At 31.7% G+C, this 50,531-nt stretch carries 47 protein-coding genes and 2 pseudogenes; 47 read left to right on the top strand and 2 right to left on the bottom strand.

All coding sequences use genetic code 11. The annotated features are described in order from the left end of the window. From RWZ86_RS01500 to RWZ86_RS01375, 26 genes are all read left to right on the top strand, one after another. On the top strand, window positions 1–1,862 hold a 1,862-nt coding region (locus tag RWZ86_RS01500; protein ID WP_314679408.1), incomplete at its 5' end, for a heavy metal translocating P-type ATPase. Between the two features lie 136 nt (window positions 1,863–1,998). After that, window positions 1,999–2,463, top strand: a complete 465-nt coding sequence (locus RWZ86_RS01495; RefSeq protein WP_314679405.1) for a MarR family transcriptional regulator — start codon at window positions 1,999–2,001, stop codon at window positions 2,461–2,463. Next, window positions 2,463–3,416, top strand: a complete 954-nt coding sequence (locus tag RWZ86_RS01490) for a beta-ketoacyl-ACP synthase III (protein WP_314679403.1) — start codon at window positions 2,463–2,465, stop codon at window positions 3,414–3,416. Before RWZ86_RS01495 ends, RWZ86_RS01490 begins: the two co-directional genes overlap by 1 nt. 19 nt (window positions 3,417–3,435) lie before the next feature. Further along, entirely contained in the window at window positions 3,436–3,666 is a 231-nt protein-coding gene (locus RWZ86_RS01485; RefSeq protein WP_314679401.1) for an acyl carrier protein, read from the top strand. Between the two features lie 15 nt (window positions 3,667–3,681). Continuing rightward, entirely contained in the window at window positions 3,682–4,641 is a 960-nt protein-coding gene (fabK, locus tag RWZ86_RS01480; protein WP_314679400.1) for an enoyl-[acyl-carrier-protein] reductase FabK, read from the top strand. Window positions 4,642–4,690: 49 nt separating this feature from the next. After that, a complete protein-coding gene (gene fabD, locus RWZ86_RS01475) occupies window positions 4,691–5,650 on the top strand; it encodes an ACP S-malonyltransferase (RefSeq protein WP_314679399.1) in 960 nt (319 codons plus the stop codon). Beyond that, window positions 5,647–6,378 carry a 3-oxoacyl-[acyl-carrier-protein] reductase gene (gene fabG, locus RWZ86_RS01470; protein ID WP_314679398.1) on the top strand — a complete coding sequence of 244 codons (732 nt, stop codon included), beginning with the start codon at window positions 5,647–5,649 and terminating at the stop codon, window positions 6,376–6,378. The genes fabD and fabG overlap by 4 nt, the downstream gene beginning before the upstream one ends. Window positions 6,379–6,390: 12 nt before the next feature. Beyond that, window positions 6,391–7,626 carry a beta-ketoacyl-ACP synthase II gene (gene fabF / locus RWZ86_RS01465; RefSeq protein WP_314257956.1) on the top strand — a complete coding sequence of 412 codons (1,236 nt, stop codon included), beginning with the start codon at window positions 6,391–6,393 and terminating at the stop codon, window positions 7,624–7,626. A 3-nt stretch (window positions 7,627–7,629) separates the two neighbouring features. Then, window positions 7,630–8,118 (top strand): acetyl-CoA carboxylase biotin carboxyl carrier protein, encoded by a 489-nt coding sequence (gene accB / locus RWZ86_RS01460; RefSeq protein WP_314679395.1) that lies wholly within the window; start codon window positions 7,630–7,632, stop codon window positions 8,116–8,118. A gap of 10 nt (window positions 8,119–8,128) precedes the next feature. Next, window positions 8,129–8,560, top strand: a complete 432-nt coding sequence (gene fabZ, locus RWZ86_RS01455) for a 3-hydroxyacyl-ACP dehydratase FabZ (protein ID WP_006702538.1) — start codon at window positions 8,129–8,131, stop codon at window positions 8,558–8,560. Window positions 8,561–8,563: 3 nt separating this feature from the next. Beyond that, window positions 8,564–9,934 carry an acetyl-CoA carboxylase biotin carboxylase subunit gene (gene accC / locus RWZ86_RS01450; RefSeq protein WP_314679393.1) on the top strand — a complete coding sequence of 457 codons (1,371 nt, stop codon included), beginning with the start codon at window positions 8,564–8,566 and terminating at the stop codon, window positions 9,932–9,934. Window positions 9,935–9,946: 12 nt separating this feature from the next. Beyond that, a complete protein-coding gene (gene accD / locus RWZ86_RS01445) occupies window positions 9,947–10,810 on the top strand; it encodes an acetyl-CoA carboxylase, carboxyltransferase subunit beta (protein WP_314679391.1) in 864 nt (287 codons plus the stop codon). Further along, window positions 10,807–11,574, top strand: a complete 768-nt coding sequence (gene accA, locus RWZ86_RS01440; RefSeq protein WP_314679389.1) for an acetyl-CoA carboxylase carboxyl transferase subunit alpha — start codon at window positions 10,807–10,809, stop codon at window positions 11,572–11,574. Before accD ends, accA begins: the two co-directional genes overlap by 4 nt. 156 nt (window positions 11,575–11,730) lie before the next feature. Then, the gene (locus RWZ86_RS01435) at window positions 11,731–12,792 is read left to right on the top strand and encodes a Xaa-Pro peptidase family protein (protein ID WP_314679387.1); all 1,062 of its coding nucleotides are present in this window, start codon (window positions 11,731–11,733) and stop codon (window positions 12,790–12,792) included. 126 nt (window positions 12,793–12,918) lie between these two features. After that, entirely contained in the window at window positions 12,919–13,317 is a 399-nt protein-coding gene (locus RWZ86_RS01430; RefSeq protein WP_314679385.1) for an Asp23/Gls24 family envelope stress response protein, read from the top strand. Beyond that, a complete protein-coding gene (gene nusB, locus RWZ86_RS01425) occupies window positions 13,314–13,778 on the top strand; it encodes a transcription antitermination factor NusB (protein ID WP_314679383.1) in 465 nt (154 codons plus the stop codon). The genes RWZ86_RS01430 and nusB overlap by 4 nt, the downstream gene beginning before the upstream one ends. A gap of 95 nt (window positions 13,779–13,873) precedes the next feature. Next, entirely contained in the window at window positions 13,874–14,722 is an 849-nt protein-coding gene (gene folD, locus RWZ86_RS01420; protein ID WP_314679381.1) for a bifunctional methylenetetrahydrofolate dehydrogenase/methenyltetrahydrofolate cyclohydrolase FolD, read from the top strand. Continuing rightward, window positions 14,715–16,055, top strand: a complete 1,341-nt coding sequence (gene xseA, locus RWZ86_RS01415) for an exodeoxyribonuclease VII large subunit (protein ID WP_314679380.1) — start codon at window positions 14,715–14,717, stop codon at window positions 16,053–16,055. The genes folD and xseA overlap by 8 nt, the downstream gene beginning before the upstream one ends. Further along, window positions 16,049–16,249 carry an exodeoxyribonuclease VII small subunit gene (locus RWZ86_RS01410; RefSeq protein WP_006702549.1) on the top strand — a complete coding sequence of 67 codons (201 nt, stop codon included), beginning with the start codon at window positions 16,049–16,051 and terminating at the stop codon, window positions 16,247–16,249. Before xseA ends, RWZ86_RS01410 begins: the two co-directional genes overlap by 7 nt. A gap of 11 nt (window positions 16,250–16,260) precedes the next feature. After that, on the top strand, window positions 16,261–17,145 hold the full coding sequence (locus RWZ86_RS01405; protein ID WP_314679378.1) for a farnesyl diphosphate synthase: 885 nt from the start codon (window positions 16,261–16,263) through the stop codon (window positions 17,143–17,145). A gap of 10 nt (window positions 17,146–17,155) precedes the next feature. Beyond that, window positions 17,156–17,983: a TlyA family RNA methyltransferase gene (locus RWZ86_RS01400; RefSeq protein ID WP_314679376.1), complete on the top strand. Its 828-nt coding sequence runs from the start codon at window positions 17,156–17,158 to the stop codon at window positions 17,981–17,983. A 10-nt stretch (window positions 17,984–17,993) separates the two neighbouring features. After that, window positions 17,994–19,712: a DNA repair protein RecN gene (gene recN, locus RWZ86_RS01395; RefSeq protein WP_314679373.1), complete on the top strand. Its 1,719-nt coding sequence runs from the start codon at window positions 17,994–17,996 to the stop codon at window positions 19,710–19,712. After that, on the top strand, window positions 19,705–20,430 hold the full coding sequence (locus RWZ86_RS01390) for a glycerophosphodiester phosphodiesterase (RefSeq protein ID WP_314679371.1): 726 nt from the start codon (window positions 19,705–19,707) through the stop codon (window positions 20,428–20,430). The genes recN and RWZ86_RS01390 overlap by 8 nt, the downstream gene beginning before the upstream one ends. Window position 20,431: 1 nt before the next feature. Beyond that, window positions 20,432–21,376 carry a tRNA (adenosine(37)-N6)-dimethylallyltransferase MiaA gene (gene miaA, locus RWZ86_RS01385; RefSeq protein WP_314679369.1) on the top strand — a complete coding sequence of 315 codons (945 nt, stop codon included), beginning with the start codon at window positions 20,432–20,434 and terminating at the stop codon, window positions 21,374–21,376. After that, complete coding sequence (gene hflX / locus RWZ86_RS01380) at window positions 21,377–22,591, top strand: GTPase HflX (RefSeq protein WP_314679368.1); 1,215 nt, start codon at window positions 21,377–21,379, stop codon at window positions 22,589–22,591. Between the two features lie 78 nt (window positions 22,592–22,669). Then, on the top strand, window positions 22,670–23,443 hold the full coding sequence (locus tag RWZ86_RS01375; protein WP_314679365.1) for an ion transporter: 774 nt from the start codon (window positions 22,670–22,672) through the stop codon (window positions 23,441–23,443). Window positions 23,444–23,496: 53 nt separating this feature from the next. Here RWZ86_RS01375 and RWZ86_RS01370 read toward each other — a convergent pair. Then, window positions 23,497–23,723 (bottom strand): annotated as a pseudogene (locus tag RWZ86_RS01370) (transposase); the annotation flags it as partial. 609 nt (window positions 23,724–24,332) lie between these two features. Here RWZ86_RS01370 and rnc point away from each other — a divergent pair. The 15 genes and pseudogenes from rnc to RWZ86_RS01295 all read left to right on the top strand — a co-directional run bounded on the left by rnc (window position 24,333) and on the right by RWZ86_RS01295 (window position 41,693). Next, window positions 24,333–25,037 (top strand): ribonuclease III, encoded by a 705-nt coding sequence (gene rnc / locus RWZ86_RS01365; protein ID WP_314679363.1) that lies wholly within the window; start codon window positions 24,333–24,335, stop codon window positions 25,035–25,037. A 14-nt stretch (window positions 25,038–25,051) separates the two neighbouring features. After that, window positions 25,052–28,612, top strand: coding sequence for a chromosome segregation protein SMC (gene smc, locus RWZ86_RS01360; RefSeq protein ID WP_314679361.1), 3,561 nt, complete (start codon window positions 25,052–25,054; stop codon window positions 28,610–28,612). Window positions 28,613–28,785: 173 nt separating this feature from the next. Next, window positions 28,786–29,062 (top strand): annotated as a pseudogene (locus tag RWZ86_RS08235) (type II toxin-antitoxin system RelB/DinJ family antitoxin). A 24-nt stretch (window positions 29,063–29,086) separates the two neighbouring features. Next, on the top strand, window positions 29,087–29,944 hold the full coding sequence (locus RWZ86_RS01350; protein ID WP_314257238.1) for a helix-turn-helix domain-containing protein: 858 nt from the start codon (window positions 29,087–29,089) through the stop codon (window positions 29,942–29,944). A 248-nt stretch (window positions 29,945–30,192) separates the two neighbouring features. Then, complete coding sequence (locus RWZ86_RS01345; RefSeq protein ID WP_314257236.1) at window positions 30,193–31,347, top strand: hypothetical protein; 1,155 nt, start codon at window positions 30,193–30,195, stop codon at window positions 31,345–31,347. Between the two features lie 3 nt (window positions 31,348–31,350). Continuing rightward, window positions 31,351–32,187 carry an SDR family NAD(P)-dependent oxidoreductase gene (locus RWZ86_RS01340; RefSeq protein ID WP_314679358.1) on the top strand — a complete coding sequence of 279 codons (837 nt, stop codon included), beginning with the start codon at window positions 31,351–31,353 and terminating at the stop codon, window positions 32,185–32,187. Window positions 32,188–32,296: 109 nt separating this feature from the next. Continuing rightward, window positions 32,297–32,458 (top strand): hypothetical protein, encoded by a 162-nt coding sequence (locus tag RWZ86_RS01335; protein ID WP_314077085.1) that lies wholly within the window; start codon window positions 32,297–32,299, stop codon window positions 32,456–32,458. A 228-nt stretch (window positions 32,459–32,686) separates the two neighbouring features. Beyond that, complete coding sequence (locus RWZ86_RS01330) at window positions 32,687–33,607, top strand: ABC transporter ATP-binding protein (RefSeq protein WP_314679356.1); 921 nt, start codon at window positions 32,687–32,689, stop codon at window positions 33,605–33,607. Then, the gene (locus RWZ86_RS01325; protein ID WP_314679355.1) at window positions 33,594–34,337 is read left to right on the top strand and encodes an ABC transporter permease; all 744 of its coding nucleotides are present in this window, start codon (window positions 33,594–33,596) and stop codon (window positions 34,335–34,337) included. Before RWZ86_RS01330 ends, RWZ86_RS01325 begins: the two co-directional genes overlap by 14 nt. A gap of 173 nt (window positions 34,338–34,510) precedes the next feature. Further along, window positions 34,511–36,049: an ABC transporter ATP-binding protein gene (locus RWZ86_RS01320; protein WP_314679352.1), complete on the top strand. Its 1,539-nt coding sequence runs from the start codon at window positions 34,511–34,513 to the stop codon at window positions 36,047–36,049. A gap of 219 nt (window positions 36,050–36,268) precedes the next feature. Then, window positions 36,269–36,550 carry a ribonuclease E inhibitor RraB gene (locus tag RWZ86_RS01315; protein WP_314679350.1) on the top strand — a complete coding sequence of 94 codons (282 nt, stop codon included), beginning with the start codon at window positions 36,269–36,271 and terminating at the stop codon, window positions 36,548–36,550. Between the two features lie 234 nt (window positions 36,551–36,784). Further along, entirely contained in the window at window positions 36,785–37,909 is a 1,125-nt protein-coding gene (locus RWZ86_RS01310; RefSeq protein ID WP_314679348.1) for a hypothetical protein, read from the top strand. A 272-nt stretch (window positions 37,910–38,181) separates the two neighbouring features. After that, window positions 38,182–38,859 (top strand): ABC transporter ATP-binding protein, encoded by a 678-nt coding sequence (locus RWZ86_RS01305; protein WP_314679346.1) that lies wholly within the window; start codon window positions 38,182–38,184, stop codon window positions 38,857–38,859. A 1,057-nt stretch (window positions 38,860–39,916) separates the two neighbouring features. After that, window positions 39,917–40,441, top strand: coding sequence for a GNAT family protein (locus RWZ86_RS01300; RefSeq protein WP_314679336.1), 525 nt, complete (start codon window positions 39,917–39,919; stop codon window positions 40,439–40,441). 469 nt (window positions 40,442–40,910) lie between these two features. Continuing rightward, window positions 40,911–41,693: a hypothetical protein gene (locus tag RWZ86_RS01295; RefSeq protein ID WP_314679344.1), complete on the top strand. Its 783-nt coding sequence runs from the start codon at window positions 40,911–40,913 to the stop codon at window positions 41,691–41,693. A gap of 70 nt (window positions 41,694–41,763) precedes the next feature. Here the strand turns inward: RWZ86_RS01295 and RWZ86_RS01290 are convergent, their stop codons facing one another. After that, window positions 41,764–42,186, bottom strand: a complete 423-nt coding sequence (locus RWZ86_RS01290; protein ID WP_314679342.1) for a transposase — start codon at window positions 42,184–42,186, stop codon at window positions 41,764–41,766. A gap of 321 nt (window positions 42,187–42,507) precedes the next feature. On the opposite strand from RWZ86_RS01290, the gene lanKC reads away from it, so the two are divergent. The 6 genes from lanKC to RWZ86_RS01260 all read left to right on the top strand — a co-directional run. Then, a complete protein-coding gene (gene lanKC / locus RWZ86_RS01285; protein ID WP_314679340.1) occupies window positions 42,508–45,078 on the top strand; it encodes a class III lanthionine synthetase LanKC in 2,571 nt (856 codons plus the stop codon). Continuing rightward, a complete protein-coding gene (locus RWZ86_RS01280; protein ID WP_314679338.1) occupies window positions 45,063–46,661 on the top strand; it encodes an ABC transporter ATP-binding protein in 1,599 nt (532 codons plus the stop codon). Before lanKC ends, RWZ86_RS01280 begins: the two co-directional genes overlap by 16 nt. Window positions 46,662–47,075: 414 nt before the next feature. After that, on the top strand, window positions 47,076–47,600 hold the full coding sequence (locus RWZ86_RS01275) for a GNAT family protein (protein WP_314679336.1): 525 nt from the start codon (window positions 47,076–47,078) through the stop codon (window positions 47,598–47,600). A 260-nt stretch (window positions 47,601–47,860) separates the two neighbouring features. Further along, window positions 47,861–48,697 carry a Cof-type HAD-IIB family hydrolase gene (locus RWZ86_RS01270; protein WP_314679333.1) on the top strand — a complete coding sequence of 279 codons (837 nt, stop codon included), beginning with the start codon at window positions 47,861–47,863 and terminating at the stop codon, window positions 48,695–48,697. Continuing rightward, window positions 48,697–49,704: a signal recognition particle-docking protein FtsY gene (gene ftsY / locus RWZ86_RS01265; RefSeq protein ID WP_006702571.1), complete on the top strand. Its 1,008-nt coding sequence runs from the start codon at window positions 48,697–48,699 to the stop codon at window positions 49,702–49,704. Before RWZ86_RS01270 ends, ftsY begins: the two co-directional genes overlap by 1 nt. A 270-nt stretch (window positions 49,705–49,974) precedes the next feature. After that, a partial coding sequence (locus tag RWZ86_RS01260; RefSeq protein WP_314679410.1) for a GMP reductase occupies window positions 49,975–50,531 on the top strand: 557 nt, incomplete at its 3' end.

Here is a 50,531-nt window from a genome sequence, read left to right as displayed (position 1 = left end):
ACCATCATCATGAAATTTCTTGGCAACGTTGGGCTCTAGCAATTGGTATGTTTGTAATCGCATTGTTTTTAGAAAAAAGTGTAGGTTGGATTGCAAATGCATTATTTCTTTTGACAATTGCTTGTATTGGGAAAGAAGTCATTACTGAAGGCATTATGGATACGATTGAAGAAACAAAGCAATTTAAAAAGTTTCGTCCAAATGTTCATTTACTGATGACACTTGCTGCTCTTGGTGCGATTTTTATTGGGAAATTTGAAGAAGCTGCAATGCTAATTGTTATTTTTACGATTGCTCATTCACTTGAAGAATATGTCGAAAAGAAAAGTCGTAAAGATATGACTCAATTATTACAATTGCAACCAAAATTAGCGTTGAAAAAAATGAATAATGGACATTTTGAAGAAGTAGATGCTTCTTCTTTAGAAGTTGGAGATATTATTCAAGTATTAAATGGCAGTCAAATTTCAGCAGATGGAATCATTATTGAAGGAATGTCCTCTGTGAATCAAGCTTCAGTAACTGGTGAATCAATTCCGGTTGAAAAAGAAGTAGGTAGCGAAGTATTTGCCGGAACTTTAAATTTAACCCAAACACTGCTCATTAAGGTTACTAAAAAACAACAAGATAGTGTACTTGGAAAGATTATTACTTTAGTGCAAGAAGCTGGTCAATCTTTAACTCGTACAGGTAGTTTCTTAAAGAAATGGGAACCAGTCTATGTCACAATTGTATTAGCCTTATTTCCAGTCGTGTTAGCCATCGGAATTATATTTTTAAACTGGGATTTCTTAACAGCTTTTTATCGTGGAATGGTTTATTTAATTGCTGTTTCTCCATGCGCACTAGCCGCTAGTGCTACACCGGTAACAGTAGCAGCGATTTCAACTTTATCTAGAAAAGGAATTTTTATAAAATCTGGTGCTGCATTAGAGAAAATGTCTGAAGTTAACGCAATTGCTTTTGATAAAACTGGGACACTAACTAATGGTACACCGAAAGTTGTAGCAAAAGTGATGGATAAAGATCGTGAATTTGAATTATATTCGATTCTTGTATCGATGGAGAGAAAGGTAAATCATCCCTTAGCCTTTGCAATTGTAGAATCTGGACTAGCATATCGTACTTATTCATTATCTGTTACACCAAAAGTAGGAATTGGATTAGAAGCAACTTACAGAAATCATACGTATCGTATTGGAAAACCTTCTAGTTTTGCTACATTAGGAAAATATACAGCAATTGTTGAGCAGTGGATGAATGAAGGGAAAACAGTTGTAGTTTTAAGTGAGGATCATTTAGTAGTTGGAGCAGTAGCCCTTTTAGATACTCCAAAAGAAGAGGCAAAACAAGTGATTGATTATTTCAAAGAAGAAAAGATTCAAACGATGCTGTTAACAGGGGACTCTATTCAAACGGCCGAGGCAATTGCTAACGAATTAGAAGTTGATGAGGTAAGAGCTAATGTATTACCAGAAGAAAAAGCAAATACGTTAAAAGAATGGTCTATGAAATATCCGACAATTGCAATGGTTGGAGACGGTATTAATGATGCACCAGCATTAGTGAATGCGGAAGTTGGGATTGCAATGGGAAAAGGAACCGATGTTGCAATGGAATCTAGTGATATTGTATTAATGAATAGTCAATTAGATTCTTTAAAAACATTGCATAAAGTTTCCAAATTAATGATGACTGTTACAAAGCAAAATTTAATATTTTCTTTATTGATTGTAATTGTATTAGTGCTATTAAATTTCCTAGGTTGGAGTGATTTAACTCTTGGTGTCATTCTTCATGAAGGAAGTACTGTTGTAGTGCTATTACACGCATTAAGATTAATTCTTACACCAATTGAATAATAATGAAAATTTCTCTTTCAAATTCATAAAAATGGAAGAGAAATTTTTTTGCAAAAAAATGTTTGACATTCAAAGTATTATTTAGTATAGTTTGAATATCAAATGATTTGATATTCAAACTAATTAGGAGAAAGAAATGGAAAAAACTCTAGAGAAAATTAATGAGTATTTGGTAGACGTCTTTAACCAAATGCTAGATATTGAAGAATCTTCATTGGCACAAAGTCAATTCAAAGATTTATCGATAAAAGAAATGCATGCAATTGAAGCAATCGGCATGTACCGTGAACTCACGACAACAGAAGTTGCCAATACATTAAATGTAACAGTTGGGACGCTAACAGTAGCAGTTAATGCATTAGTGAAAAAAGGATATGTCGAACGCTTAAAAGATGCAAAAGATCGACGAATTGTTAGATTAGGTTTAACAAGTAAAGGACGTCTCTTGTATCGATTACATCGTAAGTTTCATGAAAAGTTAGTGAAACGTACGATTGAAGGAATGAACGAGGAAGAAATGGCTGTTTTAGTAAAAGGTCTTCATAATTTATATAACTTTTTACACGAAGCCAAAGCTGAAGTTCAAAAAGGAGAGATTTGATGTCCACTGTAAAAGTGATTCATACAAGTTCTTACCTACCAATTCATGAAATAAAAAATACAGATTGGGAGCATCATTTAGATACTTCTGATGAATGGATTCAAAAACGAACTGGAATTCAATCAAGACGCTATGCTAAAGAACTAACAACTAGTGATTTAGCGATAAAAGCTGCTCAAAAGCTTTTAGAAGAGTCTGAAATACAGCCAGAAGAAATTGAATTTATCATTGTAGCAACAATGACTCCTGATTCTATGAGCCCTTCTTGTGCCGCAAAAGTTCAAGGAGTGGTTGGAGCAATTAATGCATTTGCATTTGATATTAGTGCCGCTTGTGCAGGATTTGTTTTTGCTCTATCTACAGGAATAAAGATGCTTTCAGCAGGAAATCGAAAATATGGTTTAGTGATTGGTGCTGAAACGATGTTATCTGTTTTAGATTGGAAGGATCGCTCTACTGCTATTTTATTTGGCGATGGAGCAGGTGCTGTTCTATTAGAAAAAACAGATGATGAAACTTTATTTGTAGAAACTTTGCGTTCTGATGGTCAAAAAGGAGACGCTTTAGTTTGTGGAGAAAGATTGGAGCAACATACATTTTCCACAATGAAAATGGATGGTAGGGGAGTTTTTGAACTCGTTTCGAGGGAAGTTCCTAAAAATATTTCAGAAACTCTAGAAAAAGCTCAAATGAGTGCTGATGAGGTCGATTTATATGTACTTCATCAAGCGAATGTTCGATTAATCGAACAAGTTGCAAAAAAATTAAAACAACCAATTGAAAAATTCCCAACAAATCTAGCTAGTGTGGGGAATACTTCAGCAGCAAGTATTCCAATTCTTCTAGATGAATTAGTTCGAAATCAAATGATTACAATTGGTAGTGGTCAAAAACTACTATTCAGTGGCTTTGGTGGCGGATTATCTTGGGGAAGTATGATGATAAAAATATAACTATTTGGAGGAAACAAACATGACATTCGAAAAAATTCAAGAAATTATTACAGATCAATTAGGAAAAGAAAAAGAAGAAGTACAATTAACAACTAGCTTAAAAGATGAATTAGAAGCAGATAGCTTAGATTTATTCCAAATCATTAATGATATTGAAGATGAATTTGATGTGAAAATCGATACAGAAGATGGATTAGAAACTGTAGAAGATTTAGTAAAATATGTTGATAACCAATTAGCAGAAAAATAATAAGGGATGAGTTATATGGAATCAAAAATTAGTCAATTACTTGGTATCCAGTATCCTATTATTCAAGGTGGAATGGCATGGGTTGCAAATCCATCTTTAGCAAGTGCGGTATCCAATGCAGGTGGGCTAGGAATTATTGCCTGTGGTCATGCTCCTGGTCCAGTTGTACAAGGATTTATTGATGAAATGAAGCAATTAACGGATAAACCTTTTGGGGTTAATATCATGCTATTAAGTCCATTTGTTGATGAAGTAGTAGATGTGGTTTGCCAAGCAGGAGTAAAAGTAGTTTGTACAGGTGCTGGAAATCCAGGAAAATATATGGATAAATTTAAAGCGGCTGGTATTACTGTTATCCCAGTAGTAGCTTCTGTAGCTTTAGCAAAACGTATGGAAAAAGCTGGCGCTGATGCTATCGTTATTGAAGGAATGGAAGCAGGTGGACATATTGGTAAAACAACTACCATTGCTTTATTACCTCAAGTCGTCGATGCTGTAAATATCCCTGTTATTGCAGCTGGTGGTATTGGTGATGGTCGTGGAATGGCAGCTGCATTTATGTTAGGTGCTGAAGCTGTTCAATTAGGGACAAGATTTTTAGTTGCAAAGGAATCAACTGCTCATGATAACTTTAAGCAAGCAGTGATTAAAGCAAAAGATATTGATACAGTGATTACTGGTCAAATTACTGGACATCCAGTTCGTGTATTAAGAAACAAATTAACAAAAATTTATTTACAAGCTGAAAAAGAAGAAACAAGTAAAGAAAATCCTGATTTCGAACGATTAGAAGCGATTGGAAAAGGTGCTCTAAGACGTATTGTCGTTGAAGGGGATACTCAAATGGGATCAATGATGGCAGGACAAATTGCTGGTTTAATTCAAAAAGAAGAAACTTGTAAAGAAATTATTGAAGAATTAATGAGAGATTCAAGAAAAACAATTCAAGATCAAATGAAACGTTTTGGATTCTAAATTTTTTTACGCAATATTTAGTTTGAACTTCAAACAATAAGGAGTGCTTATGAAAACGGCTTTTATTTTCCCTGGTCAAGGAAGTCAAAAACCTCAAATGGGGTTAGAATTTCTAGAAAATCCTAAGGGTCAACATTTATTAGAACAAACACAAAAAGTATTAGATTTTTCAGTATTAGAACTATTAGAAGATGAAAATTCTACAAAACTTCATGAAACAAAGTATACACAGCCTTTATTATTATTTGTTTCTAAACTTATTCTACAGTTTCTTGAAGAAGAAGGATTTCATCCAGATACTGTTGCGGGTCTATCTCTTGGGGAATATAGTGCATTAATGGCAAGTGGTGCATTAAGTTATGAGGAAGCGTTAATGCTTGTTTCAAAACGTGGAGAATGGATGCAAGAGGCAGCAAATCAAAATGCTGGTTCAATGGCTGCTATTTTGGGATTAGAAGATGAAGTCATTGAAAAGGTATGTAAAGAATTACAAAATCAAGGATTATTAGTATCTCCTGCAAATTATAATACACCAGGGCAACTAGTAATCGGTGGAAAAAAGGACGCTGTTGAAATAGCAGTAGAAAAATTAAAAGAACAAGGAGCAAAACGTGCCATTGTTCTTCCCGTAAGTGGAGCTTTTCATACTGAATTAATGGCGCCGGCAGCGGAAAAATTTAATGACTTTGTGCAGACTATTTCATTTCAAATACCAAATATTCCAGTATTAAGTAATGTAACTGGAGTACAACATTCTATTCCGATTAAAGCAGAAATACTGACTCAACAAATCACTCATTCTGTTAAATGGAAACAAAATGTTGAATGGATGTTAGAACAGGGTGTTCGAGTGTTCGTAGAAATTGGACCTGGAAAAAGTTTATCTCAAATGATTAAACAAATTGCCAAAAGTCATTCAATCGAAGTAACTGTACTTCAGACAGAATCAATGAAATTATTGGATCAAACAGTACAAGAATTACGAAGAGTGAAAGAGGGAAAGATATGAAATTTATCGATAAGACAGTCGTTGTAACGGGAAGTAGAAGAGGAATTGGATTAGGCATTGCATTAGCTTTTGCAAAAGAAGGAGCTAATATTGTTCTAAATGCAACTTCAGAAATTAGCCAAGAAGTTTTAGAGCTATTTTCTCCATATCCTGGAGAAGTTCTAACCGTAGTTGGAGATATTTCAAAATTTGAAGTTGCAGAAAGTTTAGTAGAACAAACGATTGAGAAGTTTTCAAAAATTGATGTATTAGTCAATAATGCTGGAATTACTCGTGATGGATTAGTATTAAAAATGAAAGAACAAGATTTTGATGATGTCATTGATATTAATTTAAAAGGTTGTTTTAACTTAATTCGTTTTGCTAGTCCATATATGGTTCGTCAAAAATCGGGAAGTATTATTAGTATGACTAGTATTGTTGGTGTATCTGGTAATGCTGGTCAAGTCAATTATGCCGCAAGTAAAGCAGGTATTATAGGTTTAACAAAATCAGTAGCAAAAGAAATTGGTTCAAGAGGAATTACCGTTAATGCAATTGCACCTGGATATATTGATACTGAAATGACTCAAGCACTTCCAGAAAAAATTCGCAAGGAATGGGAAAAACAAATTCCAATGCGTAAATTTGGAACAGTTGAAGATATTGCTGAAGCTTGTTTATATTTAGCAGAACAAAAATATATGACAGGTCAAGTATTACAAATTAACGGTGGTTTATATATGTAAAGGAGGAAAAACATGAATCGAGTAGTCATTACAGGAATGGGTGCTATTACACCATTAGGAAATGATGTTGCCAGTTTTTGGGATGGATTGAAAAATGGTAAAAATGGAATAGATTTCATTACAAAATTCGATACGAAAGATATAGATGTTCATGTAGCAGCAGAAGTAAAAGGGTTTGATCCTACTTTATATATGGACCGAAAAGAAGCGAAACGGATGGACTTATTTTGCCAATATGGAATTGCGGCAGCTTTACAAGCAGTTGAACATAGTGGAATTACTCAGGAAAATACGGATTTTGACCGTTTTGGTGTTATTGTGAGTTCTGGAATTGGGGGTTTACCAACAATGGAACAACAAATCATCAAAATGCATGAGAAAGGTCCAACAAGAGTTGCTCCATTATTTGTTCCGATGACAATCGGGAATATGATTGCTGGAAATATTTCAATGAAAACAGGAGCTAGAGGGATTTGTACTTCCATTGTTACAGCATGTGCTAGTGGAAGTCATGCGATTGGTGAAGCTTTCAGAAATATTAAGCATGGTTATTCTGATGTCATTTTAGCTGGTGGTTCAGAAGCAACGATTTGTGAAATTGGAATTGCAGGATTTGCAGCTTTAACAGCATTAAGTAATAGCCAAGATCCAAATGCAGCTTCCATTCCGTTTGATAAAAATCGTAATGGTTTTGTGATGGGGGAAGGAGCAGGCGTTGTTGTTTTAGAAAGTTTAGAACATGCTCAGAAAAGAGGAGCAACGATTTATGCCGAAATCGTTGGTTATGGAGCAACAGCTGATGCTTATCATATGACGGCTCCTACACCAGATGGTAGTGGTGCTGGGAAAGCTATTTTACATGCTTTAGATGAAGCGCAATTATCTCCAAGTGATGTAGATTATATTAATGCTCATGGAACAAGTACTCCTGCAAATGATTCTTCTGAAGTAACAGCAATTCGCTATGCTTTAAAAGAAGCTGCAGATAACGTACATGTTTCAAGTACAAAATCGATGACAGGACATTTATTAGGTGCTGCAGGAGCTATTGAAGCTATTGCATGTATTAAAGCAGTTGGAGAGGATTTTATTCCACCAACGATTAATGTAAAAGAACAAGATGAAGCATGTTCTGTAAATGTAACAGCACTAACAGGTGTTGCAAAAGAAGTCAATGTTGCCATTAGTAATTCATTAGGATTTGGTGGACATAATGCAGTTTTATGCTTCAAAAAATGGAAAGGATAATGTATGAATATAGAGGATTTAAAAGCTATTGTTTCGTTATTCGATCATTCAAGTTTAATGGAATTACATTTACAACAAGAAGGAGTCGATCTTCAACTTTCTAAACGAGAAAATTATCCAGTAAGTGGTTCTAAACAAGTTGTTGAAACGATTGAAGAGAAGCCCGTAGCAGTTCTACCTACAAAAGAAATTGTTACTGAAACGTTAGCTACTAAGACTCCTGAAGTTCAAGAAACAGTTGCAAAAGAAGATTTACAATATATTAAAAGTCCAATTGTGGGGATTGTGTATTTAGCTCCATCTCCAGATGATCCTACTTTTGTTCAAGTACAAGATAAAGTTCAAGTTGGACAACCAGTATGTATTATTGAAGCAATGAAAATAATGAATGAAATAACTGCAGAAATTTCAGGTGAAGTAGTAGAAATACTCGTTGAAAATGGACAAATGGTAGATTACGGGCAAGAATTATTTGCTATTAAGAAAAATTAGGAGGCTTATCATGAGCGTAATGACAGTAACAGATGTAATGAAATTAATTCCAAATCGTTTTCCAATTTTATATATTGACCGAGTAGAAGAATTAATTCCAGGTGAGCACGTAGTGGCTACTAAAAATGTAACGTATAATGAGCATGTTTTCCAAGGACATTTCCCTGGAGAACCAGTTTTACCAGGAGTTTTAATTGTGGAAGCTCTAGCACAAGCTGGATCAATTCCATTATTATCATTAGAAAGTTTTAAAGGAAAAACAGCTTATTTAGGCGGATTAAATCACGTGAAATTTAGAAAAAAAGTCACACCAGGAGATGTTTTAACACTTCAAGTGGACATTCTTAAGCTAAAAGAATACGCAGGAATTGGTAAAGCAAAAGCCTTTGTAGATGGTAAAGTTGTTTGTGAAGCGGAGTTAACCTTTATTATTGGTAGGTAAGTTATGTTTAAAAGAATTTTAATTGCGAATCGTGGAGAAATTGCTTGTCGTTTGATTCGTGCATGTAGAGAACTTCAAATTGAAACAGTAGCAGTTTATTCTCAAGCTGATTCTGAAGCACTACATGTACAATTAGCAGATTATGCTGTTTGCATTGGAAAAAATATTAGTAAAGAATCTTATTTGAATGTTGAAAATATTTTAAGTGCAGCTGTATTAACTGGATCACAAGCGATTCATCCAGGTTTTGGTTTTTTATCAGAAAATCCTAAATTTGCAAAAATGTGTGAAGAATGTCAGGTGAAATTCATTGGACCTAGCGCACATGTTATTCAAATGATGGGGGATAAAGCACAAGCTCGTAAGCAAATGATGAAAGCAGGAGTTCCCGTTATACCAGGTAGTGATGGGGTTGTTCCTACTGTTGAAGAAGGACTAAAGATTGCAGAAAAAATTGGATTTCCTCTTTTGATTAAAGCTGTCGCAGGTGGTGGCGGTAAAGGAATTCGTAAAGTTCAAAGTCTAGAAGAGTTTGAAAAACAATTTTTAGCAGCTCAACAAGAAGCACTTCAAGCTTTTGGGAATGAAGAAGTGTATATAGAGCGAATTATTTATCCTGCCAAACATATTGAGTTTCAAATTTTAGCAGATTCTCATGGAAATGTTGTTCATTTAGGAGAACGTGATTGTTCTTTACAAAGAAAAAATCAAAAAATTATTGAAGAAGCACCAAGTCCCTATTTAGATGATGAATTACGTAAAAACATGGGTCAAGCAGCTGTGTTGGCTGCAAAATCAGTAGGATATGAAAATGCGGGGACGATTGAATTTTTAGTGGATCAAGATAAAAATTTCTACTTTATGGAAATGAATACTCGTATTCAAGTAGAACATCCTATTACAGAAATGATTACAGGAATTGATTTAGTAGAATGGCAATTAAAAGTAGCCTATGGGGAAAAATTAAGTTTTACTCAAGATGATATTCAGATTAAAGGACACTCGATTGAATGTCGTTTAAATGCAGAATGTCCGAGAGAAAACTTTAGACCTTCTCCAGGGAAGATTGAAGTCTTACATCAACCAAATGGAGGTTTAGGTGTCAGAATTGAATCTGCACTATATGCTGGATATAAAATTCCACCATTTTATGATTCTATGTTATCAAAATTAATTGTCCATGCACCTAGTAGAACTCAAGCTATTTTAAAAATGGAACGAGTTCTTCAAGAATTAGTAGTTGAAGGCGTTGAGACGAATAAAGAATTTTTACAAGATTTATTACAATCAGCTTTCTTTGAAAGAGGAGATTACACGACAAATGTTGTAGAAGAAAAATTCTTACCAGAATGGTTTAATGAGTCTCGTCCATAAAGGAGTGATTAAATGGGTTTATTTAAAAAACGTCCTTATATTTCATTAAAACAAAATTCCATCGAAGTAGTAGAATCTGAAAAAGCTCCAATGATTCCAGATGGAAAATGGATTCAATGCCCTCAATGTCAAAAAACGGTTTATTTGGATGATATTGGGGAATTTCAAATTTGTCCAAATTGTGATTATCATTTTAGATTAACACCAAAACAAAGAATTTCTATTATGACGGATGAATTTGAAGAGTGGTTTATTAATGAACAAATGAAAGTAGAAGTTGATTTCCCAGGTTATGACTTGAAACAAAAAAAAGCAAGACAAACAACAGGGGAAGAAGAAGCTGTAACGGTTGGGCTTGCAAAAATTAGTCACTTACCGTTTGTTTTAGCGATTATGAATCCTTATTTTATGATGGGATCCATGGGACAAGTAGTTGGTGAAAAACTTACTTTAGCTTTTGAAGAAGCAACGAAGAGAAAACTTCCAATTATCGTTTGTACAGCTTCTGGTGGTGCTAGAATGCAAGAAGGAATTTATTCACTAATGCAAATGGCGAAAATAAGTGCAGCGGTTCAAGCTCATCACTTAGCAGGACTATTATATATCACGGTATTGACAGATCCTACAACAGGTGGTGTTACGGCTAGTTTTGCCATGCAAGGGGATATTATCTTAAGTGAACCAAAAGCGATTGTTGGATTTGCGGGTAAACGTGTGATTGAGCAAACGATGAAAGAAAAGTTACCGGATGATTTCCAACAAGCAGAAACTGTTCAGGCAAATGGATTTATTGATGCCATTATTCATCGTACTCAGTTAAAAGAAACATTAAAAACTCTTTTAAGTCTACATTCTTTAGAGGGGGAATTCAGATGAAACCAATGAAAATCGTCCAAAAAGCACGTGATATTAACCGTGCAACTACTAAAGAATGGATTGACGAAATTTTCAATGACTTTATCGAATTAAAAGGAGATCGTTTTTTTGCAGATGATGCTGCCATTATTGGAGGAATTGCTCGTTTAAAAGAGATTCCAGTTACAGTCATTGGAATGCAAAAAGGTCATACATTAAAAGAAAATATCGAGCGTAACTTTGGACAAGTTCATCCAGAAGGTTATCGAAAAAGTTTAAGATTAATGAAACAAGCTGAAAAATTTAATCGACCAATTATTACGATGATTAATACAGCTGGAGCATTTTGTGGTAAAAGTGCTGAAGATAGAGGAATTGGGGAAGCTATTGCTAAAAATCTACAAGAGATGAGTCATTTAACCGTCCCGGTTATCGCCATTTTAATGGGTGAAGGTGGAAGTGGTGGAGCGATTGCTTTAGCTGTTGCTAATGAAGTTTGGATGATGGAATATGCTATTTATTCTATCTTATCTCCAGAAGGTTTTGCATCGATTTTGTGGAAAGATAGTACAAAAGCAGAACAAGCAAGCGAATTAATGAAGTTTACAAGTAAGGAATTATTCGAAGAAGGAATTGTTGATAAAATTATTTTAGAGAAAAATCGTTCGTTTAAAAAAATAGCAACGGAACTTCAAATTTCTTTATACCAATCTTTAAAAGAATGGCGTACAAAATCAAAAGAAGATCTAGTAAGTCAACGCTTAGAAAGATTTAGAAAATTTTAAATGACGAAGGACAACTATGACATTTTGTTGTAGTTGTTTTTTTGTATCCAAAAAGTTAGGTAGACCTAAAAAAGTTATTTTTTTCTTAAAAATCATATATATTATTGAGTTTTTTTGTTATACTAGGTTACACAAAAGATTTTGGAAGGTGATTATATGATCAGAGTTGAAAAAGTAAGAAATGCGATGAAGGATTTAGAAATTGATGGATTAATTGTTTATAGTCCATATAATTTACGTTATTTAGCGAATTTTACAGGTACAACAGGTTTTTCATTAATTACGTTAAATGAAGCATATTTTGTAACAGATGCTCGTTATACTCAACAAGCTCAAAAACAAGCTCAAGGTTTTACAGTGATTGAACATAAAACAGGTTGGTTAGGTGTGTTCCGTGAATTAATTGAAAAACATGGATTAAAACATGTTGGGTTTGAAGCAGACAACTTATCTGTTTCAATGTTAGAAGTTTTTGAAGATGAATTTGATACAGATTTAGTTCCAACTCAAGGATTAGTAGAAAAAATTCGTGAAATTAAAGATGAAGCTGAAATTCAAACAATTCGTAAAGCATGTGCAATTTCTGATGCAGCTTTCTTGCATATTTTAAATGTGCTAAAAGCTGGTATGAGTGAAATTGAAGTAGCCAATGAATTAGATTTCTTCATGAGAAAACAAGGCGCATCTGGCGTTTCATTTGATACAATTATTGCGAGTGGTGTTCGTTCTTCAATGCCTCACGGTGTCGCAAGTGAAAAATTAATTGAAACCGGTGATTTAGTAACATTAGACTTTGGATGTTACTATCAAGGTTATGTTTCTGATATGACTCGTACAATTGCTGTAGGAGAACCAACAGATCAATTAAAAGAAATTCATGATGTTGTATTACAAGCTCAATTATTAGTAAGTGCTGCAGCAGGACCAGGTAAAACTGGAGTAGAACTAGATAAAATTGCTCGTGACTATATTGCAAGTAAAGGATATGGAGAATACTTCACGCACTCAACTGGACATGGAATTGGTTTAGAAATTCATGAAGCTCCAAATGTAAGTCGTTTAGCGACTCAAGCATTTGTTCCAGGAAATGTAATTACAAATGAACCAGGAATTTATATTCCAGGTGTTGGTGGTGTTCGTATTGAAGATGATATTATTATTACGCCAACTGGTGGAGAAGTGATTCAACAAGTTCCACGTGAATTGATTATTTTATAAGATACTACCTTGTGAGTTGTGATAGAACAAAAATCATGGTAAACTGTAGAAGAGAGTGAAGATCATGATTCGTGATGCTCATTGAGTTAGATAGCGATTCAGAATCTTTGTAAAAGGAGGTTCATTATGGAAAAATATTCAAATCAAACAGCCGTTTTAGGTGCTATTGAAATTGCCCCTGAAGTGATTGAGAGCATTGCAGGAATTGTTGCTTCTAAAGTGGAAGGATTCCATCCTTTATCAGGAATTATTAAAACAAGTGTGAATACACTTTTTGGACGTGAAGAATTAGCAAAAGGTGCTTATTTAACACAAGAACAAGGAGAATTTATTCTTGATGTATATGGTAATGTGGATTATGGGGTTTCTATTCCAAAATTAGCATTATTATTACAAAATAAAATTAAAGAACAATTATTATTTAGCTGTGAATTAGAAATTTCTCAAGTAAATATTCATGTTCAAACAATTATTCCAGCTAAAAATGTAGATTCAGAAATTTTTGAATTGGGGGATGAAGAGTGAGTCGTAACCCATTAAAAAGACGTGCACTACGTATTATTGCAATTCAAGCTTTGTATCAAATGGATATTTGTAAAGAATTATCGGAATTTGATGCTATTCGCTTAACTTTGGACGTATTACACGATGAACAATCATTTGATGAAGAAGTATATTCTAATGAAGCGTTATTAGATGAGTTTCCAGAGATTCATTATTCATTAGATTTAATCCAAGGGGTTCAAAACCAATTAGAAGAGATTGATGCATTAATTTCCTCACATTTAAAAGGATGGGAATTAAGTCGAATTGTTCGCTTAGATTTAATGATTATGCGTGTAGCAGTTTGCGAAATGCGTTCACCTGAGTTGGAAGTTCCTCAAACAGTTGCATTGAATGAAGCAATTGAAATTGCAAAATTATATAGTGATGAAAAATCAGCGAAATTTATTAATGGTGTCTTATCAAACTTTGTTGAAGGGTAAGTCAGTATAGGAGGTTGAGCAAGAAGGCGCTCCGAAGCAATGATTTGCTTCCAGGAACACTTTTTGCTCAATTTTTTATTTAAAGGAGTGAGTAAATGGCGATTGTATTAGATGGGAAAAGTTTAGCCTTAAAAATTCGTCAAGAATTGAAACAAAAAGTACATGAACAGGGAGTAAAACCTGGTTTAGTTGTATTATTAGTAGGAGAAGATCCTGCTAGTCAAATTTATGTTCGTAATAAAGAACGTGCCGCTAATGAAGTTGGATTTCATTCTATTGTAGAAAGATTACCTGAGACAATTTCTCAAGAAGAGTTATTACATAAAATTAAAGCATTAAATGAAGATGATGCGATTCATGGCATTTTAGTTCAATTACCATTACCAAAACAGATTGATAGTCAGGCAGTATTAGAAGCCATTATTCCAGAAAAAGATGTGGACGGCTTCCATCCTGTGAATTTAGGAAAATTACTTCAAAAAGATGAAAGCATCGTCCCATGTACCCCAAAAGGAATTATTCGATTATTAGAAGAGTATGACATTGACCTTGTTGGAAAAGAAATGGTTGTTATTGGACAAAGTACGATTGTGGGTCGTCCAATGGCTTTGTTAGGCTTAAATCGTGGTGCAACGGTAACCGTTTGTCATAGTCGAACAAAAGATTTAGAGAAACAAATCGCTCGAGCAGATATTATTATTAGTGCGGTTGGAAAACCAAATTTAGTTTTGAAAGAACATGTGAAAAAAGATGCGGTTATTATTGATGTAGGCATCAACCGATTAGAATCTGGAAAACTCGTTGGTGATGTGGATTTTGATGGTGTTAAAGATCAGGTAAGTGCTATTACACCAGTTCCAGGAGGGGTTGGCCCAATGACGATTGCGATGTTATTAGAACAGACGTATCTTAATGCATGTAAGAGGGAAATAAATCATGAGTGAAGAATATGTAACAGTCTCGGCATTAACGAAATATATTAAATATAAATTTGATAAAGATCCTCATCTTGGAAGAGTTTATTTAACGGGGGAAATTTCAAATTTCCGTTTACGTCCGACTCACCAGTATTTTAGTTTAAAAGATGAAAATGCTATTATTTCTGCAACTATGTTTCAATCTGCCTTTAAAAAAATTCAATTCCGTCCTGAAGAAGGGATGAAAGTATTAGTCATTGGTAAAGTTTCTGTTTTTGAAAAATCAGGACAGTACCAAATTAATATTGAACATATGGAACCGGATGGAGTAGGGGCTCTTTATTTAGCCTATGAACAATTGAAAAAGAAATTAGAAGCTGAAGGGTTATTTTCTCTTCCTAAAAAACCAATTCCTCAATTCCCTAAAAAAATTGCGATTTTAACGAGTGAATCAGGGGCGGTCATTCAAGATATTCAAACAACAGTGGCTCGAAGATTTCCGATTGTTCAATTAGTCTTATATCCAACAGTGGTGCAAGGCGTTCATGCAGTTAATAGTATTTTGAAAAATTTAGACTTAGTGGAACAAGAAGATTATGATGTCGTCATAATTGGACGTGGTGGTGGATCAATTGAGGACCTGTGGGCGTTCAATGAGGAGCCAGTTGTAAGAAGAGTTGTTGAGTTGTCGATTCCAGTTATTTCAAGTGTAGGGCATGAAACAGATACGACTTTAATTGACTTTGTATCTGATATGAGAGCAGCCACTCCAACGGCTGCTGCAGAAATTGCAACACCTGTTTTAATGGAAATTCATCAACAATTGAGAAATTTGCAAACACGTCTGGAACAAGCTTTAACGCGTCAATTACAAATTAAACGAGAAAGAATGCAAGCATTAGCCAATGCTAGTATTTTCCAAAATCCAGAACGAATTTACCAAGTTTATCAACAACGAGTAGATCAATTAGAAATGCGATTGCAGCAAATGATGCAACAAAGTGTTCAGCAAAAACGTCAACAATTATTAAAAAATCAACATCGTTTAGAATTAGGTTCTCCAAGTAGAAGAGTGCAAACGGAAAAACAAGCACTTCAATATTTAGCAAAACGTTTGGAACAAGCGCAAATTCAATTGATGAAAGATAAAAAACAACAATTCCAAAGAGCGATTCAGCAATTAGACTTATTAAGTCCATTAAAGATTATGAATCGTGGATATGGAATATTACAACAAGAAGAAACGATTATTAAAAGTGTTGAACAATTAGAAGTTGAACAAGAATTAACGATTCAATTAGTCGATGGAACGGTTCGTTCTAAAGTGACTTCTGTAGAGAAAGGAAATCAATTATGGTAAAGAAAGAGAAAAAATTTGAAGAAGCAATGAGTGAATTAGAACAAATTGTACAGCAATTGGAAAGAGGAGATGTTCCTTTAGATGAAGCTATTGCGAAGTTCCAAGAAGGAATGGCTCTAAGCCAATATTGTAATGAAACATTAACAAAAGCAGAAGAAACAGTCAGCAAAATGATTGTTGTAAAAGAAGATTAATGGAGTAACTCATGAGTGAAATGATTTCATATTGGCAACAAGAAATAGAAACCTATTTATTAGCTCGAATCGAAAAGATTCCAAATATTTCAACAAGATTGAAAGAAGCGATGCTGTATGCGTGTAGTAGTGGAGGAAAGAGAATTCGTCCATTAATCGTTCTCTTAATCAGTCATTTAGAAGAAGTGGAACTTCAAAAAGTGTTACCAGTTGCAGCTTCTCTAGAAATGATTCATACGTATTCATTAATTCATGATGACTTACCTGGAATGGATAATGATGATTATCGTCGTGGCAAGCTAACAGTTCATAAGCAATTTGATGAAGCAACAGCCATTTTAGCAGGAGATGCCTTATTAACACTCGCATTTGAAGAATTAGCTCAATGTTCATTATCAGATGCAAAAAAAGTTCGTGCTATTCAAGTATTAGGTTCAGCTTCTGGAGCTAGCGGTATGATTACCGGACAAATGAGAGATATTGCAAGTGAACATCAAGAAATTACATTAGAGCAATTAAAACAAATTCATGCGGATAAAACAGGACAATTATTGTTAGCTGCCATTCGTTTAGGGTTATTAGTATTAGAGGATGCGAGCCCTTATGAAGAAGCTCTTTTAAAATTTGGAGTTCATTTTGGACTAGCCTTTCAAATTCAAAATGACTTACAAGATGTTTGCTGGGATTCTGAAAAAACAGGTAAAGTCACTGGACAAGATGCAGCATTAGAAAAAAATACTTATCCAAGCATTTTAGGAATTGATGGAGCTAAACTTGCTTTAGAACAAGAAATCAACCGGGCAAAACAAGCGATTTTATCGATTTCAAATGAAACAGATGTACAAAGACAAGTACAAGAAATATTTATGAAAATTCTCTCATATGTAGAGATTTAAAGGAGAAAGAATGGAAAAAGAACGAGTAGACCTTCTAGTCGTACAACAAGGATTGACAGATTCTAGGGAAAAAGCGAAAAGACTTGTCATGGCAGGACAAATTGTCGATGCTGTGAAACATATTCGCTATGATAAACCTGGCGAAAAAATTCCGATTACAACTGAACTTTATATTAAAGGAGAAACCCTTCGCTATGTTTCAAGAGGTGGCTTGAAATTAGAAAAAGCACTCGCAACTTTTGATGTCAGTGTAGAAGGAAAAATCTTATTGGATATTGGTGCTTCAACAGGTGGCTTTACGGATGCTGCACTACAACATGGTGCTGTATTAAGCTATGCATTAGATGTTGGATATAATCAATTAGATTATAAACTAAGACAAGATGAACGAGTGGAAGTTATGGAAAGAGTGAATTTCCGCTTTAGTAAGCCTGAAGATTTTACAAAAGGAAAACCTCAAGTGGCTTCGATTGATGTTTCGTTTATTTCGTTAAAATTAATTTTACCACCATTAAAAGATATTTTAGAGATGGATGGTGACGTTCTTGTGCTGATTAAACCACAGTTTGAAGCAGGAAGAGAACGGATTGGGAAAAAAGGAATTGTTAGTGATCCAAAAGTTCATCAAGATGTACTAGAAGAAATTTTAGAATATTGCGAACAAATTGGTTTTTCTGTAAATCAACTAACTTTCTCTCCAATTACGGGAGGAAGTGGAAATATTGAGTTCTTAGCACATCTGCAATTACATGAAACGGTTAGTTCTCCATATGATTGGAAAAACGGTATTCAAACAGTTGTCAAAGAAGCTCATCAACAATTAAAAAATCTAAAATAGAGGTGGAACGATGATTCAAGAATTGTTTATTAAAAATTTCGCAATTATTGAAGAAGTTCGCTGTCAATTTGAAAAAGGCATGACGGTATTAACTGGGGAAACAGGTGCAGGTAAATCAATTATTATTGATGCAGTAGGATTACTCGCTGGAGAACGTGCTAGTTTAGAAATGATTCGATATGGCAGTGAAAAAGCGACAATTCAAGCAGTTTTTACCATTGATTCTGAAGAGACAAAAAGAAACATCGAAGCATTAGGAATTGAAATTGAAAATGATGAAATCATGATTCAACGTGAATTATATCAAACAGGTAAATCTACTTGTCGCATTAATGGACAAATGGTTACTGTTTCGTTATTAAAACAAGTTGGACCATATTTGATTGATATTCATGGACAAAATGAACATTTCTTATTATTGAATGAAGAGCATCATTTAAGCCTTTTAGATGCATATGCTGGGAAAAAATTGGAATCATTAAAAGATTCTTACAGCGAGTATTATGAACATTTTTGTAGTATTCAAGACCAATTAAGAAAGTTACAAACAGCTGAAAAAGAAGATGCTCAAAAAATTGATTTATTAAAATTCCAAGTAGAAGAAATTGAATTATCAAATATTTATATTGGAGAAGAGGAAGAATTAGTTCAAGAAAAGGAATATTTTACTCATTTCCAAAAAATTCAAGAACACTTAATGTCCGCTCTATCAGTGTTACAAACGGAAGAATATTCTGCAGTAGATGCGATTAGTCAAGCTTCTCAAGAAATAGGATTTTTAGAAGGAATTGGTGAAAACTATAAACAATTGCACCAGCAATTACAAGAATCTTATTATCAATTACAAGATGCGGTTTCTAATATGAGTCATGAATTAGATCATGCAGAATATGATGAAGAAAGATTAGCTTATATTGAAGAACGTTTAGATATTTATTATCAGTTAAAACGTAAATATGGAGATAATGCAGAAGAAATATTAGAATTCCAAGCACAAGCACAAGCTCAATTAAATCAAATTGAAAATAAAGAAAGTATTATTGAAACATTGATTCAAGAAAAAGCACAAATCGAACAAAAAGCAAAAGAAGTAGCGCTTGAATTGACGAAACAAAGACAGGCAATTGCCCTTGAATTATCTGAAAAAATAGAAACACAATTGCATGAATTATATATGGAACAAGCCATTTTTGAAATTCGTGTCCTACCAAGTGAACAACTACTTGAAACGGGTATGGATGAAGTGTACTTCTATATTTCAACGAATAAAGGGGAACCTGTTAAACCACTACAAAAGATTGTATCTGGTGGGGAATTATCTAGAATTACCCTTGCTATGAAAACAATCTTCGTACGTAAGCATGGAGTGGGAACAATTGTATTTGATGAGGTAGATACAGGGGTTAGTGGTCGAGTGGCTCAAGCCATTGCGAATAAAATGCATTATATTTCAGAATTTGCCCAAGTATTATGTATTACTCATTTACCACAAGTGGCAAGTATTGCGGGAGTTCATATTTTCATTGAAAAAATGGAAAAAGATGAGCGTACACGTACAACTCTAACAACATTGGAAGAAGAGAAACGGATTGAAGAAATCGGACGTATGTTGTCTGGAGAAGAAATGACAGCATTAACAAAACAACATGCAGCAGAACTAATTGCATTGTCTCAAAAAATTCGTCAACAAAATAAAGTTCAAAAGAAACAGGTGATTGCAAATGACTAAAATTTTTGCACATAGAGGAAGTAGAGGAACTCATCCTGAAAATACATTAGCTGCTTTTCAAGAAGCAGTGAGTGTTCAAAGTGATGGAATTGAATTAGATGTTCATGTTTCAAAAGATGGAGCATTAGTCGTGATTCATGATGAAACAGTGGATCGTACGACGAATGGTAGTGGTTCTATTCAAGACTTAACATTAGAAGAAATTCAAGTATTAGATGCAGGTAGTTGGTTCGATGAATCATTTACTGGAGAAAAAATTCCAACTTTGGAAGAAGTATTCCAATTGTTAAAGGAATTGGATTTCAAAGGTGAATTAAATATTGAATTAAAGACGGATCAAATTGAATATGCTGGGATTGTTGAAAAATGTGTGGCTTTACAAGAAAGATTGCAACCAAACTTTACGATTATTTATTCTAGTTTTAATCCTAGAAGCATTATTCAAATGAAACAATTACGTCCAAATCAAGAAATTGCCTTTTTATATGAAACTGTAGAAATGGCAAATTTTGTATTCGAAGAAGTAAAATTTGAAGCCGTTCATCCGGATTATCGTTTACTAAAAGAATCCTTTGAGATTCATTCACAGTATCCAAAACGTGTTTGGACAGTGAATCAAGAAGAAGAGATGAAACATTGTTTTGAACTTCATGTAGAAGCGATTTTTACAGATTATCCACAAAAAGCTCTCGAGCTTCGTTCGGAAATAAAGGAGTAGTATGGTAAAAAAACAAAAAATCATTGTGATTGTTGGCCCAACTGGTGTTGGAAAAACAGCTCTTAGTATCGAATTAGCACAACAATTAAATGGGGAAATCATAAATGGGGATTCAATGCAAGTTTATAAAACATTGGATATTGGAACAGCTAAAGTAACTCCTGAAGAAGCGAGAGGGATTCCTCATTACTTATTAGATATTTGTGACGTCAAAGAAGAATATACTGCTAGTGATTTCAAACAAATGGCAAGAGAAGTGATTCAAGAGATTGCAAGCCGTGGGAAATTACCAATTATTGTTGGTGGAACAGGATTATATATTGAAGGTTTATTATTTGATTTTCATTTTAGTGGAGAAGATTCCAATGATCCAGATTACCGACTAGAAAAGGAAAAAGAACTAGAAGAAATTGGACCTCTTGCTATGTGGGAACAATTAAAAGAAGTCGATCCTGTTAGTGCAGAAAATATTCATCCGAATAACACAAGACGAGTTATCCGAGCATTAGAAGTGACACATGCAAGTGGAAAGCCATTTTCAGCTAATGATCAACAACAAAAAGAAGCTATTTTTGATGCCTATATTATCGGATTATCAACGGATAGAGCAGTCCTTTATGAAAGAATCGATACAAGAGTAGACATGATGATGCAAAATGGTTTAGAAGAGGAAGCTAGACAATTATATGATGCAGTAAAAGGATTAGATGTTCAATCCATTCGAGGAATTGGGTATAAAGAATGGGTGGATTATTTTGAAGATCAATTATCAAAGGAAGCCACCGTTCAAAAAATTCAACAAAACTCTAGACGATATGCCAAACGACAATTAACTTGGTTTAGAAACCGATTTGAAGCTGTACATTGGTATGATTTAGTAGAAAATCCTAACACAATTTCTCAAGTTGTTTTAGATTGTCAGCAGTTTTTACTGGGAAGTGAATAAATGGAAAACACAAAAGAAAGAGTCATGATTGTAGCAGTTCAAACAACACAATCGGATGAGCAATTTCAATATGCTTTAGAAGAAATGAAGCAATTAGTGGATACCGCTCAAGGAGAAGTTGTCGTAACAGTGACTCAAAAAAGAGAAACGTATAGTGGTCGTACAATGATTGGTAAAGGGAAAGTAGAAGAAATTAGTCATTTAGTCGATGAATTAGAAATTGATTTAATTGTTTTCTACCAATCTCTAACGGGTTCTCAAACGAAAAATTTAAACGAAACGATTAAGGCACGAATTATTGACCGTGTTCAATTAATTTTAGATATTTTTGCAATGCGTGCTCGTTCAAAAGAAGGAAAACTTCAAGTACAACTGGCTCAATTAAATTATTTATTACCACGTTTGTCAGGACAAGGAACAGCCTTATCGAGACAAGGTGGGGGAATTGGGACAAGAGGACCAGGGGAAACTCAATTAGAAACGGATAAACGACATATTCGTAAACAAATTTCAGATATTGAGCAACAATTAGAACAGACAAAATTACATCGTCAACGTTCAAGAATGAAGAGAAATCGTTCGAATGGTTTTAGAATGGGATTAATTGGATATACGAATGCAGGAAAATCAACCATTCTAAACCAATTAACAGATGCAGGAACGTATCAAATGGATCAATTATTCGCAACATTGGATCCATTAACAAGAAAAGTTGATTTAGCCGATCAATATGATGTGACATTAACGGATACCGTTGGATTTATTCAAGATTTACCAACGACTTTAATACACGCATTTGAGTCAACTTTAGAAGAGAGTGCGGATGTTGATTTATTAGTGCATGTAGTTGATGCATCATCTCCAAATTTCTTAATGCATGAAAAAACGGTTCATGAATTAATTGAGGAATTAGAGATGGAAACTATTCCGATGGTGACGATTTATAATAAATCAGATTTAATAGTTGGAGAATTTCAACCAAATGCTTATCCTTCGTTAGTGATGTCTGCTGAAAATTCAACCGATATTGAACGATTAAGAGAATTTCTTTCATCTCAAATGAAAGCAGAAATGGACCATTATGAAGAATGGGTAGAAGTTTACGAAGCACAAAAACTCTCACAATTCCAACAAAATACATTAGTTGAAATTTTGGAGTTTAATGAAGAGAAAAACCAATACTATGTAAAAGGCTATCGTAAAAAGGGAATGTAGAATTCTTTAGATATCATTAATGGCATTTAAAGTAAAAAGAAACTTTTCTAAAAAGTAGCCAGGAAGGAGAGTAAAAGTTTGAAGAAAAAATGGTTTTTTGCAGATTATTATGACACAACAATTATTTTACTAGCTTTAATCTCTGTTATTCTGGTATTACTTGGATTTGCTGATATAATTGATTTGGACAATCCGCCTTATAGTATTATTGATTTAGTAATCTGGGCTGTTTTTGTAATTGATTATAGTTGGCGCTTTTTTACGACTAAAAGAAAATGGCGTTTTATTCTAGAAAATATTTTTGATTTATTGGCTATTCTCCCTTTAAATGCTATTTTTACAGTATTTCGGTTAGGGCGTATCTTCCGCTTAGCAAGGCTGACAAAATTACTGAAACTGACTCGTTTACTTAGAATAATTGGACTTACAGGTAAATTAGAAAGAAAAATTAGTAGATTCTTACGGACAAATGGCCTGATTTATATCTTGTATGTTAATATCTTTATCGTGCTAGTAGGAAGTTCAATTTTATCTGTAGTTGAAGAAAAATCCTTCTCAGATAGTCTTTGGTGGGCTCTTGTGACAGTAACCACTGTTGGTTATGGTGATATTGTTCCAGTTTCCCTTTTTGGGAAATGGATAGCTGTTTTATTAATGTTGGTAGGGATTGGTACAATAGGAATGTTAACAAGTGCCTTGACAAACTTTTTTGTAAAAGATAATCCAGATGAACAGATAAAACTTGATAAACTCCAAGACGAATTATCTAGTCAAAGATTATTACTAGAGAAACAATCTGAGATGATAGATGAACTAAATAGAATGATACAAGAATTGCTTGAAAAAATATAATAAAGGTGAGACAAAACACATAATATAGTTAACTGTAGTGGGTTGAAGAAAAGCTAAAATCGAGAAAGGACAAATTTTGTCCTTTCTTTTTTGATATTCAAAGTGATAAAAATCCTTTTTTTGAAGTTTTCAAAGTTCCGAAATACAAAGGCATTTCGTTTGATAAGCTTGATGAGATTATTCGTTGCTTCTAATTTTCATTGGAATAGGGTAGTTGAAGGGTGTTGGCGATTTTCTCTTTGTCCTTTAGAAAGGTTTTAAAGACAGTTTGAAAAAGTGGTAAATATTTTCCTGTGTATATTCATCAAAATAAGTTCCTTTTGGAAAATAGTCTCGAACCTTTTGTAATACCTAATTCAATTTCAATACGATCAGATAACGTTAAATGTTAATGTTTCATCGTTCCATACCATCATTTGTCTTATACTTATAAACGTCAATCTAAAAATGTACAAAAGTGGGAATTTAAAAATGTACAATTTTACTCCCAGATTAACTTCTATTTTTGATACTTAACTAGAAGTTACTTTAAAACTTTTCGTAAATTAAATTATAAATATTTTTAAGGATAATATATTTGGACGGTTGCTTAGATACGATTTCATTATTCTTGGAAGATAAAAAGTAAAGCAATAGAAAAGACTTGTTATTGTGGCAATAGTAATATTAGCCATTTTTGGCTAATATTACAGGGAAACTTTGAGAACGTGGCTCAAAGTTTAGACATGAGACTCGCAAAGCGAGGCTGCTGTCGACCTTGCTACAATATGTAAAAGGCTTTTCTATTGCTTTACGTCTTAGAATACGCCCATTTTTTTAAAATCGTTTGTAATGTTTTAACAAACCTTTTATAATAAGGAGATAGAGAAATGATAAGGAGCCGAAGGGCATGTATTCAATAGAACAATTTAAAGAAAAAATAAAAAAAGAATATCAAATAATATTTAAAAATGAAAACTATCTAAAAGAAGCATTAACTCATTCATCCTATGCAAACGAACATAAAGAGTGCAAAGGAATTTATAATGAGCGTATCGAGTTTTTAGGCGATGCCGTTTTAGAATTATTTATCTCAAACTGGTTATACCGTCAAATGCCAACAAAAAAAGAAGGCGAGTTAACAAAATTAAGAGCGCAAATCGTTTGCGAAGAAAGCTTGTCGACACTTGCTAAAGAGTGTGAGTTAGATAAATATCTCTTATTAGGAAAGGGAGAACGTGCTTCCAAAGGACATGAAAATCCAGCAGTTCTTTGTGACGTTTTTGAAGCCTTTGTAGGGGCTATTTATTTAGACCAAGGATTTGAAGGAGCCAGTAAATTTCTAACACAAGTTATTATCTCGAAAATGAAAGATGGACGATTCACATTAGTCGGCGATTTTAAAACAGAATTACAAGAATATTTCCAAAGAAATGGGAATGTGAATATTCGTTATGAATTACTAAAAGAAGAAGGCCCTTCTCATGCACGTTTTTATACCGTACAAGTTCATGTGAATGAAAAAGGCTATGAAATAGGCGAAGGTAAGACGAAGAAAGCAGCAGAACAATTATCTGCTAAAAGAACATTAGAAAAATTAAACGTTATTTCTTAAAAAAGGAGTCAAGGATGCAGTTAGAGAAAATTGAAATGTCTGGATTTAAGTCATTTGCGGATAAAACCGTTATCGAATTTGATAAAGGTGTAACCGCAGTCGTAGGTCCAAACGGTAGTGGAAAATCTAATTTGTCAGAAGCAATTAAATGGGTTTTAGGAGAACAATCTGCTAAAAGTTTACGTGGTAAAAAAATGGATGATGTCATTTTTGCAGGTTCTCAAACTCGTAAACCTGTGAATATTGCTGAAGTAAATTTGCATATTAACAATGAAGATGGAAAATTAGCAATTGAGCATTCTCAAGTTGTATTAACTCGTCGTTTAAACCGTAATGGGGATAGTGACTTCTTTATTAATAAGAAAGCTTGTCGATTAAAGGATATTACTAGTTTGATGATGGATTCTGGTCTAGGAAAGGATTCATTTGCTTTAATTTCTCAAGGGAAAGTCGAACAAATTTTCAATGATAAACCTGAAGATCGTCGAATGATTATTGAAGAAGCTGCAGGGGTATTAAAATATAAAGACCGTAAAACTCAAGCGCAAAGAAAATTAGACCAAACACAAGAACATTTAAATCGTGTTGAAGATATTTTACATGAAATTAAAAGCCAATTAACACCTTTATTAGAACAAAAGGAAAAAGCGATTGTTTATTTATCAAAGAAAGAAGAATTACAAGGTATTGAAACAGCCTTATTAGCGGTTGAAATTGAAACGTTAAACACACAATGGACAGTGGCTAAAAAAGAAGTAGCTCAACTACAAGAAACTGTGACGAAGACAGAACAAAAATTAGTAGAGCTAGAGCATAAAGTGTTAGAACAACAAGAATTACTTGCTGTAAAAAATACTGAGTTAGATGAAAAACAAGCGTTATATGTTGATGCGATTCAAAAAATGGAACAATTAGATGGTGAACGTAAAGTTTATCAACAAAAACAAGAGTTTGCGAATCGTACAAATGAAGAAAATCAATTAGCCTTAGTAGAAGTCATTCGTCAGTTAGAATCAACAGAAAAGACAGTAGCTGAATTAGAAAAATCAGTTGCTATTAAAGAAGTTGAATTAAATGAAATTGAATCATTATGGTCTAAATTAGTAGAAGAATTAGAACAATTAAGCCAAGGTAATGAAGAGCGACAAAAGCAATTACAAAGTCAATATATCGAACAATTACAAGAAATTTCAAAATTAACGAACCAAGAAAAACACTTGGAACGTTCGATGGAACAAAATCAAAATCAACATGATAAATTACTAGAAAAGCAAGAATTATTTGAAGAACAGTCGAAACAATTAGATCAAAAGATTGCTCAGTTAGTGGAAAAAGAAGAAAACTTAACTCAACGAACAAGTTCTAAACAAGAAGACTTGAATACTTATCGTCAACAAGCAGATAATTTACGTCAAGAACGTCAAACGCTGCAAGAACAAAAACAAAAAATTGAACGACAATTACAACAAACGCAAGCTAATTATCATAGTTTGAAACAAGTTTCTGAAGATTATGCAGGCTACTATCAAGGGGTTCGTGAAATCTTAAAACAGAAGAAACAAATCGCTGGTGTCATTGGTTCAGTAGCTGAATTAATTCGAGTAGAAGATGAGTACACCTTAGCAATCGATATCGCTTTAGGGGCAAGTAGCCAACATGTTGTAGTAGAACATGAACAAGCGGCAGCAAAAGCGATTGACTATTTAAAACAGAACCGTTTAGGACGAGCAACATTTTTACCGTTAACGATTATTAAAGAGAAAAGAATGCCTGATGCGATTCAACAACAATTATTCTCTTTACAAGGATATGTTGGAATTGCTAGTGATCTTGTACAAGTAGATCAAACGTATCAATCCATTGTTCGTAATATTTTAGGAACAACTGTCGTTGCCAAAACATTGGATGATGCGATGAAAATTGCTAAAGTCTTGCAATATCGTTATCGTATTGTTTCTTTAGAAGGAGATGTTGTGAATGCTGGTGGTTCGATGACGGGTGGAGCTTCCAAAAACCATCAACAACAATCTCTTGTAAAACGAAATAGTCAATTAGAAGCGTTAGAACAACAATTGAATCAGTTGAAAGAATATGAGAAGCAAGTTTCAGAAAAATGGAATCAATTAGAAACGAAGTGGAACGAAATTGTTCAAAAAGGAACAGCGATTCAAGAAGAAGAGACGCTATTAAAACAACAATTACAAGAAGTTCGTTTAGAATTACAATACTCAAAAGATGAATTTAATAAAATAAGTCGTCAAACATTAAGTCAACAATATGAATTAGATGAATCGATTGAGCAATATGAACAATTAGAACAGCAATATGTTGAAACGCATGAAGCATTAAGAACGATTACGAAAGAGAATCAAGCGGTTAAAAAAGAATTGGATTATTTACAATTATCACAAGAAGACCGTACGCAACAGCTTCAAGAAAAACAACAAGAATTACAAGAAGTGGGGACACAAAAAGCTCGTATTCAAGAGCAAGTTCAACATCAAAAGAAAGAATTCAAGCAAGAAAAGCTGTCCTTAAAACGTTTAGAAGAACAAGTTCATTTACTAGAATCGAAAAAAGATGAACAGAATGACTTAAAAGTGAAAAATGAAGCAGATTACAACCAAACTGTAAAAGATTACGAAGCAATTAAAGAAACAGTTACTGCTTTAGAAGAAGCTTTAGATGCACTGAAAGAAGAAAGAATTCAATTAGAAGTATTGAATAAGCAAACGGAAGTCAGTCGTAATCAAGCGCAACATCAATTACAAGAGTATTTGAAACAACAATCAAAAGTTGAAACAAAAGCCAATCGATTTGAATTAGCAATCGACCAAAAACTGCAATATTTAAGTGAAGAATATGAATTAACCTTTGAAGCAGCAATCGAAAAAACAGAATTAACAATGTCCATCGAAGATGCTTCTAAAACGGTTCGTCACTTAAAACAACAAATTGAACAAATGGGTGCAGTAAACTTAATGGCAATTGAAGAATATGATAAAGTTCAAGAAAGATTTGAATTTTTAACGATTCAACAACAAGACTTACTAGATGCGAAGAAAAATCTAGAAGACACGATTACAGAAATGGATACGGAAGTGACGAGTCGATTTAAACAATCTTTCGATGCAATTTCAAGTCAATTCCAACAAACATTCCCAAGATTGTTTGGAGGAGGACGTGCTACTCTAGAGTTAACAGATCCTACGAATTTATTAGAAACAGGAATTGAGATTATTGCTCAACCACCTGGTAAGAAACTACAATCCTTAAGTCTATTATCTGGTGGAGAACGTGCCTTTACAGCCATTGCATTATTATTTGCAATTTTAGAAGTGAAGCCAGTGCCATTCTGCTTACTAGACGAAGTAGAAGCAGCCCTAGATGAGGCAAATGTTGCAAGATATGGTCGTTACTTGAAAGAATTTACTAAAAATACACAGTTCATTGTGATTACTCATAGAAGAGGAACAATGGAAGAAGCAGATGTATTATATGGAGTAACGATGCAAGAATCTGGAGTTTCAAAACTAGCTTCAGTAAAATTCGAAGACTTTGATGGGTTGGAGTAGAATATTTTTTTAGTCGTAAAATGGAAAAGCCTGAATAAAGGCTTTTTCTTTTTGTATAAGAGTCGATAATTTGATTGATGATAAATGTGTTAATATGAATATTCTGCTAAATGTATTGCATAACGCGATACAAATGGTATATTAGTTCTAATCATGTAAGAGGGGAAATATGTATGAAAACAGCTAGTGTAAATGTTAGAATTCAAGAAAATATTAAAGAAGAAGCAGAAAAAATTTTATCGCAGATAGGTTTCTCGAGCGATAGCCATTGATTTATTTTATCGATAAATTATTATGAATAATAGCATTCCATTTTCTTTAACTGTTCCTAAGCACTAAGTTTCTATTCGTGATACAATGACTGAAGAAGAATTTCACACAATGATGAATAAAGGAATGCAACAAGTTAAAAATAATGGGTCACAAGATATGGAAAATGTATTTGATTAGTCTGCATTGGAAAGGAGAAGTCACTTGTTAGGAGAACGTCTTAAACATAGAAGATTAGAATTAAATTTAACACAAAAGGAATTATCAGAAGGAATTTGTAAACAAAGCCAAATTAGTAGAATAGAAAATCAAAATTATGATCCTAGTGCTTTAATTTTAAAAGAATTGTCTGTTCGTTTAAATGTAACTATGGACTATTTTTTTAATTCGAAGCTAGAGGGAACTGATTCTGTATTAAAATCATTCAAAAAAATAGCTGATGATGCTTTAGCTCAAAGAGATTTTAGTAAATTAGAATATTGTTTATCACTAGAGCTGAATAAGAAGCAAAAAATTACATTAGAAGAGGATCTTATTTACCTAGAATGGATAAAGGCAATTGTTGCGTTTAATGTACATAAAGATATTGTCAAAGCAATAGAAATGATGGAACACTTATGTAAAAAAATAAAAAAGAATGATGAATACTATTTAGATTTTTTGAATACTTTAGCACTATTTTATTTTGAATGTGATGAAATTGAAAAATATAAACAGCTTTATAAAGTTCTAATGGAAGAGATTTATAAAGTAGATATGTCAAAGCAGGATAATTTACATAAGGTAATCAAAATCAGATATAACTATGCTCGAATTTTAGTAAGAAATAAAGTTAAAAAAGAAGCTTTAGAAGAGATTTTAGAAACAATTGATATCTGTAAAGAAAATAGTAGTATCTATTTATTAGCCGACTTATATTGTTTATTAGCGAACATTGGAGATAATTTTCTGTCAGACGAAGATATTCTTATGTATTATGAACAAGCTAAGTTTTTGTATAAATTATTAGGAAATGAAAAAATGTATTTAAGAATACAAGAATATTTAAGTAGCCGTTTTTAATCTCTTTTTAAAAACAAAAGTAAAACATTATGGGAATCAGTAATCAGATTTCCATAATGTTTTTTATATGATGTGACAAATAGATAAAATTCATATAGGGATATTTTCTAAAAAAAATACATATTTGAATAAATTGATATTGAAAATAACATAAGGGTGTGATAAGCTTTCACTAATTAGGAGTGTGTATAGTTATTGGAGGTTAATAGGAATTGGAAAATAATGTTAGTTTGTATTTTAGGGAGACTATGGAAAAAGCAGGAATGAACTATATACCTGATTCAGGAGTTATGTATCGTAAAACACTTAAATTTTCTTCTGTTTTAAATATTGAAGAAAGATTTGAAGATTTTTTTAAGATTGATGGTTATTTTTACACGAATCAAAGATGTTTTAGAGTTACAGATAAAATTCTTGAAATAACAGGGTATGAAGGAGTTGCATCTCCTTATAATCATATGCTAAGTTTCTTTTTACTAAAGCAAGAAAATCTTGAAAATGCATTTAAAATGACAAGTGATTTTTTTAGGAAATTAAATTTTTTAGATGGAAAAACTACAATGGTTTTATCTCAAAAGATGTTATCGTTAATAAATGCAAAAACAAAAGAATTATTTGATATTTGCTTGATTAATAGTGATAAATTATCGACTACTTTAGGTGAGGATAGATTTAAGGGAGAGTATATTAAATTCTATCGTAGAAATAAAAATGGATTAGTACCGGTTGGCAGTCTTAATGTTATTTTTAATGGAGAAAGCTATGTTATTGATAGTTCTTTTTTGAAGGAAGTCATTGAAGTTGAGTATTTTGGAAAAAATAGTATTTATGAATTGAACGATTTCAAAAATTCCTTTATGCAAATCAGAGATAAGATTCCTGAATCTATTCTATCAGTAGGGTTAAAATGTATTAATTTAATGAGAGTCATTTTAGTTCTTATGAATGAGGGAATCGTATTTGGAAATAAAAATCAAGAGTATATTGTTAGGAAATTGCATAGAATACTTATTTTGGAGCTTTTTATATTATTTTTGGATAAAGAAATTACTCGTTCAGAAATTGTTGAATTGATGAGTGATATTACTTTGTCAGGTTTAACGGATTTACAAAATGTAAATACTATTAATTATTCTAATCAGTTTTTTCTAGAAACAATTATTAAAGAAACAGAAAGTTATGTTGAATTATTAGAAAAAGGTATGTTGAAGATTTCTACGCAATCATTTAACTTGGAAGACGAAATAATTTTAAAAGAACGATATGGTATTCCATCAAAATTAATTAAAAGAATTCGTAATGGAAAACTAGAAAATAAGGATGACAATATCCCGATGAATCCGTTAAATAAAGTTATTGATATGCCAACGAAAAATTGGATAAAAGCATTACATGGAGAGTGAATCATGAAGAAAAAAGTATTAATTACAGGTGTTTGTGGAACAATTGGGGAAGCATTAGTAAATTATTTTATAGAAAATGATGCAATAGTTTATGGTGTTGATTATCAAGAAACCCAGTTAGCTATTATGAATAGAAGGTTAGATTCATCAGTATTTTACCCAGTACCAATGGATTTTACTTCGCAAGATTGTTTGAACTATATTGAAGCAATTCAACCAGATATTTTCATTCATGGAGCATCATTAAAAATGACAAATTTCTGTGAAGACTTTGCTGAGTATTATTATTCAAAAAATGTTTTGCAAACAAAAATATTTCTAAAGTCAGTTTTACCTTTTGTAAAGGAAAGAGTTATATTTATCTCAAGTGATGAAGCTTATAAACCGCATAATCAGTTTGGAAAACAAAAACTAGAAGTAGAACAATTTTTGATACAATTAAATGATCAGTATCAAGACGGTTTTATTCAATCCTTACGATTTCCATTTGTGATTGAAAGTAATGGATCAGTCTACCATGTATTTGATAAACTCTCAAAAGAAAATAAACCTCTTCCTTTAACCGATGAGAGAATTACAAAGCTAGCCACAAGAAAAGAAGATTTTATTCTAGGGTGGGATGATTTTTATCATCATGTTCTAAATTCAGGAGTCTATACATTAACGATTGGAAAAGTTCTAAGCATTAAAGCTTTAGCGGAAGAATTAATTGAGAAAAATCACTCTAAGAGTAAAATAGAAATTATTGGATTAAGTGGAGACGATACTTTAGGAGATCCAATAATGGACTTTAATCATTTTAACCAGATTACAGAATATGTCAGTGAGGTTTTTGAATAAAAATACTTATTTGGTAAAAGAATTTAATCTAAAGTACATTTTGATGCTGATAATATTCAGCTGGTACTTCCACAGCAATATATGAAATAATAGTTGGAGGAAATGTTAGATGACTGATGAGGAAAAAGTACAACAAATTATTGATAAATATAATCAAAGTATAGCAGAACTCTCTGAAAAAGCTACAGCTAAAGAATTCAAGTTTGTGATGAGTTACATCGCACAAGAAGCGAATCGTAGACAGCGAGAGCTTGTTGGAATGAAAGATTAGTAGAAAGCATGGAACTAGAAATTCTAGTTTCGTGCTTTTTTGTGTGTAAAAAAATATACACTCATGTGATATTTTTCGTTAAAAATAGTTACAATTCTAAAAAAATGGTATAATATAAAAAAACTTCAAATTATGGGAAAATAACAGAGGTTATTATGTTCAAAAAATAATTTGAACAAAAATAATGGAGAGATGGTTTTCGATTATTATTTTAAGGAGAGGTAGAAGATGGTATTTGAAGTGAAGGGTATCGAAAAACGATACAATAATAAGACAATTTTGCATAATATTTCCTTTAAAATTCCAGAAAATAACATTACAGTCATTCTTGGTAAAAATGGTGCTGGAAAAACAACATTAATTAAATTGATGTTAGGAATGATCAGTGCAGATAAGGGAGACATTTTATTTAAGGGAGAGAATCTCTCAGATATTGGACATTCTTACTACCAAAATGTAAGTGCCGTATTAGAGTCAGTCGATAATGTTTATCCATTTTTAACAGGAAAACAAAATATTGAATACTTTCTTGGATTATCAAAACAATCCATAAACTATATGAATAGTAGTATTCAAGCGTTAATTGATGAGTTCGACCTCAGAGATGCTATTGATGAACCAGTTGGTGGGTACTCTAGAGGAATGTTACAGAAGCTCTCATTAATCATTGCATTAATGACAAATGCAAAGGTGTTATTTTTAGATGAACCAACTTTAGGATTGGATTTTCAAAGTTCAAAGCAACTATGTCAAAAAATTAAACAATTATCAACAGAACAGGACAAAACGATTATTCTTACCTCCCACCAAGCAGAGATTATAGAATTACTAGCAGACTATGTGATTGTGATTGATGAAGGAGAAGTTGTCTATAAGGGAGATTATCAGGACTTCTTGCAACAAGTTCCGCATACTCAAGAATTTGAAGCTGTTATTGAGGGAGAAGTGATTCATCAAGAGCTACAATGTCGCATTGAAAAAGGAAAATCATACATGAAACGGAATACTATTGATGAGTTAACCTCACTTTTAGTAAAACATAACTTGATGTCTCATTTAATCAAGATTGAGAAGTTAAGTCCTACGGTTGAAGAAACACTAGACTATTTCTATAGTCAAAGAGGAGGAGCACATCATGAAGTTATTTAAGGCAGAATTGTGGAAATATTTACATGAAGTACGTACCTATTATCCGGATCATATTGTGAGTGTTGTGGTTACGACGATTGTGTTCTATATGTTTTTATTAGTTCAACATCAACAAATGAGTCAAGGTTATGTAGGATTTGTGTATTGGTATTTGTTGAGTTCGGTTATTAGTGAAGCAGCAGTCTCTGTGTCTTCGGAGAAGCAAATGGGAATTTTAGATCAACTAATTATTAAACCATTTCCTTTCGAACAGCTGATTATAGTAAGGACATTAGTGTGGTTAATTGTCAATCTCATCAAAGTTGCTATTGTATCCCTTGTATTGAGTGCGATTCTTTCAATTCAAATTTCATTCAGCGGTTGGTATATTATCATCTTCTTATTAACAACTGTTGGAGTGTTTGGGTTTACCTTGGTATTAGTGGCATTGACGTTAAAATATACGAAGACAGCATCATTTGATTCGATTATTTCTTATGCATTATTATTTTTCACTGGAGCTATTTTACCTCATGAGATGATGCCTGAATGGGCCGTTACGATTGGTCGATTTCTTCCTATTTCTCTAGGGATTGAAATGACGCAATCTCTGATTCAAGGAGGAATAGTTACTTTGTTGGAGTACATATTATTAGCCGGTCAGTCAGTATTGTTCTTGGTAATTGGTTATGTTTTATTTAAGAAAATTTACCAATCTAGTAAGAAAGCAGGGATTGATAGAAGTTATTAATGTTATGAGTGAGTATCTCTAGTTTGAAATATTGATAAAATAGAAATAAGAAAAGATTGAAGGATAAAAGAAGTATTTAGTACATTAAATTGTGTAAAGCATCCCAAAAATTAGACATAAAAAATCTAACATTTCGATTCACTTCATTCATTAGGTTTTTTTAGGAGGAAATAATGGTTTATTATATCAAAAAAATTAAAAATGTTATTTTAATTCAACTGCTCTTTCATGTACTTTATACTTCCACTAATGTTGTTATACCGTATTTAAATAAGATTTTGTTTGATAGGGTATTAATTGAGGGTAATGAACTTCTTATAAAATTAATCATTTGTTATCTCTTAGCGATTGTATGTAACTCGTTATTTCAATATATATCACAAGTATATGAATGGAAAACTTCAGTTGAATTTAATCGTGTTGTCAAAGGAAGGTTATGTGATTTTCTTTTATCATCGTCAGTCACAACGTTTAACTCCAAGACAATCGCAGAATACTTATCGGTCTTCAATAATGATGTAGAAGTTTTAAGCGAGGAGTACTTAGATCCTTTATTAGATATTATCAAGTCGTGTATTAGTCTTGCTATTTATGCTGTGTCACTGATTGTTTTTGTGGATTGGAGAGTCGCTATTGTGATTATAGCCTTATCGCTGTGCTCACCCTTTGTTTCCAAGTATTTGGCACCTTATATCACTATAAAACAACGAAGATTTTTGGAAGGATTAGAAGTTTACTCACAACGATTAGCTGATATTTTTTCGATGAAATCTCGTATTAATAGTGAAACCATAAAAACTTTTAGAAAACTACATCAACAACAATTAGATGAAACGGAGAAAAATCGTCTCCATTACGGAAAAATCAAAACGTTATCCAATATTGCTAACGGTCTAGTAATGTTTATAATACAGCTTGCCTCATTTATAGTAGTCGGTTATCTGTTAATAAAAAACGAACTATCAATCGGAGCAGCGGTTGCGACTTTTAGTTATGTAGAAAATTTCATTTATCCAATAAAGAACATTTTAATTGATTTAAACTTAATCAATGCTTCCAAAGAAACTTTGTCAATCATCGTGAATTTAGGAGAAAAGGGTCAGGAATTAGCCGTTCAGACCGATACTAATGGTTCTCAGATCATTATTACCAATGTGAGCTATCATCAAGACAATGTGAACTTAGAAAATCTTAACTTAGAATTTACTGCTCCTCATAAGTATGCAATAGTAGGAAAAAGTGGTGTCGGTAAGTCGACTTTATTGAAGTTAATCATGCATCAAATTCCATTACAATCGGGCGAAATACGGGCAGCTGTTGATCAGATTTTTTATTTGACGCAACATGAGCATTTTATGAAGGCAAAGCTAGAAGATAATATCACGTTATTTGGTCTCTATCAAGACAAAAACCACCATTCACAAGAATTATGGAGTCGTTTAAGTCCATCAACTCAACAAGCGTTGCAGTCTATGAATCCCATGTCTGAATTGAGTGGTGGTGAGAGAAATTTATTAGGATTATTGAGAGCATTAGCTAGTGATAAAAAGATATTATTACTTGATGAACCAACTGCGCATCTCGATAAGGCAAGTGCAGACATGGTTTTGGACTTATTATTAAGTCTGGATGATTATCTAATCATAATGGTATTGCATCATAATTTAGACTATTGGAATAGTAAATTTAATGAAGTAATCACAATAAAATAACAGGAATGAGGAAAATATAAGTTATTAAGATTGAATAAAGCACGACTTTAGAAAAAATTTTCAGTTTAAGTATTAGTATTTAAATTTAATAATATTGGTTGTTTGACAAATCTTATTGGTGAATCTAATTTGTGAGTTTCTATCATATCGATTATAGGTAAAATAAAAGTGCCGATAATATTGTATAAACTCCATTAATTTTAATTCAATAATAATAGTATGGTACCGAGAGTACTCGAACATTGCCTACTCTTTAAAACGGAAGAAAATGGGGAAGCCTTTTTAGCCAAAGTAATGGAAGACGGTTTTATAAAACTTTCATCAGAAAATCTAAGCAACAATGAGGATAATGAGGATATAGATAAGGAATATCCATATGTACTTGTCATTGGTAGGGAAGATGCTTTTGAAAATATCGATGAAATTGTCTGGTATCTTATGGATGTAGCAAAAGAATTTGACGGGGAATATAATGGCTGGGGATGCCATATTGTGAAGTAGCGTGAAATAGCACTTTAAAGAGAAGAAGTGAGATGAAAACGTTCTTTAAAAATATTGATTTCATTAGGCTCTTTGTTCAATAAGGTTGATGAAACAATGTTAACAGAAAATAACGATGTTATGTTGTCTCTCTTTATTTTACAACTTAGGCTGGGCAGAGTGAGTTTGATAAGTTTTAGAATTTCTGTATTTTGATGTATAATATGATCATAAACATTATGTAGGAGAAATAGTATGTTTTTGGAACTAATAAAAGAGATTTATAATAAAATTAATAGGGGAAGAAGCAATATTTTCATACAATTGAATGAAAAAGATAGATTTAATAATAATCTTAAAGAAACTAAATGTCATTTTCCTAATTGTAAAGAAACGCCAATAGAATCACACACTTACCCTAAATCTATGTTGAAAAAATTTGCAAATTCAAATAATGTTTACAGTATAAATTTATCTAAACTAGTGGGGGCTTCTTATTCTGACAGAAAAACTCCCATTTTAGAGATAATGAATATAGGTCACTCTGGAGTGAAGCCTTTATTTTGTAAATTTCATGATACAGAAATTTTTAAGCGAATAGAACTAAAAAATATAGGTGTAGATGAAAAAACTTATCTTTGTTTGTTTCTTTATAGGGTATTTTGTTATGACTACTTATTAGAGAAAGAAATAAAACTAGCTGATAATAGAGGAGAAATACTGGGAGAAAAGGATTATTCTAAAAAAATAACAAAAGAGGATGAAAAAAAGTATTTTATGGAACAAAAAGTAGTTCAATTTATTTTGAATGGTCAATATTCTTTTGATATTTATAAGAATTTAAAATCATTGTTTGATGAAATTTTCAACTGTAACTCTGAGCCTGTATTTAAAGATTTCCAAAATAAATTTCACTTGAAATTTTATGAAATAAGAAATACTAGCAACTTTTTAGCATGTGGCTGTCAATTTTACTATGCTCCAACTTATAAAGATTCTACAATACCAAAATTACCTTCTATTTATGCTCTTGTTCCTAATAAAAAAGGAGATGCTATATATTTTGCCATATTGATACCTAACGATGAAAAACATAATATGATTCCGTTGATTGAATGTCTAGATAATAAGTATAAAGAATATGAAAATAATCAATCTAATAGTTTCATTAAAATTGTAGAATTTCTTTTGTTGGAATCTTCTCAAAACATTATAATGACTGAAAAATTATACAATAGTTTATCGGAAGAAGAAAAAGAAATATTTGAGAAGGTGTATTATTATTTAGTTATTGCAAGACTGTTTGATGGAGAAGAGAGCAAGTGTATCAAAGATGAAGCGTATAGATTATTAACCGAGATATCACTTATAGCAGATTAAAAAGGTTGTTCGACAATCCTGTTAGTGAATCTAATTCGTAAGTTTCTATCATATTGATTATAGGCGAAATAAAAGCTCCAATAATTTTGTATGATCAATCAAAAGTAAAAACAAAGAAGCTATTTCCCTGTGATATGGCTTTTTCTTTTGGAATAGTTACAAATCTAAAAATTTGGTATAATACAAGTATGAAATCAACGAGAAACACTTAAAGTGAAGTGTGGAATGATGATTCTCGGAAATGCACCATCTAGAGTAAAAAGGAGACAAATATGGTTAGTGTTAAAAATTTATTTTTTAGATTAAACAAAATAATTTTAAACGATATAACATTGTCTATTGAACCTAAAGGGCAAATTATTGCATTGCTTGGGCCTAATGGTTCAGGAAAAACAACGCTTATGAATGTTTTAGCCGATTTGTATCAAAAGTATGAGGGCAATGTTCATGATGTAGGTAAAGTACAATTGCTTCCTGATTATGCGTACATACCAGAAGACTTAACAATTAGGGAGTGTTTTAATTTATTTGAGCAAGTTTATGACACATTTAATATCGAAAAGGCAATACAAATATTTAGTTACTTAAATCTTAATCAGGATCAGTTGATTTCTTCGTATTCTAAGGGAATGAAAGAGCAATTACATTTAGCTTTTCTACTTTGTCATGATGTAGATACTTACTTATTGGACGAACCTCTAGCAGCAGTCGATCCGCTTACTCGAGATATATTAATTGACTTAATCATGAAATTTAAAACAAATTCTGGAGTTACAATTATTAGTACACATCTCATACAAGATATGGATAAATTGTTCGATGAAGTTATATTTATGAGCAATGGCGAAATATTATTGCATAATTCAGTACCTCAACTTTTTGAAAAGTATCCTGGATTATCACTAGATGACATTTATAAGGAAGTGAATAGAAATGTGCCTTTTAATTAAGAAGATTATACGTGACTATAAGAATGTCTATTTGTATGTATACGGTATAAGTATAGTAATGAGAATTATTACAATTATGTTGGGGGACATTGAGTGGATTCGTATGCTTAATGGTATTGGGGTTATGATTTCTGCTACGTTTTTAATAGGTATATCTACTTATTTTCTATATGAACTGTTGTACACTAGAAAGAGATATTTTTATTACACTCTAAAATACAGTAAAATGCAAATTCTTATTATATATTCCTTTATCTTTGCATTTTTTAATATCATATACTACTTGATAATTTCAAATTTTGACATTTGGCAACTTTTTCAAAAAGTCATTTCAATATTAAGTTTTTTTAGTATTGTTAGTATGTTGTTGTATCTATGTAGAACATTGATAAAGAAGTCTGTTCGTTTAAATTTATTTATTTTTTCACTTGTTTCAGTGTTAATCTTTCAAGTATGGTGTTTCTATTATATGTTTATGTCAAATAATCAAGATAGAGTGATGATAGGGGTATCATCAGTTAATGAAATTAAAAATGTATACAATAATATAATACCGCTAACGTTGTTTGTAGATGTCCTAAGATATCAAATTTTAGCGGAACAGTCATTGATTATGAATTTAATAGTGACGATTATTTCTATATTAATATTATTTAGTCTTAAAAATAAAAAAATTAATTGGTAACTGATAAGAATGATCAATTAAAAGTAAAAACAAAGAAGCTATATCCCAGTGATATGGCTTTTTCTTTAGGAATAGTCACAAACCTAAAAATTTGGTAAAATACAAGAATGAAATCAAAGGAATGATGATTTCTAGGAAATGTATCCCTTAGAGAAAAAAGACTAACTATGAAAAGTAAATAACAGAATAGAAAAATTCTTTAAAAAATCAAAACCACTAAGAAAAATTTCCAGAGGCATCACTCTTTCAAGTACGAGTTTTAGAACTCAAGGAGAGAACGATGTCCTCTATCTAATAACTATATTATACAATTATTTATGCGAATAGGTCGCATTTAATAATCTAAATACATTATATAAGGAGAAAGTTAATTTGCTTAAAAAATTAAGAGAGTCAGACTTACCAATACTTCATACACTGATATATTCATCTGAAAAACCTAAATGGACACTTTATAATGCCCCTTATTTTGACGAATATAAACAAATAGATTTAGAAACATTTTTACAGTCAGAAAATCATCTTTTTTTTCTGAGTGAAAATATTTTAGCAATTGTTTATGAAGAAAGAATTATTGGAGTTGTTACACGCTATTGGGAAGACATTAGAACTCGTTGGTTAGAAATAGGAATTGTTATTTACGATGATTCATTATGGTCTCACGGTATCGGAACATCTGTCCTACAAGAATGGATTGGGATTTGTTTTAAAGATTTCCCAGAAATTGAACGAGTGGGACTAACAACTTGGAGTGGTAATCCTGGCATGATGAGACTGTCAGAAAAATTAGGGATGACTCAAGAAGCTAGAATTAGAAAAGTTCGTTATTATAAAGGAACTTACTACGATTCTATAAAATATGGAATTCTACGAGATGAATTTTTTGCATTGAAGTAGAAGATAAGCTTATTACTAAAATTTATATAGGGTATTCGACAAAGCCTATTTGTAAATCTAAGTGACTACAATTAGGAGTTATCTAACAACAAAAAAACGGAGAAGCTATATCACAGTGATATGGCTTTTTCTCTAGGAATAGTCACAAACCTAAAAATTTGGTATAATACAAGAATGAAATCAAAGCAACACATATATAGTAAAGTGTTGAATGATGGCTCTAGAATTCAAAGCCCTTAGAGTAAAAAGGAGAGATTGTATGATAAAAGTCATTGTACTAGAAATAGGAATTAAGTGAATAATACAATAATAGCTCTAAATAGCTTGGAATAAAGGGATTGTTAATGTGAAGCAATATTGAAGTAATATAACACAATTTGATACGTATTGGATGGAATTTAACCGTTAAAAAGTTTTAAGGTTTAATATGAGTTGAAATAAATAGTTAGTGATATAAAGGAGGTTTGTTATGCAAAGTGAATTATGGAAAAAAGCTGAAACATATTATAATAAGTATATAGGGATTCCTATATTGAAAATAATATTTTTAGTAATGTTATTTTTCAACTTAAATAAAATTGACATTTCATTTTTATTGAAATGGATTCCTATTAATATTATAAATTTATTTGTTCAGTCCTATGATCATATATTTGATAATATTATATTTCTAATTATTTTAGGAGTTATAGTTAGTACTATAGTTTATATATTAGGATATTTTAATGTCTATCCTAAAGATGAAGAAGAGTATAGAAATATTGATGGGACTATGGGTGGGTACAACTATATATCTGCTATACAAAGAATTATAAGTTTATTTATATGGATTTTCACAGACTTGTGGATAGTAAAATTTATAATTAATACTATTAGTAAAAAATGGTTAGATTTTTCTATAGTTGATATTGATAGTATATGTCTAGCAGTAAATATAATAATATTAATATTTATTTTTAAAGATAAGTTATATTCAATTTCGTATTCAAGAAAATTATTTCCTCCAAAAATAGAGTACAGCGATATATTTTCTTTATATATTATTTTGAATAAGGTAATTATAGAGAACGTCGAATATTTTATATTGAAAGATAATTTTGTTAAGGATACAATATATATACTGATAAAAGTAAGAAATAAAAAAGATGAGCATAAAAAATATGTACGTATTCTTAATCAGAGCACTAAGTTTGATGAAATTAGGTATATGTTTGATAATTTAGAAGTAATACATAAAGATTTAAATAGATAGATAAAAGCTAATTGTTGAATAATAGGGCTCTTTGTCAAATAGGGTTGATGAAACAATTTTAGTGAAGGAATTAAGCGGCGTCAGATTGCTTAATTCCTTTTTTAGTTGTTGGAGCAAATAGTTTAGACATTAGTAGAATTCTATTTCTAAAATGAGTGAAACTAGTGTAGCCATAAGCGTTTCTTTTAAGTACTTTAATTTTGTTGTTAATCCCTTCAATAGGTCCATTTGAAAGAGTTGGATACTCACAAGTATTTTGTAAATACGGTAAAAACTTCTTAAAAGTTTGTAGAACACGATTTAATCCATCAGGCAGATGTTTCGTTTGTACATTCATCAATTCTTCTTTAAAATCATTGAAATTTCGCTCCTTAAAAGCTTCTCTTAATTGAGGTACTGTTTCATATCCTGGTTTAAGTGAAGGTACTTCTTGTACAGCATAAATGATTCCCCTAGACAGCGTAAATGATTCCGTAAAAATATATATTGACAAAATTATCGGAGTTGTTTATAATTTAATTGAAAGTTAATTATTTTTTAATGTTTTTAAGAAAAACGTAACTTGCATTATTTAATTTAAATTTTCTAAATCGAAGGTGATCTTTATGAATAAAATTTTAAAATTACAAAAAATGAAAATGGCTTCAAAAAAAGTAGTTATCCCTTTAGCAAGCGGATTTAGCGTATCCTGTGTATCGCCTTGTACCATTAATTAGCTTTGTAATTTAAAAATATTCTAATTAACTTTCAAGTATCTCCTACTGTTTTTTCGTTTTTCCAGTGGGAGATATATTTGTAGAATGGAGGGAGTATTTTGGAAATTTCACCTATTTTATTAGATATTGATAAGATATTTTATTGTCCAATTCAGGATTATAGGCCTTCAGATGAGTTAAGAGTGATTTGTGAGGCAGCATTATCTAAAATTAATAAGGATTATAAGATTGTTCAAGATAGAATATATTATTTCTGTGATATAAACATGTTTGAATTGCCTTCTTCGGGATGGAAAATACATATATCAGCATGTTATTGGAATTGTGAACAAATATTGAAATTAGTTGTAGAATATTGTGCGACAAATAGATTGAATTTCAAATTTTATGCAGATAAAAAAATAGTCTTTCGTATGAATGAAAAAAGTGCAGATAGGGGAAGTTCGGGTAAGTTTATAACTATTTATATTGATGAGGAAAATTTACTTCTGAAACATTTAAAAGGATTAGGAAATATTTTAAGTGGAATAGAGGGTCCTTATATTTTAACAGATAAAAAGTATAGTGGAATTGTTTACTATAGATATGGAATATTCAAAATGACACATGACTTGTGTATAATAAATCCTGAGAATGGGGATATTTTTATTGATGATCATCAGCCTTTTTTTAATCTACCTTATTGGATATCTGACCCAATAAATGAAGTAGAGGAAGAAGAAAATGATGAGTTGTTGAATAATAGATATGATATATCAGAAGTCTTGAGATTTACTAATGCTGGTGGAACTTATGTAGCAATAGATACCAAAAAATCAGAAAATAGAATTATTAAGGAAGCGAGACCGTATACATGTCAATTTGGAGATAAAAAAGATAGTGTATATTTAAAGCAAAATGAAGAAAAAATATTAAATAAATTACTCGGAATGAGTGGAGTACCACAAGTTTTAGATAGTTTTTTTGATTGGGAGCATTATTTTATTGTAGAATCAATTATGCCTGGTGACACATTAAGAATTTATGCGGCTACTAATAATCCTTTTATAGTTCCCAACTCTGACGAGAGAGAATACATCAATTATTATCGAAAACTAGAAGAAATTTTAAAAAAATGTCTATTAAAGTTGAGAGATATACATAGATATAATATTGTTGTCGGAGATATTTCTAATACCAATATACTTTTTGATGGGAAAGAAATATATTTTGTTGACTTTGATGGTTCTATTGATTTAGATTCAACTGAAGATAAGTATGTGTTTGATACTATTTCATTTTCAGCTAAAAATAATATGGATGTGGATTTAAAAACTAAAGATTACATTTCATTAGGTTTTGTATTTTACTCTATGTTAGTAGGAGGAAGTACTTTTCTAGAATTAGATAAAGAGTCATATGAAAGAATATTGGAACGAATGGGCAATAAATATTTCTTGACAGACTCTCTATATAAGCTAATTGTAGGATTAATAAAAGGACAATGTAATGATGACAATATTTTGTTATTCATTGATAATGCTAAGAAAGAGGTAATCACTAAATTTAGTGAATTGAATGTATCCTATAAAAAAATGAAATTGGATTTGATTACTTCGACTGTTAAATTACTGAACTCAGATACAAGTAGAGTGGTATCTCCATTGCTATTAGAAAATAATTTTAGTTTTAAGTATGGAGTATCAGGAATTGTTTATTCTCTTATCAAATCCAAAGGTCTATCTTATAGACAAAGAGTAGAACTGCATCAGTATTTACTAAATGGTATACAATCTAGTGAATTTGAGGATATGTCCTTTTCTTCGGGATTGGCAGGAGCAATTTTCACATTATTACAATTTGATGATAAAATAAAAAATATTAACAATATTGAAAATTTAGCAGATAAAATATCGAGTTATGTTAGTTATAAAGTTAATGACCCAAATGAATCTTTGAATTTTGGAGAGGGATTATCAGGCTTAGCTTGGGTTCTGTTAAAGGTGTATAAAATTAAACCTAAAGATGAATATTTGATTTCTATTAAGAAAGTTTTTAAACGTATACAGAATGAACTCCCATTATTATATAATTCAGAAAAAATAGGATTTGAATTTGGAAATTCGGGTATTGCATTATTTCTTTTATCTTTATATAAGGAAGTTGGAGAACAAGAAATTATTATGCTTGGAGAAGCCTTATTAATATCTGATATTACTTCGGGGGAAATAGGTGATAATGAAACATATATGCATCCTATGTTAAGAGACGAAAAAGATATCTTATTCCCCTATTTTTCATATGGCACAGCTGGAATTACTTATGTAGCATTAGAATATTTTGAGTTAGGCATAAAAGAAAATTTACAAGATTATCTAGCCAATTTGATTAATGGTATAAAAGTTAATTTTACAGTTCATTTGGGATTTGAAAAAGGAGAATCTGGTATTCTGTATGTCCTTTGCAAAGCTGCTCGATTAGGATTTATTGATGTAGAGTATGTAAATGAGTGTTTAAAAAATATTTATATTCAACTTTATAGAGAACATGAGGATTATAATTTATTATGCCCTGGATATGCAATGCTCCGTTGTTCTATTGATTTTGGGACTGGAAGTGCTGGATTATTGTTAGCATTGAATGAATTTTCTAAATTAGAGGGGAAGGAATTAGAATGTTTCGATTCTTAAGATTTATACTAGTAGGTAATAAACGAATATTTATATGTGCTGTGTTATTTTTAGCTTTACTATCTCTTGATGGAATTGGTGCACCGTATTTTTTAGGGAAATTTACAGATTATATGAACAATAGTGATTTTGATAGCAGTATGTATACAGTATTTTTATGGCTGATTTTTTTACTGTTAATTGTTTTATCAAAATTTCTATTTAGTTTCTTTAAAGGAAAGTTTATTCAAAATGTAAATTATCAGTTAAAAAATATACATGCAGTAAATTCTGTTAGCAAAGAGAATTTACAGCAATCACCAAGTTCTTACATCACTAGTATTACTAGTGAAGTTCAGCAAATTGAAAATAAATTTATCATTAATGTATTTACTATGATTTTGTGTACACTTCAAGGTGTTGTTACATTTATATTTTTGATGAATATCAATATGTTAGTGGGCTTAATTTTTGTTAGTTTGGGAGCTATACCTGCTCTAATTCCTAAGTTAACTAAAAAATGGTTAAAGAAAGGAACTATACGTTGGCAAGAAGCCAATGATCAATATATAGGATTTTTAACAGATTTTTTAGAGGCACGTCCGTTGATGAAAAGATTTGGTGTGGTAAATAATGTACTAAAAAAGTTGAGTGAGAAGTTAGGAGTATCTGAAAAAAATTATTTTAAGATGGATTTTAATCAAAATATCGCCAATACCGTTATTAGTTTACTATATGTGTGCTCATTATTGATAGCATTAATGCTGGGAATAAGTTCTGTTCAAAATGGATATATGACAGTAGGAAGTTTACTTACTATTTATATGGCAGCTGATAGGGTTGTAACTCCATTAATTACTGCTGCTTCTACATATAATGTGATTCAATCAATTGATCCAATATTGAATAAAGTACTAACTCTTAATAGTATAGCCGAAGAATATGAGCAACTGCTAGAGTTACCAATAAGTAGAGAAGTTATCTTAGAATTTAAACAAACTACAGTAGGATATCAAGATAATGAATTGATTAAAAATATTGATTTTTCACTTGGAAGTCATGATAAGATATTATTCAAAGCACCTTCAGGTTCAGGAAAGAGTACTTTTTTAAAAACTATTTTAGGGGAAACGCAGGTATTATCTGGTACTATCAATTATGGGCAAGAACAAGGAATTGAACTTTTCTCTGTTGTTTCTCAAAACCCATTTATCTTTGACGAAACATTGCTGTTTAATCTGACGTTTGATAGTCCAATAGATGAAAGTAGAGTCATTGAAATTTTAAGAAGAGTAGGAATGAAACACTTAGCAACAAAAGAGATGCTTCATACTAAAATGGATAAACAATTACATTCTCTGTCTGGTGGAGAATTAAAACGGTTAGAGTTAGCAAGAGCATTATTATTTGAAAAACCATGCTTACTTGTTGACGAAGCTTTATCAGGGCTGGATGATGAGAGTTCAAAAATTTTGAATGGTTTGATTAAAACTTATTCTGGAGCAGTTATTGATATAGAACATCATATTTCAGAGGAAATGATGGTTGGATATGATAAAATCATTACTATCAAGGACAATCATCTAGTTATAAATAAGATGTGAGTAGAGTAGTTAATAGGTAAAATAGTGTAATTAGATAATTTTTGTGATTGTTCGATAAATCCCCAATATAAACAAAGAAGCTATATCCCAGTGATATGGCTTTTTCTTTAGGAATAGTCACAAACCTAAAAATTTGGTAAAATACAAGAATGAAATCAAAGGAATGATGATTTCTAGGAAATGTATCCCTTAGAGAAAAAAGACTAACTATGAAAAGTAAATAACAGAATAGAAAAATTCTTTAAAAAATCAAAACCACTAAGAAAAATTTCCAGAGGCATCACTCTTTCAAGTACGAGTTTTAGAACTCAAGGAGAGAACGATGTCCTCTATCTAATAACTATATTATACAATTATTTATGCGAATAGGTCGCATTTAATAATCTAAATACATTATATAAGGAGAAAGTTAATTTGCTTAAAAAATTAAGAGAGTCAGACTTACCAATACTTCATACACTGATATATTCATCTGAAAAACCTAAATGGACACTTTATAATGCCCCTTATTTTGACGAATATAAACAAATAGATTTAGAAACATTTTTACAGTCAGAAAATCATCTTTTTTTTCTGAGTGAAAATATTTTAGCAATTGTTTATGAAGAAAGAATTATTGGAGTTGTTACACGCTATTGGGAAGACATTAGAACTCGTTGGTTAGAAATAGGAATTGTTATTTACGATGATTCATTATGGTCTCACGGTATCGGAACATCTGTCCTACAAGAATGGATTGGGATTTGTTTTAAAGATTTCCCAGAAATTGAACGAGTGGGACTAACAACTTGGAGTGGTAATCCTGGCATGATGAGACTGTCAGAAAAATTAGGGATGACTCAAGAAGCTAGAATTAGAAAAGTTCGTTATTATAAAGGAACTTACTACGATTCTATAAAATATGGAATTCTACGAGATGAATTTTTTGCATTGAAGTAGAAGATAAGCTTATTACTAAAATTTATATAGGGTATTCGACAAAGCCTATTTGTAAATCTAAGTGACTACAATTAGGAGTTATCTAACAACAAAAAAACGGAGAAGCTATATCACAGTGATATGGCTTTTTCTCTAGGAATAGTCACAAACCTAAAAATTTGGTATAATACAAGAATGAAATCAAAGCAACACATATATAGTAAAGTGTTGAATGATTGTTCTAGGATACAAAGTCCCTAGAGTAAAAAAGGAGAGATTGTATGATAAAAGTCATTGCACTAGACTTAGATGGAACATTACTAACCGATGATAAAAAAGTAACACCTGAAAATAAAAAAGCCATTCAACTGGCTAAAGAACAAGGAGTAAAAATTGTCCTTTGTACAGGTCGTCCATTAATGAGTATTTACCATTTATTAGAAGAATTAGATTTATTAGGTGATGATGATTTTTCTATTAACTACAATGGTGGAATTATTCAAAAAACAAAATCCCAAGAAATTTTATTTAAACAAGGTCATTCGAGAGATGATATGCAATACTGCTATGAAGAAGCGTATAAAGTAGGATTACCTCTTGTAATGATTGATTTAGAAAGAGCTTATGAAACAACCTATCCTGAAGGAAGACCTTCTATTTATCCAGGATTACCTCATCCAATTGAGTTCGTTACAAAAAATCCATCGGAATTTGAAGCAAGCCACGTGTTTTATAAGGCAGTACTATGTATTGAAGAATCACTATTAGATGAAGGAATTCGTCAATTACCAGAAGCTTTCTTTGAAAAATTCAATTGTATGAAGTCTCGTACTTTCTTATTAGAAGTAGTTCCAAAAGAAGTTTCTAAAGGAACAGGGTTAACGCATTTAGCTGAAATTTTAGGAATTACAGTAGAGGAAATTGCAGCTTGTGGAGACGAAGAAAATGATTTATCAATGCTTACAACAGTTGGTTTCCCAGTAGCAATGGGAAATGGTTCTCCAGAAGTAAAAGAAGTAGCAAAATTCATTACGAAGACAAATGAAGAGTCTGGGGTAGCTCATGCTATTTATCACATTTTAGAACAAAATAAACGTGAAAGAGAAGGAGTGAAATAATGGGATTATTTGATCGTATTAAACGTGCCTTTACCGGTGAAGATGCTGTCATTAAACAGCAAGAACAAGAAACTTCGATTATTATTGATAAATATGACCAAGGAATGCAAAAAACTCGTAAAAGTTTTTCGGATCATTTAAACGAATTTTTAGCAGATTTTAGAACGATTGATGAAGATTTCTTCGATGATTTAGAAGAAACATTTATTTCTTCAGATGTAGGTTTTGAAATGACGTTAGCGATTACGGATGCTTTAAGAGATGAAGTTCGTTTGAAAAATGCTAAAAATGCTCATGATGTCAAACAAGTGATTATTGAAAAAATGGTAGACATTTATGAAAAAGGTGAAGACAATTTAGCAACTTTAGCAAAAGCTGAAGGTAGACCAACTGTATTACTATTTGTTGGGGTTAATGGTGTTGGTAAAACAACTACGATTGGTAAAATTGCTTGGAGATTAAAACAAGAAGGGCATTCTGTATTATTAGCTGCAGGAGATACATTCCGTGCTGGAGCTATCCAACAATTAGAAATTTGGGGCGAACGTGTAGGGGTTCCAGTTGTTAGTGGTAAAGAAGGTGGAGATCCTTCTTCTGTTGTGTATGATGCCATTAAAAAAGCGAAAGCAGAAAATATCGATTATTTATTAATTGATACAGCCGGTCGTCTACAAAATAAAGTGAATCTAATGAAAGAATTAGAAAAAATGAACCGTATTATTTCTAGAGAAATTGAAACAGGAGCAGATGAAACTTTATTAGTGTTAGATGCAACTACAGGACAAAATGCTTTAGTTCAAGCAAAACAATTTAAAGAAACGATTGATGTGACAGGTTTAATTTTAACAAAATTAGATGGTACTGCAAAAGGTGGCGTAATTTTATCAATTCGTCATGAAATGAATATTCCAGTTAAATTTATTGGATTAGGAGAAAAAATGGATGATTTACAACCATTTGACTCTACACAATTTATCTTCGGATTAGTGAAAGATTCGCTGAAATAATATAACAATATTTTAAATGACTTTTCATATGTAGTAAGGACGGCAGCAGGTTCGAAAATGAATCTCATATCTAAGATGCTACGGGAAAAGTCATTTTTTTATTCTAAAAACTTTTTTGTTCGTGTTTTACTAAATAATGCAAACGTTCAATTAATGAATGTTCATGGATTTAAAGTTTTTTGTTTACATTTTAGTCAAAATAAGTTAAAATATTTCGTGGTAACAGATATGAAACAAATGCTTACTTAAGGAGGTTACCTCATGTTTGAAATGAAAGTTTTTGATTATGAAGATATTCAATTAGTACCGAATAAATGTATTGTAAATAGTCGTTCAGAATGCAATACAACTGTTCAATTAGGGAAACACACTTTTAAAATCCCTGTAGTACCTGCAAATATGCAAACAATTATTGATGAATCAGTGGCAGAATTTTTAGCAGAAAATGGATATTTTTATATTATGCATCGTTTTAATGAACAAGGAAGAATTCCATTTATTAAAAAAATGCATGAAAAAAATCTTATTGCTTCAATCAGTGTGGGTGTAAAACCTCATGAATATGAATTTATTGAAGAATTAAAAGAGAAAAATTTAATTCCGGATTATATTACGATTGATATTGCTCATGGACATGCGAATTCAGTTATTGATATTATTGGACATATTAAAAAACATTTACCAGAAACATTCGTAATTGCTGGGAATGTAGGTACACCTGAAGCCGTTCGTGAATTAGAAAATGCTGGTGCTGATGCCACAAAAGTTGGTATCGGACCTGGTAAAGTATGTATTACAAAAATTAAAACAGGATTCGGTCCGGGTGG

Origin of the sequence: uncultured Granulicatella sp., assembly GCF_963545075.1 — a bacterium.
Taxonomy (GTDB): Bacteria; Bacillota; Bacilli; order Lactobacillales; family Aerococcaceae; genus Granulicatella.
Note: the sequence above shows the minus strand (reverse complement) of the source record. Positions and strands in the feature narration are given on the sequence as shown.

Excerpts from the sequence above, each read along its gene's own strand:
- RWZ86_RS01495 (WP_314679405.1), top strand. The coding sequence starts at position 1,999 with ATGGAAAAAACTCTAGAGAAAATTAATGAGTATTTGGTAGACGTCTTT.
- RWZ86_RS01490 (WP_314679403.1), top strand. The coding sequence starts at position 2,463 with ATGTCCACTGTAAAAGTGATTCATACAAGTTCTTACCTACCAATTCAT.
- RWZ86_RS01485 (WP_314679401.1), top strand. The coding sequence starts at position 3,436 with ATGACATTCGAAAAAATTCAAGAAATTATTACAGATCAATTAGGAAAA.
- fabK (WP_314679400.1), top strand. The coding sequence starts at position 3,682 with ATGGAATCAAAAATTAGTCAATTACTTGGTATCCAGTATCCTATTATT.
- fabD (WP_314679399.1), top strand. The coding sequence starts at position 4,691 with ATGAAAACGGCTTTTATTTTCCCTGGTCAAGGAAGTCAAAAACCTCAA.
- fabG (WP_314679398.1), top strand. The coding sequence starts at position 5,647 with ATGAAATTTATCGATAAGACAGTCGTTGTAACGGGAAGTAGAAGAGGA.
- fabF (WP_314257956.1), top strand. The coding sequence starts at position 6,391 with ATGAATCGAGTAGTCATTACAGGAATGGGTGCTATTACACCATTAGGA.
- accB (WP_314679395.1), top strand. The coding sequence starts at position 7,630 with ATGAATATAGAGGATTTAAAAGCTATTGTTTCGTTATTCGATCATTCA.
- fabZ (WP_006702538.1), top strand. The coding sequence starts at position 8,129 with ATGAGCGTAATGACAGTAACAGATGTAATGAAATTAATTCCAAATCGT.
- accC (WP_314679393.1), top strand. The coding sequence starts at position 8,564 with ATGTTTAAAAGAATTTTAATTGCGAATCGTGGAGAAATTGCTTGTCGT.
- accD (WP_314679391.1), top strand. The coding sequence starts at position 9,947 with ATGGGTTTATTTAAAAAACGTCCTTATATTTCATTAAAACAAAATTCC.
- accA (WP_314679389.1), top strand. The coding sequence starts at position 10,807 with ATGAAACCAATGAAAATCGTCCAAAAAGCACGTGATATTAACCGTGCA.
- RWZ86_RS01435 (WP_314679387.1), top strand. The coding sequence starts at position 11,731 with ATGATCAGAGTTGAAAAAGTAAGAAATGCGATGAAGGATTTAGAAATT.
- RWZ86_RS01430 (WP_314679385.1), top strand. The coding sequence starts at position 12,919 with ATGGAAAAATATTCAAATCAAACAGCCGTTTTAGGTGCTATTGAAATT.
- folD (WP_314679381.1), top strand. The coding sequence starts at position 13,874 with ATGGCGATTGTATTAGATGGGAAAAGTTTAGCCTTAAAAATTCGTCAA.
- xseA (WP_314679380.1), top strand. The coding sequence starts at position 14,715 with ATGAGTGAAGAATATGTAACAGTCTCGGCATTAACGAAATATATTAAA.
- RWZ86_RS01410 (WP_006702549.1), top strand. The coding sequence starts at position 16,049 with ATGGTAAAGAAAGAGAAAAAATTTGAAGAAGCAATGAGTGAATTAGAA.
- RWZ86_RS01405 (WP_314679378.1), top strand. The coding sequence starts at position 16,261 with ATGAGTGAAATGATTTCATATTGGCAACAAGAAATAGAAACCTATTTA.
- RWZ86_RS01400 (WP_314679376.1), top strand. The coding sequence starts at position 17,156 with ATGGAAAAAGAACGAGTAGACCTTCTAGTCGTACAACAAGGATTGACA.
- recN (WP_314679373.1), top strand. The coding sequence starts at position 17,994 with ATGATTCAAGAATTGTTTATTAAAAATTTCGCAATTATTGAAGAAGTT.
- RWZ86_RS01390 (WP_314679371.1), top strand. The coding sequence starts at position 19,705 with ATGACTAAAATTTTTGCACATAGAGGAAGTAGAGGAACTCATCCTGAA.
- miaA (WP_314679369.1), top strand. The coding sequence starts at position 20,432 with ATGGTAAAAAAACAAAAAATCATTGTGATTGTTGGCCCAACTGGTGTT.
- hflX (WP_314679368.1), top strand. The coding sequence starts at position 21,377 with ATGGAAAACACAAAAGAAAGAGTCATGATTGTAGCAGTTCAAACAACA.
- rnc (WP_314679363.1), top strand. The coding sequence starts at position 24,333 with ATGTATTCAATAGAACAATTTAAAGAAAAAATAAAAAAAGAATATCAA.
- smc (WP_314679361.1), top strand. The coding sequence starts at position 25,052 with ATGCAGTTAGAGAAAATTGAAATGTCTGGATTTAAGTCATTTGCGGAT.
- RWZ86_RS01345 (WP_314257236.1), top strand. The coding sequence starts at position 30,193 with ATGGAAAAAGCAGGAATGAACTATATACCTGATTCAGGAGTTATGTAT.
- RWZ86_RS01340 (WP_314679358.1), top strand. The coding sequence starts at position 31,351 with ATGAAGAAAAAAGTATTAATTACAGGTGTTTGTGGAACAATTGGGGAA.
- RWZ86_RS01335 (WP_314077085.1), top strand. The coding sequence starts at position 32,297 with ATGACTGATGAGGAAAAAGTACAACAAATTATTGATAAATATAATCAA.
- RWZ86_RS01330 (WP_314679356.1), top strand. The coding sequence starts at position 32,687 with ATGGTATTTGAAGTGAAGGGTATCGAAAAACGATACAATAATAAGACA.
- RWZ86_RS01325 (WP_314679355.1), top strand. The coding sequence starts at position 33,594 with ATGAAGTTATTTAAGGCAGAATTGTGGAAATATTTACATGAAGTACGT.
- RWZ86_RS01320 (WP_314679352.1), top strand. The coding sequence starts at position 34,511 with ATGGTTTATTATATCAAAAAAATTAAAAATGTTATTTTAATTCAACTG.
- RWZ86_RS01315 (WP_314679350.1), top strand. The coding sequence starts at position 36,269 with ATGGTACCGAGAGTACTCGAACATTGCCTACTCTTTAAAACGGAAGAA.
- RWZ86_RS01310 (WP_314679348.1), top strand. The coding sequence starts at position 36,785 with ATGTTTTTGGAACTAATAAAAGAGATTTATAATAAAATTAATAGGGGA.
- RWZ86_RS01305 (WP_314679346.1), top strand. The coding sequence starts at position 38,182 with ATGGTTAGTGTTAAAAATTTATTTTTTAGATTAAACAAAATAATTTTA.
- RWZ86_RS01295 (WP_314679344.1), top strand. The coding sequence starts at position 40,911 with ATGCAAAGTGAATTATGGAAAAAAGCTGAAACATATTATAATAAGTAT.
- RWZ86_RS01280 (WP_314679338.1), top strand. The coding sequence starts at position 45,063 with ATGTTTCGATTCTTAAGATTTATACTAGTAGGTAATAAACGAATATTT.
- RWZ86_RS01270 (WP_314679333.1), top strand. The coding sequence starts at position 47,861 with ATGATAAAAGTCATTGCACTAGACTTAGATGGAACATTACTAACCGAT.
- ftsY (WP_006702571.1), top strand. The coding sequence starts at position 48,697 with ATGGGATTATTTGATCGTATTAAACGTGCCTTTACCGGTGAAGATGCT.